This is a genomic window from Sporosarcina sp. AD_1, assembly GCF_057373025.1.
Window position 1 is genome coordinate 399,935 of sequence record NZ_JBPVIR010000003.1, and the last position, 57,671, is coordinate 457,605.

Here is a 57,671-nt window from a genome sequence, read left to right on the forward strand (position 1 = left end):
TTTTCCGTTTCGTGTTTCAGTTACCCACATGGATTTGGAATAAGTAAATGGCACTGTTCTACTAACAAAAATTTCATCTGCTGCTGGAGAAACTACTGGTTCAAGATTTTCAGCAGCTTGTACATTTGATCCCTGTGTCGAAAAACCAAATCCCAAAGCAAGTATTAGACTTAAACTAATCACTTTAAATTTCTTCATAAAGCTATTCCCTCCGTTTTATATGGTTTTTCAGCGAAAAAACGCGGAATATCGGCCGATAATTCCTACAATTCAATCATTCCATATAAAACCGCATAAATCTATATCTTTTTTTTGCACAAATATCTTGAAGAACTTCTGGTTTTAGTAATGAATTCTAGAGAAGATTGTACAAATATATGTTTACCTTCCTTCCCCGTTGCTACCTCCTAGTACTTCGGGCAATTCTTCCCTCTCACTACTCGCATTCAACTCAGTATTTCCACTAAAACAAAGCAAAACAATAAGCATTGCCCATAACCATTTTTTCATTTAATTCAACTCCCATCTAGAATTAATTCGTAATAGTAAACTGCTTTTTTATACTTCCCCTTACCAGCATAAAATTTTGCAAGTCGTTTCGCGTAATCTTTCCATTCAGCTTCATTACACCTTCTCATAAAGACATCAATAGCCGTCTTTAATGCATGTTCCAATGCCTGTACATCATTATTACATAAGGCATGAAAAACATTGAAATGTGTTTCATAGTACTCTCTCTTTTTCTTGCTTAATTTAGATAGTAGATGATAACCTTTGTTCAGCCAACGAGAGGTGTTCTCATACTCCTTTCTTCGCTCATATTCAATAATTAATGATAGGATACTATACATTAATTCAAGCGGCTTCTCCTTATAGTTGATGGCTTCTTTAAAATGATAAATAGCTCTCTCCGTCTCTCCAATTTCGGAAAAAACATCCCCTATGTTTTGGTGTACAATTCCTAAGAATGATCTCTGACCATTTTCTAGACAAATCTGTTCAGCGAGTTCGAACGTGTCAAGCGCTTTTAAAGGCTCTCCATTCTTTTTATGAGCAATGCCGCAAACAATATGGCATTCTACAACTCTCCTTATCGCCATGATTGATTGAAAATAATGTAGAGCTACCCTTGCCTGTTCTAATGCATTATATTGATCCCCGTTCGCAATAAATGCCACTGATTGGGCATAAGCAAAATCCGCACGTTCATACGATGATAATTGCAATCTCTCCATTCTTAACGTTGCTTCCGCATATACTTCTAAACATTCTTGAAATTGACCACTCGTATACAATGCCATTCCCCGCATTTGATAAATACGGAACATTTGAACAGGAGTCAATTCAGGTTGCAAATTAAAATAAGCAGATAGACTATGCAAAATGTCATTGCCGTTTCTTACAACAAATTGCATTCGTAAAATCAATAATTCCACGTCTATGCGTGTATGAAAATCAAATTGACCGTTCCTCAGCACCTCAGACATCTCACAAATTAATATAGAAGCACTCTCACCATCTCGAAAATTCACTGCTCGCGCACAACGATTCTCAAAATCTGTCATACCCCTAATTTCATGTTTTTCCTCTGTTAGTACTAACCCTAACCGAGCCTCCAAGAGAGATTTAATATCATCACTTACTTGTACTTTTCCATTCTCTATTCTGCTTAAATGGGATGTCGAGCAAATCCCTTTCGCCAACACCTCAAGCTTCAAATTTTGTTTCAGACGTTCAAGTTTAATTAATGCTCCTACCGTCATAATAATCACCTTTGGTTATAATTAACAATAGGTTACCATGTAAATGGAAGGAAGTGAAGGGAAATCACAGTATTTTTCTCGCTAGTTTAAATAGGTTGATTAATTTTATTAGTATTACTGGACTATATTCCAATTAAATGAAATAATCTAGCTAACTGTAAATTAATTAGAAAAGAAGGGCCGCTATGAGAAAATATAAAAAGTTGGGCATTGCTCTCGTCCTCTTGTGCAGTTCGCTGGGTATCTATTATTTTTCCACTACCAATTCATGTATGCGGAATGCCCCCTATTACAATTCCTTTTTATTCGTCACTCAGCCGCTGCCCAATAGCAATTTTGAAGTGAGTCAAAATGTAAGTAATGAAGCGGTTGATAAAAGTGAATACAAGCGGTTTAAACAGACGGAAAAGGCGATGAAGGTGTTTGGAAAGTATGTGCCGCTGACAAAAGATGAGTCGTATCTTGTTCAGTGCACTTTTGGAGAAGTGACGTATTCGGATGGGGAGCCGGTGCAGTTTACGCATTATGTTGAGTATCGGGATGATATTAAAATGGATGTCCGTAAAGGGGCTAAATGGGAATATGACAAGGTGCTTATGTTCGGAACGTATTATTATCGTGTCAGTAAGGAACCTTTCGGCTATTCTTTGGCAGTCTCGGGACAAGAAGATGTTAGGACCATTCTTTTAGATGATGGAGTGGAAGCACTTGTTACTCGAAATCTAGTGGAATGGAAGGATGATCGGTTTTATTATCAACTCTTTATTAGAAACGGTTTTTATTCCGATACCGCGTTAGCTTTTTTGGTCAATTCCTCTAGAGCTAATATTAGTAACGTGCCTGAATGGGTGAATGAGATTAAATGAACTTGGTTCTAGAACAAGCCACAAATTCGTCCAGCTACATTTTGCGGCTTGTTCCTATCATTCAGCCTTCTGGCCAACCGCTCCAAATGTCTAGTTTATTGCCATCTAAATCGTATAAATAAAAGTTTGATCCGCATTCCTGCTGATCTTGAACCTCTGTAACGCTGACCCCGTTCTTCGATAATTGCTTGTGCAGCTCATGAAGTGACTTCACTTCCATAGTGAGGATGCATTGTTCCTGTCCCCCAATCTCTGTGAAGTTAGCATGAATTGGTTCTTTGGCCTTTATTAGAAATAGGGATTGGCCAGATTCCAGCGAAAGTTGGGCTTGTACGGCATCCGGTGCTATTGGTGCTGAAATAGTTAGGTTCAAGTTGGTTTGATACCATTCCACTGATGCAGCAGGGTTTTGGACAGGCAAGTAGACCGTTTCAATTCTTTTTACGACTGTTTTCATGACAGCCACCTCCCTTTTCATTTTTAAGCAGGATAAACAGATCGATCTCAATTCCACTCCTGTTAGTATTCATCCCAATACTCAGTACCCGTCTCCCTTTGCAGGCAGTAGATGTTTCATAGCTTTTTCATAATAGCTTTATTGCCTTACAAATAGGAACACACCCACCTCCTCCTGGCATTCACACTTCAGAAAGTTGACTGTAAATTATTGATTCCCCCCCCTTTCTACTGCCTCTTATTTCTCTATTCAAACAGGAAACCCTTCTTTGAAAAAAAGCAGCCTCCCCATGTAAAAGGAAAGCTGCTTCTCTCTTTATCCGATATGATAGCTCTATTTCACATCTACCATCTCTAAAAACTGCCGTGTCCGTTCATTCGATGAGTGATTAAAGAACGTTTCTGGATCTGCATCTTCGATGATACACCCTTTGTCGAGCATGATGACGCGGCTGGCGACTTCTCGGGCGAATTTCATTTCATGTGTCACGACGACCATTGTCATGCCTTCATTTGCAAGGTCCTGCATGACTTGTAAAACTTCCCCGACGAGTTCAGGGTCGAGTGCCGATGTCGGTTCGTCGAACAAGAGCGCTTTCGGTTCCATTGCCAGAGCTCTGGCAATCGCAACCCGTTGTTTTTGACCGCCTGACAGCTTGTTCGGGTAGACATCGGCCTTGTCAGACAAGCCTACTTTTTCAAGCAGTTCGCGCGCAAGCTGTTCTGCTTTGGACTTGTCCATCTTTTTGACGATCATCGGCGCTTCTATAATATTTTCGAGTACGGTTTTATGCGGAAACAGGTTGAAATGTTGAAAAACCATTCCGACTTCCTCGCGTACCTTTGGCAAGTTATCCTTCTTCCGGTCGATTTTCCGGCCATCAATGAAGATATTGCCCTCTTGCGCCTTTTCCAGGAAGTTCAGGCAGCGGAGCAACGTACTTTTCCCCGAGCCGCTGACGCCGACCAGTACGACCACTTCGCCTGGGTGTATCGTCAAATCAATTCCTTTCAGCACTTCCAGTTTGCCGAATCTTTTATGGAGATTCTCTGTCTTAATCATGTTGTTCCCTCCCTCACGATTTCTCGACATTCAATTTGTTCTCGTACAGTCGGAGCAATCCGGTAAAGATGAGAACGAGGACGAGATAGTAGAGTCCGACAACCATGAATGTCTCAAATGGCATGAAGGATGATGCCGCTTCGCGGTTCGCCAATCCGAACAGCTCCGTGACACCAATGACATAGACGAGGGATGAATCCTTCAGCGTAATAATGAATTGATTGCCAAGTGGCGGAATGGCACGGCGCAATGCTTGCGGGAAAATGATCCGCTGCATCGCTTGGCTCCGATTCATTCCAAGTGCCAAACTTGCTTCCCTCTGCCCCCGGTCAATTCCTTGGATGGCTCCCCTGAAAATTTCAGCGATGTAAGCCCCGTTATGGACGCCAAGCGCTATGGCCCCCGCCCAAAAATTAGATAGGACGATGATCGATGTGATCCCATAGTATAAAAACATGATCTGAACGATCAGCGGGGTTCCCCGAATGACCGAAATATAGATATTGGCAATTGCCTGCAAAATTTTCGATCTTGATATTTTCATTAATGCGAATAAAATCCCTAAAACAGTTCCCAATACTAATGCAACAGCTGTTATTTTTAACGTGACGAGTGCCGCTTTCAAGAAGCCTTCGTACGTCCGCATGAATACTTCATATATAGTTACTAATGTTTCTGGCACGGGTCACACCCTCTTTCCATTCACAAGTCTTTTGTTATTCAAGTAGTTCCGCATCCTGCAAGTCAAGTTCCAACAGATTTCGCTTGAACCATTTTTGGGAAATCTCTTCGTACGTACCATCATCGATGATTTCCTTCAATGCTTTATCAATTTCATCACGTAATTTATCATTATCTTTGCGAACGGCAATGGATGGCTGTTCGACCCAAAGCGGATTGCCGACTTCTTTAATAGCAAACCCGTTATCCTTCGCTTCAAATCCGACGATGTCAGAGGTAATGACGGCATCCAGGCGGTCTTTTACCGTTAAGTCTTTCAATGCGACAACATCACTGCTGTAATATTGAATATCATCGGAAAGAGTTTTAGCCGGTTCTTCATAAGTCGATTGCGCGACGACGCCAATCTTCTTACCTTTCAAGTCTTCCGGAGACGTGATGTCATTGTTGTCTGCAGATACCCAGATCATGCCTCCCGAATAATAGTAAGGCTCTGTAAATGCGGCTTGTTCCGCCCGCTTTTTGGTGTAGGCCATCGACCCGATGATGGCATCATATTTTTTAGCGACCAATCCTTGCAGAATCGTTTCAAATGGATTTGTTACCGGATTCGGCTCCAATCCCATTTTTTCGGCGATCGCTTTACCAATCTCCACGTCAAAGCCCGTCAGTTCCCCATTCTCTTCAAAGTTAAAAGGTTTATAAAGTCCACTTGCGGCATATGTCAACTTCCCTTTATGTACGAGCTCATAGCCTTCTTCTGTCGTAGTTGCGCTCCCCTTATCCTCTTTTTTCGTTCCGCACGCTGTCAGCACCAGCATGACCGCGGCTAAGATAACTACCCAATTCTTCATTTTACTCATGATGAGTCTCCCCTTTTGTTCCGGCATTTCACCGTTTTTTAGGTCACTAACTCACTTTCCCTATTGTTCTCTGACTAAACATATAATTTTTGAGATTGTTTTCTTCGCAGATATTTAGGGAAGAAGGGCTTGTAAGAGTTTCATTGAGTGAATAGTAAAAGTGAGGTGGAGCAAATGCCAGTGAATGGGAACCGGGATGAAATCTCACGAGCGCTCATTCAGCTGCTGAGAGAAGGAAACAAAGACAAATTCAAAAAAGCAATTGAAGAGCTGCCTCCGTTTGAGGTTGCGGCCCAATACCGCTGTCTCCCGAAAAAGCGGCGTCCGCTATTTCTTGAAATCATTAGTACAGAAAATGTGGTTACGCTGCTTCGGTATTTAACAAAGAATGAGCAACTGGATGTGCTGAAAATAATTGGCCCGAAACGTTCGTACGATTTGCTCGATTTGATGAAGAGCGAGGATTTGTCCTATCTGCTGTCTGACCTGCCCGATAAGGAAATCGAGCATCTGATTGCAGAATTGCGACAAGAGGAAAAACGAGATATACGGAAGATGATGAAGTATCCGAAACGTTCGGCCGGACGAATCATGACGAGCCGCTATGTTTGGGTGCATCAATCTTATTCCGTGGGAAAGACCATCGACAAACTAAAAAACTTCAAGGAGTTCGCCCACTATTTAAACTACGTCTATATTATTACTGACGATAAAAAACTGGCCGGCGTCTTATCCTACCGGGATTTATTGCTCGCCAAACCGGACGACTGCGTGAAGGACATCATGACATCAGATGTAATGAGTGTACACGAGACGACCCAGCAGCGGGATGTTGCAAAAATGATTGGGAGATATGATTTTGTTTCCCTTCCGGTAGTGAACGATCAAAACGTTCTCGTCGGCATTATTACAGCGGACGATGTACTTGATATTGTCGTTCGGGAAGCGAATGAAGACATCGAGATGCTGTTTGCCTCAGGTAAGTCAATCGATTTTAACACACCTCCATTCATCGCTGCGTATCGCCGCTTGCCTTGGCTCATACTTCTATTGTTCATTGGCCTCGTCTCTGGAAGTATCATTTCTAAATTTGAAGATACATTAGAAGCAGTCGTCGCATTGGCCTTTTTCATGCCCATGATTGCAGGAATGACCGGGAATACAGGAACCCAGTCGCTCGCTGTCGTGGTACGGGGACTCGCCTCTGATGACATGGATTTGAAGAGGGGATTGAAACTGGTCTTCCGAGAACTGATTGTCGGCGTTCTTCTCGGGGGCGTCTGCGGTGCCGTCATTTCTGTCATCGCTTATATTTGGCAAGGTAGCTTCACTCTCGGCCTCGTCGTCGGTTCTTCCCTCGTCGCCACACTGATCATTGGTACACTCGCTGGAACCGTCATTCCACTTATTTTAAATAAATTCAAAGTGGACCCCGCAGTGGCATCCGGACCGTTGATCACAACCATTAACGATATCCTGTCATTGCTCATTTATTTTGGCATCGCTACGATGTTTATTTCAAAACTGATGTGAGATCGTGAATGCACATGCAAAAAGGAGTCCCGCGAACGGGACTCCTTTTCATCTACAGGTAGGTAATATGTCAACAGGCTTTCACCTGAAGGCACTCATTGTGCTGTTTCTTCCACTTTCGGACGCATCGTGCCATGTTCCATAAGATTCAAATGCCAGGAGAACGCCTTTTCAAGGACATGCGGCGTATGCCCGCCACGCCCGAGCGCTTCCTCGTAATATGCCCAAAGGGGTTCACGATAGTCGGGATGCGCACAGTTCTCGATGATCAACCCGACCCGCTCCCGCGGGGCAAGCCCACGTAAATCAGCATAGCCGTGTTCTGTTACGATGACATCAACATCATGCTCCGTATGGTCGACATGTGAAACGAACGGCACGATACTCGAGATATCGCCGCCTTTAGCGACTGACTTCGTCACAAAGATTGCAAGTCTGGCATTTCGTGCAAAGTCGCCGGAGCCGCCGATGCCATTCATCATTTTCGTTCCTGTCACATGCGTTGAATTGACATTCCCATAAATATCAAGTTCAAGCGCTGTATTAATCGAGATCAAGCCGAGGCGGCGAATGATTTCCGGATGATTGGAAATTTCCTGTGGCCGCATAACAAGTTTGTCCCGATATTTTTCAAAATTAGAGAAGACCTGTTCCATCTTCTCTTGTGACAATGTAATGGAAGCGCATGACGCAAAACGGACTTTTCCGGCGTCTATCAAGTCAAATACAGCATCCTGCAACACTTCGGAGTAGACTTCCAGCTCCTCGAATTCAGAGTGCAGCATCCCATGAAGTACCGCATTCGCCTGTGACCCAATGCCGGATTGCAAAGGTGCCAGCTTATTCGTCAATCGTCCCGCCTTTATTTCTGAACGGAGGAATTCGAGAAGATGTCCCGCCATCATTTGCGTCTCTTCGTCAGGCTGCGTGATCAGCGAAGGGGAATCTTGCTGGTTCGTAAAGACGATGCCTTTGATTTTTTCCAACGCTACAGGAATCCCGATCGAACCGATCCGGTCATCTGTCTTAGCCAGCGGAATCGGCTGACGTTCGCCTTGCTTGCCTGGATCATACAGATCATGGACGCCTTCTAATTCCGCAGCATGCGCTAAATTGATTTCAATGATAACTGACTTTGCATGCTGGGCGAACGAATAAGAATTGCCGACGGACGTTGATGGAATCACCATTCCGTCCTCCGTAATTGCAACCGCTTCCAATATCGCGAAGTCAATCGAGTCAATAACATTGGAACGAATCCATTCAGCCGTATGCGATAAATGATGATCGCAGAATAGTACGTCCCCTTCGTTAATGCTCCTGCGCATTGCTGGCTCCGCTTGGAAAGGCAACCGCTTATGTACAATTCCCGCTTCGGCAAAAAGCTTATCAATATCCGAACCAAGGGAAGCTCCTGTGTAGACATTTACTTTAAATGTTTCCGTTTCCGCCCGTTTTACTAATGCCATCGGAACTGCTTTGGCGTCACCCGCCCGAGTAAACCCGCTAAGTCCAAGCGTCATCCCGTCCGAAATCCATGATGCTGCCTCTTCGGGGGACACGACCAAGTTTTTCAATTCATCGATTCGAATCCGATCCATTTGCTGCCCCATACCGCCTTGCCCCTTTTCGTAACTTTTAGATAATCGTAAATCTATCGTACCGCAACCGCTTTCACGATAGGGGAATGGGGCGCATTTAAGGAAATATGAAGACGAATCGGGACAATTTCGGGGTTAAGCAGAAGATTTTTGTTTTTATGCCCTGCAGGCGGATTGAGGAAGTGTTCGTAACAAACCGCCGCAGGAAGAGATTATTAGAACCCGAGCATTTTTCGGAAGTAGCTGGAATAGGATTGACTGACCGGAATCTTTGCCCCGTTCGCCATTCCAAGCACAAATGTCGAATGGGTATCGGGATAGATCTCCTTTATGTGATGGACATTCACAATGAAGGAACGGTGGCAGCGGACAAACAAATCACGCGGCAAACTGAACTCGAAGTTTTGAAGTGAATTCTTATGCGTGCCTGTCAGCTGATCGGCAATGACGTATGTTTTTCGGTCCTTTACTTCAATATAATGCACATCACCGAACGGAACAGGGACCCAGCCATCTTGCGTCCGGATTGTAACGACGGACTTCCCCTCCGTAAACGCCGGATAAATCGCAACAACGCACCCCGCAAGCTCACCTTCTTGATGGAACGGCACCGCCATCCCTTGGTAAGGCACCCCGAAGACATCCCGCTGGATAAACTCGGACACCCGCTGATCCTCGTGGAGCGCCTTGTACGCAATCGTTCCTTCTTTTACGGGATCGCCCGGTTTTATTTTTAAATCGACTCGCTTACTCGGCCGATAATAGACATATTCCTTCGTATTCGCCACGACGATGGAAATCTCGTCTGCGAACAAATCCCCCATGACATCTAGGAGGGCCGCATGATGCAATGTTTCCATTTGGATAACTCCTTTTCCTCTGAACCTATACAAATAGTATAAATTCACTTGTCAAAGAATCAAGCTCTCACTTATAATAAATTTTAATCAATATTTTGATTTAACTGAAATGACTGTAGATAAGGGGGAATGACGATGCATATTCGAGACTTGACGCTGGAACGTTTAGCAGTGGCAACGGTTTCTATTGAAGAGACTGTAAAAGATGCATTGAAAAAAATTAATGAAACGGGGTACCGTTGCATACCAGTTGTAGACCGGCAGGATGCCTACAAAGGAATGCTATACAAAGTGGACTTGATCGAATACCTCTACGAAGAGAAGGGGGATGAGCAATCATCAATCGATTCTCTCGTCAAGCATGCGGATATCTTTATTACAGAAGACGAGTCCTTCTTAAATGCACTTTTGCAAATTAAGGCATTGCCATTTATCAGCGTCGTAAAAGACGGGAAGCTATTTGGCATTTTAACACACAATAAAGTCGAAAGCGTACTGGAAGATGCGTTTGGATTAAAAACAGGCGGCATTAACATCACCCTCGCTTCAACAGAGGCAAAAGGAATGATCAACCGTCTGACGAAAACCCTGCGTGACGACAATATCGAAGGCTTGCTAACACTCGATAACGGTTCCGCCCTCGCACGCCGTGTCGTCATTACTCTCGAAGATACACGAAGCGATGAGGAAGTCGCCAAACTTCGTGAAAAGCTGGAGAAGAACGGTTTCCGCATTCTGCAGGTTTCCAGATTGAATAAAAAATGAGCATAGAAAAGCGCCATCCATTTATTTGGATGGCGCTTCTTATTATTATCGCGCGGCAAGCTCTGATTCAGGTTTGGGGACGAGATAAAGAATCGTTCCACCTATGATAAACAAGATGACCAAACTGAAAACACCATATGCGGAACTGCCTGTTAGCTGGGCCGTGACACCGAGCAACAAAGGACCCATTACAGACGCAAATTTACCAAAAATATTATAGAATCCGAAAAACTCGTTCGCTTTTTCCTTCGGCACGAGCTGCGCATAATAAGAACGGCTCAATGCCTGAATGCCGCCCTGCGACGAAGCGACTAACATAGCCAATATCCAGAAGTCGAGCGTCGTTTCTAGGAAAAAGGCGTACACACACACTGCGATATAAACAAAGATGCCGACATAGAGCATTCGCTTCACAGAAAACTTCTGAGCCAGCCGGCCATATAAAATAGCAAACGGCGCAGCAACAACCTGTGTAACAAACAAGATGATTAGAAGACTTGTTGCGTCAATGCCCAAGTCCGTCCCATACGCGGTCGACATGGAAATGATGGTGCCTACCCCATCGATATAGAAAAAGTACGCAAGCAGAAACAGGAAAACCGTCCGATACTTGCGGATTTCTTTAAATGTCGCTCCTAAGCGGCGAAAACTCCCCGCCAACAGTCGGGGCTCCCGTGCAATCCCGTACTGTTGCACAACATTTTTAAGCATTGGAATCGTAAAGCTGAACCACCAGATACCTGTGATGACAAAGGCAATCCGGCTCGCCGTGGACGTTCCGATCGGCAGCACACCCTTCTGCGCCAGCAGAATAACTGCGATGCTTATAATAAACGGAATGGTACTCCCGATATACCCTAGCCCAAAGCCCCTAGCTGACACATCATCCATTTTATCTTCCGATGTTACATCCACAAGAAAGGCGTCGTAGAATATATTCGCCCCATGAAAGCCTACCGCCGTGATTGTATATAAAACAAGTAACATGAACCAATTGTCTCCGGGCACGAACGCTAATGAAACGGTCGATAGCGAACCCAATAAGAAAAAGGCGAAGAAAAACTTCTTTTTTAATCCTTGGTAATCTGCAATTGTGCCAAGAATCGGGCCGATCATCGCCAGGATGAACGTTGCAATGGCCACCGTGTAGCCCAAATAAGCCGTCGAATGGGCCAGGCTCACTCCCGCATCAGTCGCCACTGCTTTGTAGTACAGCGGAAAAACTGCTGTCGTGATGATAATGGAATAAGCTGAGTTGGCCCAATCATAGTACATCCAACTCTTCTCCGTTTTCGTATATTTCTTTTTCAAAATGCTCCCCCTTCCCTCTTACTCTCAGTTTACAATCAAAACGACCAGAACAGTAGAGAAAACTTGTTTTTATTTGTAAAAATTCCGTCAATCTTCTTCCAGACTGCAAGTAGATAACGAGATAGTAAGATGGTATAATCGGATAAACTACAAATAAGAAAAAGGTCATTATGATTTCATAAAAATTATATATGAATTATCATTCATAGTGCCAACGGATCACTTGCATTGCCACCCTTCTAGTGGAAAGGAATAGAAGCTATGATTATAGAGGAATTAAAAAAGCATCCATCTATTTATCTGCTCGTCAATCAAAAATTTTGCATATCCACGGCAGACCGGGACGGGATTCTTCTTCATGTAAACGAAAACTTTTGTACTCTTTCGCAGTATGATGCATCTGAATTGATTGGAAAAGATTTTGGTTTATTAAACCCCGACTATGATAAAGACATATTCTTTGCCGAGATGAACGAGGCTTTTCTGAACAATCGCTACTGGCATCGCAAAATTAAAAGTGTGGCAAAAGACGGTTCCCCCTACTGGGTGGAGGCGATCATTTCCCCCATCTTTAATGAGCAAGGTGAATTTGATGGGTTTATTTCCGTAGATACCGACGTGACGGCATCGGAACTCACAAGCGAGCAATATATCGAGACTGTCGAGAATCTACGGAATATCGAAAATGCACTCGATCACTCTTCAGTCGTGGTCATTACCGATCCAAAAGGTGTCATCACGTATGTGAACGAAAAGTTTTGCATGCTATCGCAATACTCAGAAGCGGAATTGATCGGCAAAACACACCGCGTCGTCAACTCGGGCTTTCATCCAAAAAGCTTTTTCCAAGACATGTGGGAAACGATTGGAAGCGGACGAGTCTGGCAAGGAGATATCCAAAATCGGGCGAAAGACGGGTCGCTCTATTGGGTGGCGACCACTATCGTCCCCTTCTTGGATAAAGAAGGGATGCCAGTTCAATATATTTCAATCCGCCACGACATCACTGCACGGAAGCATGCTGAGCAATCACTTGAAATTGCACTGCTCAATGACTTTAGGCAAACTGTTAAAAATCTGCAAAATGCGATCTTCAAATATAAGCAGGATGAAAGCGGATCCATCATGTTTACGTTAATGGAAGGAAAAACTGCTGAGAAATTAGGGGTTACAGCTGATTCGATAAATAACGGAAAACTTAACGGGGAGTACGGCGAAGAAGAACTATCACGGCTCTCTCAAATGTTTCATCAAGCACTGGCTGGCGAAACCGTTCAATTCGAGCTTCCCTTTTCATCTATGACATTTCTTGTTTACCTCTCCCCTATTTTTAGAGAGGGACAAGTGGAGGTAGTGGTCGGCACGGCGATCGACATTACCGAACGCATGGAAGCGGAACGGGTCATTGAACATATGGCCTATTACGATTACCTGACCGGATTGCCAAACCGGCGGATGCTCCAGGAACAGGTGGCAGATTGGATCCAATATGCACAAGAGTGCAACTCAGAATTTGCCTTGCTCTTCATGGACTTGGATCGATTTAAAATGATCAACGATACGCTAGGGCACCATGTCGGGGACGAATTGTTACAAGCCGTCGGCGAGAGATTATCTCTCTCTGTGGGGGAAAAGGATTTTGTTGCACGGCTAAGCGGTGATGAATTTGTCGTCCTCGTTCGTTCAGGCGATCGCCCTGCAGTGCAAGCCATTGCTGAACGAATCGTGGAGGATCTGTCTTATCCGTACCTGCTGGGGCAGCACGAAGTCTTCGTGGCGCCAAGTATTGGCATCAACTTCTACCCGGCAGATGCCACGGATTACAATACCCTGATGAGAAATGCTGATTCCGCGATGTATCTGGCAAAGGAATCCGGTCGAGGCACCTATCAATTTTTCACAAAACAACTGCACGACGAATTAGTAGAGCAAACCATGGTAGAAATGGAATTGCGGCAAGCCTTGCAGCGCAATCAATTATCTCTTGCCTACCAGCCCCAATTTGATTTGAAAACGGGCCATATGAAAGGAATGGAAGCCTTGCTCCGCTGGCATCATCCAATACGCGGCTTTATTTCACCCGCCTATTTCATACCGATTGCAGAGGATAACGGATTCATCCTGCCAATCGGCGAGTGGGTGCTGAAAACCGCCTGCCGCGACGCAAAAGAATGGCAGCAGCAAGGCTTGCCACCTATGCGGGTCAGCGTCAACGTTTCCATCCGGCAATTCAGGCAGCCTTCTTTCGTATCCGACGTCAAAGCAATTCTGGACGAAACAGGACTCGAACCGCGATACCTCAACTTAGAAATCACCGAAACCATCATGTCCGATGTCCACCATGGCAAACTAATTTTGCAAGAACTGCGCAATCTGGGCGTCAACGCTAGCATCGACGACTTCGGAACAGGCTACTCCTCCTTGATCTATTTAAGTAAATTTCCACTCACTCACTTAAAAATCGATCAAGCATTTATTCGCGAGCTGGACGAAAACAACACAATGATCGTCAAAGCCATTATCGACCTTGCCAAAAATCTGAATCTGCAAGTCGTCGCAGAAGGCGTCGAAACCGAAGACCAAGCCCGCTTCCTCAACAAGCTGCACTGTGACGAAGTCCAAGGCTACCTGTACGCCAAACCCCTCTCCAAAGCAGACTTTACCCGCTTGCTGGAGGAACAAAAATATTAAAATTGAGCCGCGCCCTCTATTGCAGGGGCGGCTTTTTTGATGGAGCAACCGGGTTGGCAGAATTATCGGATGCGGAGCCTTGTAATGAACGGCAGCTCCACGATTGATTGGTTGGGAGATACGAGGGGTTCGCGGCATTATTCGAGTCGTCACGGGATTATACGAGCGGTTGGCAACAGGATACGAGAGGTTACTGGCATTATTCGAGCGGTCACAAGATTATACGAGCGGTTGGCAACTGGATACGAGAGGTTACTGGCATTATTCGAGCGGTCACGGGATTATACGAGCGGTTGGCAGCAGGATACGAGAGGTTGTGGGCATTATACGAGCGGTTACGGGATTATACGAGAGGTTGGCAACAGGATACGAGAGGTTACTGGCATTATTCGAGCGGTCACGGGATTATACGAGCGGTTGGCAACTGGATACGAGAGGTTACTGGCATTATTCGAGCGGTCACGGGATTATACGAGCGGTTCGCAGCATTATACGAGAGGTTACTGGCATTATACGAGCGGTCCCCAGAGTATACGAGAGAATTGTAGAAGATACGAGCGGTCACGGGATTATACGAGCGGTTGGCAGCAAGATACGAGAGGTTGCTTGAATTATACGAGCGGTCCAGCGAAAGGCACGGGACTAGAACTTTATATGCGGCAGGACTTGAATCGAAGAAGATCAATCCGCGGCAAACCGCCATGTACCGGAACACTCCATTCCGCGCTGAATGCTTTTGACCATTTAGGCTTTGTTCCATAGATACTGCAGACGGGCTTATGCGCCATCTTGGTATGCTGAAGATGTGATGCGAGCACGCATGCACCACTGACCCAACGTTAAAACACCTGTCCTCGTTTTCACTGAACCTTCTAATTTATCTATCATTATATAGTCAGGCGGAATACTTTTATGGTATAGTAGCACCTAATTAATTGTTTCGTAACCTAGAGTAAGTGCTTGGGGAGGTTGGTGTTATGCATGAAGGCTAGTCAATCCGTTACACTGCTGGCGGGCTTTCAATGGTTGTTTTTCATGTTTGCGAATACGGTGGTCATTCCGATATCGATAGGCAGTGCATTTGATTTGGAGCAGGTGGAAATTGTGTCAGCGATTCAGCGATCATTCATCCTTACGGGGTTCGCTTGTGTGCTACAAGGTTGGATCGGCCACAAGCTTCCATTGATGGAAGGACAGTCAGGGCTGTGGTGGGGTGTAATTTTGAGTTTGGCGGGAACCGCAGATGCGCTCGGAATGGAATTGACAACGGTCGGCGGCAGCATTGCGGTGGGCGCCATGATTTCGGGAGCACTTGTAGCAGTTTTCGGGCTGCTCGGCATTGGAGAGTTGTTGAAGAAGTGGTTCACACCAGCCGTCATGTTCGTGTTTCTTTTATTGCTAGCCAATCAATTGATTTCTATCTTCCTGAAAGGGATGGTCGGTTTGAATGAAGGGTCTGTCATTGATATGAAAATGGCCGGCTTTTCCTTTCTGCTCGCTACCTTCACGATCCTCATCCATGTAAAGGGCAAAGGTATAATCAGCCGGTTGAATCTTTTGATCGGCATGGTGGCGGGCTGGGTGGCGTCTTCTTTCTTTTTCCCGTCAGAAGCGGAGGAAGCGATACATACGACGCCATTCCTTCAGTGGTTTCCCTGGGGCGAACCGGCATTAGAGTGGGGCATTGTCCTGACTGTCATTATGGCGGGGTTGTTGAATACGACGAATACGGTCGCTACCTTAAAGGAATCCGAGGATCTATTCGGCAAAGTGACAACCCGTTTTCAATATAAGTCTTCTTTCTTTTTTACAGGAATCCTGACAACCTTATCCGGAATGCTTGGTCTTGTCCCCTTTGCGCCGTACGCCTCTTCTCTTGGCTTCCTCCAGTCGACCGGCATTCGTGAACGCACTCCTTTTTTTCTTGGGGCCGCCTTATTCATTATTCTAGGTCTCTCCCCTTCCCTGACAGCTTTCTTTTCCACCATCCCGCACAGTGTGGGCAACACTGTCCTGTTCGTCGCTTATTTGCAATTGTTCCGTTCATCGCTGCGCAATATCGAAGGGTTATCATTTGATCCAAAAACGGTGTATCGAGTCGCTTTGCCGGCACTCGTCGGCCTTGCCGTCATGACCTTCCCAGTATCGGTATTTTCCCCCTTGCCGGAACTCATCCAGCCTTTACTCTCGAACGGGCTGCTAATGGGCATTCTATCTGCACTCATATTAGAACTCTTCTACTGGTTCGGACCACGGATCAAGCGCTTGCCACTCCATAAATGAGTTATAATGGAGGGAAGCTGAAACGACGAGGTGTACACGATGTTTAAAACGATAGGAATTCTTGCGCATGTCGATGCGGGCAAGACAACATTTTCCGAGCAGTTGCTCTTTCACACGAACAGCATCCGGACGCGAGGACGGGTCGATCATCAGGATACTTTCCTCGATAACCATGAAATCGAACGGAATCGCGGCATCACCATCTTTGCGGAGCAAGGAAATTTCACATACAACGATTCCATTTATACAATTATTGACACTCCAGGCCACGTCGATTTTTCATCGGAAATGGAACGGGCCATTCAAGTAATGGATTTTGCCATCGTTTTGATCAGCGCAGCCGATGGCGTGGAAGGACATACCGAAACGGTTTGGCAACTCCTGCAGAAACATCGGATTCCGACCTTCTTTTTTCTCAATAAAATCGATCGGGAAGGCACCGATATTCCTGGCATCTTAAATGAAATGAGCATGTCCTTTACAACCGAACTTCTGGATTTATCCCAATTAAAAGACGGGGCCTTAACTAACGAACTCATCGAGTTTATTGCAGAAAGAGACGAAGAGCTTTTGGAGCGTTATATGGATGGGGAGTATGATGAGGCTGCATGGATGAATGCACTGAAGCGCACGGTTCGGGAGCTTCAAGTTTTCCCGTATGGCTGCGGCTCCGCATTAAAAGATATTGGCATCCAGGAATTTTTGGACGCTTTCGACCGCCTGACGGAGACGAATTATTCCACGGAAGGCGAACTGGCAGCCCGAGTCTATAAAATACGACATGACGAAAACGGCAGTCGGGTAACGTTTTTAAAACTGATGCGCGGTACGCTCCGTGTGCGTGATGAAATTACTACCGCTACAGCGGTTGAAAAAGTGACCCAATTGAGACGCTATAACGGGAAGAAATTTACGAATGATGATCATGCAATTGCCGGTGAATTGATTGCCGTGACAGGGCTGGCGGAACCCGCCATCGGGGATGGAATTGGTGCATTGCAGGACTCCGCTTCCTATGATTTGATTCCTACATTGCGATCCAGCGTCCGTTTTGATTCATCTATTCCACTGAAGGATATGCTGCACGCCTTTCGCACACTCGATGCGGAGGATCCATCCTTGCAAGTCGTATGGAATGAACATGTCCAGGAATTGCATGTCCATGTGATGGGCGTCATTCAGCTTGAAGTGCTGAAGCAAGTTGTTCGTGACCGGTTCGGCTACGACATTGATTTCGGCCAGCCGACTATTCTTTATAATGAAACAATCTCAGCACCTGTGAACGGCTACGGGCATTTTGAGCCGCTCAAACATTATGCGGAAGTACATCTTAGAATCGAACCAGCAGAACGGGGTGCAGGCATTTCCTTTGCGAATGAATGCCACGCAAACGACTTGTCCGTGGGCAATCAAAACCTGATCAAGCATCATATCTTTGAACAGGATCATCATGGCTTATTGACAGGTTCGGCACTTACTGACGTGAAAATCACATTGCTGACCGGAAGAGGCCATAATGAGCATACATCCGGGGGCGATTTCCGGGAAGCCACATTCCGGGCTTTGCGACAAGGGCTTGAGAAAGCGGACAATATCTTGCTTGAACCGTATTATGATGTGAAAATCAAAATAGACATGGATCACATCGGACGCGTCCTTTCGGATATCCAACAGGCGCACGGCACGTTCGATCCTCCTGAAACACTCGGGGATAAAACCATCATCACGGCCCGGGTCCCCGTCGCCACCTTCATGGATTACAGCACGGTATTCGCTTCGTTCACGAATGGCAAAGGCGCGATGACACTAAGGTTCAGCGGCTACGATGCCTGTCATAATCCAGAAGAGGTCATTGAGCGGATTGGCTACAATAAAGATGCCGATCCAGAGTACACGTCGTCCTCCATTTTTTGCGCCAAAGGGAAAGGCTACGCCGTTCCATGGGAGGAAGCAGAGGACGCGATGCATTTATTATGAGATCAGGCCACCTTTCCGCGAGGTGGCCTTTTCTGTATTGAATAAAACGAACTTGTGTTCTATTATATGAAGAGGAGGTGAGATTATGAGACCCATCTTACATACAGATCTTTCAGTGGAAGAGTTTTTGAATTATTACTGGCTAAAAGCAGAGCTTCAGGAGTTTTGCAGAGGAAACGGACTGAGCGCGGCAGGATCAAAAGGAGAAATTACTGACCGTATCAGTACATTCCTGCGAACCGGTGAAATTATGAAACCGATGCGACAGGCAACTGCTCGGCCAAAACAGAAAGAGCAAAAAGAATTGAACCTCGAAACGGTCATTACAGAAGACCACAGATGCAGCCAAAAGGTACGGGCCTTTTTCAAAACGGTCATCCCGGCGTTTCATTTTTCGACGTTCATTCAAAATTACTTCAAGCAAAACATCGGCAAAACGTATCGTGATGCAGTGACCGCTTGGCACGAGGAGGAGGATCGAAAAAAAGATCCTTCCTACAAAAAGGAGATCGCTCCCCAGTTTGAATACAATCGATTTATACGAGATTACTTCGCCGATCCGAATAATAAGGGCAAAAGTCGGGCAGAGGCCATTGCAGCCTGGGACAACTGCAAACGCTTGCCGGGAACCCGTACATACCGGCCAGCCTCTTTACACGTTACGCCTGAAGCCGATAAATGAGGAAGCGCTCGTCCTCATCATTTTCATAAATACCACCTAGTTTGATTTCTTTGAGCAAATCAAAGGCCGTTTTGGTTTCAAGGTATTGCACGTAATCCATCGATGGATAATACAAAATGAGATCGACCGGCCGCCCGTGCTCCCCAACCGATTCCAATATGCGGCCGACGACCTTAGTGAAAACTTGCACGGAAAACGGATTGAAGAAATAGAAACGATTATCGGTCAGTTCCACTTCAAATGTCTCCGCGTAGCAGCGCTCAAAATGGAGCTGCCCATCCTTTTTCTTTTGTGACTTGCCGCGATAATGAGATAAATTCGTCAAGGCATCCTCGTACAGTCGGCCATTCATCTCAATCCCGGTCACTTTACAGTGGAACCGATGGTGCACGTAAAAGGAGACCCGTCCCTTGCCACATCCGTAATCGACGAATCCATCTGATTTTTGAAACTCATATTCGCGGAACAATTCCTCTAACGCATCATACGGAGTGGCTTCATACCGGTTATAGTGCGGCGACTGACTTAGCAATTCAAGCGTTCCCTCTGTTTTGATACGGAGTTGATTGTCCATTTCCTTGGCATTCATGACAGGCGCCCCCTTTCTCCTTCTCATTGTACAGATGAAACCGTCTGCCGGTCGAGCCTCGGGCAATAAAAAAAGCGCTTGGAATTTTTCATTCCAAACACTTCTGTAAATCATAGGACTTCTTCTAGAAAATCTAGGAAGTCTTGGCGGTTTAAATAGCCAATATACGTTTTGACGACTTCACCATTTTTGAAAAGATACAACGACGGGAAAGCGACGATGTCGTATTTTACTTGTACCGGGTTTGATTTCGCTTCAAAGTCTTCATATGTGACCCAGTGTTTAACGAACTTGACTTTATCGGATAAATCTTCTGCCACATCTTCTAAAACCGGTTCGAATGCTTGGCATGGACCGCATTCATCTGTAAAGAAATCAACAAATACCGGTAATTCACTTTCCAATACTTCTTTTTGAAAATCCTCTGCTTTAACTGTTAATACGTGAGACATTATATTTCCCCCTATTCCAAAATCACTTTGAGTGTTTCCTTGAATCCGGATTTCTCAATACTTGTACTCTAACGGGAATTGAAACGGACTACAATAGAGTGCGTTAAAGTCATCCTTTTTTAGGTTAATTCGGTCAGGTGGCACAGCTTTCCTGGCATTTGCCGTTCATATGGCTTCTGTAGCTATTATTTTGTGAGGGCTTAAACGTAATGATTTGGCTCCCGTAGCTTTTATTTGGCGCGGGTCAAAGGTTTATCTGGAATTAAACCGGGTTCTGGCGTTCAAACCGTTTATCTGGCGTTCGTCCCGATTTTCTGGCGTTCAGACCGTTTATCTGGCGTTCGTCCTGATTTTCTGGCGTTCAAACCGGTTTTCTGGCGTTCGCCCTGATATTCTGGCGTTCAGACCGGCTTTCTGGCGTTCGTCCTGATTTTCTGGCGTTCAGACTGGCTTTCTGGCGTTCGTCCCGATTTTCTGGCGTTCAGACCGGCTTTCTGGCGTTCGCCCCGATTTTCTGGCGTTCAGACCGTTTATCTGGCGTTCGGCCTGATATTCTGGCGTTCAGACCGGTTTTCTGGCGTTCGGCTTGATATTCTGGCGTTCAACTCTGCTTTCTGGCGTTCGGCCTGATATTCTGGCGTTCAGCCCGGTTTTCTGGCGTTCGGCTTGATATTCTGGCGTTCAACTCTGCTTTCTGGCGTTCGGCCCGATATTCTGGCGTTCAGACCGGTTTTCTGGCGTTCGTCCTGATATTCTGGCGTTCAACTCTGCTTTCTGGCGTTCGGCCCGATATTCTGGCGTTCAACTCTGCTTTCTGGCGTTCGGCCCGATATTCTGGCGTTCAACTATTATTAGGCACCCCCTGACGTAACTCACTCAAGTGAACAAGAACCAAACAAACCCCTGCCTGCACAAAATGGCAGGCAGGGGCTAGAAGATGTAGTTATTTTACAAATTCCGGCACGCTTTTCGTTAGCGCTTTGTCTGTCACCTTCTCCGTTTCTTTCACGGCGGCCACTCGTCTAGTGACAAGACGGTACACTGCAGGAATTAACAGCAAGGTGATGATGGTCGCGAACAGCAATCCCGAGATAAGTACCGTCGCGAGCGGTGCCTGGTAATTGCCGGATGCACCGGATGCCAGAGCGAGCGGGAGCATGCCGCCTACTGTTGTCAGTGTTGTCATGAAGATGGGACGGATCCGCTGCTTCCCTGCTGCGACAAGCGCTTCCTCCACTTGCATGCCTTCTCTTCGTAATTGATTCGTCCGGTCTATGAGCAGGATGGCATTGTTCAGGACGATGCCGATGAGCATAATGACGCCCATTCCGGATAATAAATTGAGTTCTCGCTGCGTCAGGAAGAGGCCAATGATGACTCCGATAATGGCCATTGGAATGACGGACATGACAATCAGCGGATGACCGAGATGATTGAATTGGACTGCCATGACGAAGTAGACAAGGAACATAGCGATGCCAAGCACGATTGCCATTTCCATCATCAGCTCCTGTTGTTGCTCGATATCACCGCCTGCGTCGATTGCATAGCCAGCTGGCAGATCGAACGCATTAATTACCTTTTGGACGTCCCGATTAATCGTTCCTAAGTCTTTGCCTTCGATATCGGCGCCAATTGCGATAAAACGCTCTCCATCCAAATGTGTGATTTCTTTTGGTGTCTTAACCGATTTGAATTCAATTAATGAGGAGAGCTTCATATCTCCCGCCACTGTCGGAATCTCCATGTTCAAGACATCATTTGTGGAGTTTGTTTTGGTTGCCCATCTGACCATCAGAGGGATTTGTTCCTCGTTATAGGCCATTTCACCGACAGGCATGTCAATGAACGCTTGCTGTAGAAATTGTTTCACCTGCATCCTAGTTAATCCCGCTTCTTCAATTGCGGAATCCTTTAAAACGACCTGTTGCTGCGTCTGGCTGTTTTCCATGGAATCCGTGATGCCGACAAGCCCATCGATAGCTGAGAGTTTTTTCGTAAAATCCTTCCCGATTGATTGCAGCTTCGAGTAGTCTTCCCCTTTGATCATCACTTGGACAGGTGCCCCGCCTGGACCATCCATTGCACTTTGGACATTCTTGATTGGCGTTTGCTCCGTTAATGAACGTAATGATTTTAGAATCTCTTCATTCACTTCTTTTTGTTCTGTCTTGATCGCATCGCCTTTTGTCATATTAATTATTCCGATGAGCAGATTCCCATTGTCTATAATGAACGTAGAGTCTACATCGTCAATTGAGCCTAACTGCTGTGACACTTTTTGCACGACTTGCTCTTTGTCATTGCCTTCCACGCCAGGTTCCAATTCGATGAGAATTTCCGAATATCGATTGAAGATATCCGGCATGACGGTCATCGGGATTTTATTCACTAGCGTTAGCGAACCTCCAAACAAGAGTAGGAATAGGAAAATGACAAGACCGCTTCTCCACTTCTTACCGACAATCCAGGAAATCGAGGCGCCGTACTGCCTCAGGACCTTGCCCTCCGCCTTTCCTTTCGTCGATTTTCGGTAGCGCAAAAACCGTTCCGACAGTGTAGGAATGATTGTGAAAGCGACAAGGACGGAGCTAATCAATGTCACCGCCACGACGATGGACAAAATAATCATAAACTGCCCCATATCTCCTCCGATAAAACCAATCGGCAGGAACACGACAATCGTTGTCAGCATGGAGGAAATGACAGCGCCCGCGACCTCTTTCGTTCCAACCAGCACTGCATCGAGTTTGCCTAAACCGATTTCCTTTTGCCGATAAATGGACTCCAAAATGACAATCGAGGAGTCGACCATCATGCCGATGCCAAGCCCGAGACCGATGAGTGTCAGCATATTCAAGCTATAGCCCAGCAGGTAGACCGTCAAAAATGTCAGCAAAACAGACGTCGGGATGGAGATGCCGATAATAAGCGTCGCGCGGACGTTTCGCAGAAATAGCAATAAGATGGCTACCGCTACAATACTTCCGATCAAAATATTATCTGCCACGCCATCAATTGATTCCTGGACGAAATCGGCTTGCGCCACCATTTCATTCAACTCAAAGTCTTTGACCAGCCCTTCCTCCTGAATTTTATCCACTTCCGCCCGGACAGCCTTTGCCATATCGAGCTGAGTCGCACCATTCGCCCTGCCAATCTGAATGAAAATCAAATCTTTAGAGCCGTTCTTCCATACATACGATGCATTTTCAAGCGGCTCAATGGAGATCGAAGCGATATCGCCAAGAGGGATGTTCCCTGTAGCGGTCGGTATCTCCACTTTACGCAAGTCCTCTACATCCTCCACTTTTGTTTGCCAGCGAAGCAAGGAGCCATTCCCATCCTCAGCCTTCAGCTCACCAAGCGTCATTTCCGAATTGCCTTCCGAGATGCTTCCGATTACATAAGAGGCATCTATACCGAGCTCCGCCATCTTTTTACGATCCAATTGGATAGACACTTCCCGCTCCACCGTGCCTGATACATTGACTTCCTGTACTTCTTTCAAGCTTTCCAATCTAGGTTTTAACACTTGCCGTGCGAAAGAGGACATTTCCTCCATATCACCGCCGGAAGCTTCCATGAAGAACTCATACCCTTGACGCACCCCATATTGGCCCGTGTATGCTTCTTTGATTTCCGGATGCTCCGCCCGGAGGCTGCTCACAACCCGCTCCACTTCCTGTATGGCTTCCGCTCCTTTTCCTCTGGCGAAAACCATATCCAACTGCGTGCCACCAAGCTTTGTTGAGGACTGGACCTTCTCCACATCCCCGAGCGCCAGCAATTTCTGTTCCAACGTGTTAGTAATTCGCTCTTCCACGTCGATCGCCGCCATATCCCCCGCCTCGATGACGATATATCCACCATCCGTTCCGACAGATGGCATGATTTCCTTATCGAGCCGGAAAACAGCCAAGACCCCTAACAAAATAATCATGGCGGATAATAAACCGACCAACACCTTTTTCTGTACGATGCTTTCTAAAATTTTCACAAGTAAACCCCTTCCATTCATAATCAACTGACTGAGATAACCGTACCACCTGCGGCCACCGCTCTATAACGAGCCCCCGTCCGATTTCTCATTCAGCCTTAGGTCGTAGATTCAGATAAGTAACACTTTCTCGTATAATGGGTCTACTCAGAAAGGTGCTTTCCAGTTAAGATTAGGGAAAGGAGGGGTTCGATATGGAAGTGGATTTTGGTAAGGTGGCGAAAAGTTACGCGCAATCTAGAAATGACCTGCCGGCTGAACTGGTATCCAGCTTGCACACAAGAGGCGTGGATTTTTCCAAGAAACGAATTGTAGATTTAGGTTCAGGAACAGGCGTACTTACACGTCTCTTGCACGACCAAGGAGCCTATGTCACTGGTATTGAACCGTCTAGCGAATTGATCGCAGAAGCCCAGCGGATCGATGCAGAGAAGGGACAAGAAATTGAGTATGATAATCGATTTTCCGAAGCCACGGGGCTGCCGGATTCTTCCTACGATATGGCTGTTGCGTTGCGCGCCTGGCATTGGTTCGACCGGGAGGCCTCCCTGCGGGAAATCAAACGAATCCTGAAACCGCATGGACAGCTAATTGTCATGGACTCGGGATTCATGACCATCGATCCAATTGTTGCGGAATCCATGGGGATTTTGAAAGACCATGTGACCCCGGGTCTCATCAAACCGGCCGGCTCAAAAGCACAAGCGACCCAGTTCATCAACAGCTTCCCTGTTGAGTGGTTTGAAGAATGGAAGCAGCACGGTTTTGATTTATTGGACACATACAATTTTGAGTACACCGTTTCCTTCACAGCGGCTGAATGGGGGGAAAGGCTTCGTTCCCTTTCCTGGTTTGTAAATCTGAAAGAAGAAGAACGGTTGTCCCTTACTGAAAAAGTCAGCTCAGCCCTTTCCACTGTTCACGGCACTCAGCCTTTCACTATTCGACATCGTTTTTATATCGCCATACTCAGGAATTTATGATAATTAGGTTGGTGCTCGAAACATGAAAAAAGACGAATCGGCCAATTTCATACTTCATGCCAAAAGCGATGAATTCTACTGGGAAGGTGGTGGGCAGCTCTCCATCAAAACCTTTTCTGGAGGACGAGCGCTATACAAGACGGATAAAGGATTTTTCGCCGTCGAGGAGAATCGGTATTTATTGCTGAATGAAGGGGACTATACAATCGCCATTGATGAGGTGCAAGAGGTAGAATCGTTCTGTCTCTTCTTCCGGCATGGTTTTGCCGAGGAAGTTAGCCGGACGCTCACTGACACTCCAGATCAGCTATTGTCCGATCCGTTTCGAGACAAGGAAACGGTTGGATTTTTCGAGAAAACATATGAAATGAATGCAAGCCTCTTCCGCCAACTTCAGGTAATGAAACAGCACTATCCAGATAAGAAACACGACCCGCTTTGGCTGGAGGAGCAGTTTCATCGGACTATGCTTCACCTTGTATCGGCCCACCAGTTTGCGGGGAAAGAGATGCAATCGCTACAAATGCAGCGAACCTCCACGAAAGAGGAATTGTACAGACGGATTGCGATCGCCGATGATTTCATCCGTGCATTTTACAAGGAGCCGATTCAATTACAGGATGTCGCCCAGGCGGCATGCATGTCGACGAACCATCTGTTGCGGTCCTACAAGCAGGTTTATGGCAGAACACCTTACCAGCAACTGGCCGAGCTGCGCATAACAGAGGCGAAGAAACGATTGGTTGCTAATGAATGGACGGTCACCGCCATCGCACACGAACTCGGTTTTCAATCTTCCGCTTCCTTCAGCAAAGCATTTAAACTAGCTACTGGCCACTCACCTCTCGACTATCGAAAAAAGGTGATTTTGGACAAGTAGGCTTCAAAATACTTCTGTAAGATGAACGTAAGAAGGAAAGGAGTGATGAGGATGAATCAAACAATTACTAAAATCGGGCAGATCGCTGTTCCCGTAAAGAACTTTGAAAGAGCGGTTTCCTTTTACGAAAACGTACTCGGCGTGCCTAAGCTGTTCGAGGCAGGCCAATTGGCGTTTTTTGATTGCGGTGGCGTTCGTTTGCTGCTGAGCCCGCCAGAAAAAGAGGAATTTGCGAATGCCAGCTCCGTTATTTATTTTCACGTGGAACATATTGACGAAGCGTATGCTGATTTCAAGGAAAAAGGCGTTCATTTCACAGATGAACCGCACTTAATCGCCAAAATGGGTCAAACCGAAACATGGATGGTTTTCTTTACGGATACAGAAGATAACACACTTGCCTTGATGAGTGAAAAGGTTGTAGCTGAATAATGAAAAGGTGCCCGATCGATGGAGGGGCTCCTTTTGTTTATGCTTCTTCCGCAGTCTCGAAGTATGTCTTCTGCTTTTGCCTTTTCGCTGGGGTGGCCGCACATGGTTTCTCATGTTGTTCACCTGTCCATCTTTAACTTATTGCTTTGCTTCCATCGTACCTTTTCCACGTTTCCCGAACAACAAAACAAAGACGAACAAGGAAAGAAGCACAACGGCAGTTAACGTCAAATACATACCGCTATAGCCTGTGTGTGGGATGACCTGGCCTAAGAAATAGGGACCAAAACCGAAGCCGCAATCCAAAAAGATATAGAACGTGGAAGTGGCGACGCCGATTCGATCCATTTCAATCCCTTTCAGGGCGATGGCTTGGGCACATGATTGGAAGTTCCCAAAGCCCAGCCCGATAATCGCACCTGCGGCGAGCAGCATAAAACCATTATGCGCTTGGCTCAGCAGCAATAGGCCTCCAGCAAACAAGAGCAATGCCGGATAGACGATAAACTTTGCGCCCTTCTCATCTAATAGCTTGCCTGAAAAAGGGCGTGACAGCAAGACAACAAATGCATACACGAGGAAGAAGAAACTTGCCGCTTTTACGACATCAATTTCCTTCGCATAGAACGAAAGGAACGAAAGAACACCTGAATAGGATAGTCCGACGAATAAAGTGATGACGGAAATAGGCAATGCTCTTTTTTCGATAAACTGGGAATGGCTTTTTTCCTTCACACGAACAGCAGCCGGTGCAGTTTCTTCTTCTCTGACGAAGAAAAACATGAGCATATTAATAATACTCAGCACGAGGCAAAGCCAAAAAATAACTTGGAACGGATAATGCTGGCTCATGAAAATTCCGAGGAATGGTCCGATAGCTGTAGAAAGAACGGTACTCATACTAAAATAACCGATTCCCTCCCCGCGGCGGGTCGGCGGAATAATTTTCGCCACCATCGTACCGGTCGCAGTTGAGGCAAAGCCAAGCCCAACGCCATGAATTAAACGGGTTGCAAGAAGAAGAGGCAATGTTGCAGCGCCAAAATAAAGACCTGTACCAATTAAAAAAACTACTAATCCGATGAATAGCAGTTTCTTGCTGCCGATTTTGGCAATTAAATTACCTGATCCGATCCTTGCGATCAATGTTCCGATAATAAAAATTCCCGACACGAGACCCGCTGTACTCGTTGAAGCACCGAACTCCTCTACAGCGTAAGGCGCTATGGTCACCATGAGTAAATACATGACAAGCATAATAAAGAAATTGATGATCGAAATAATAATAAAATCCTTTGTCCATAAACTTTGTTTTTCCATCGACTCACTCTTTCGTTAGTTTAGATTTTCTTGGATGTTTTTCAAGACGGCCGTGGCGATTTCAATGTTTTCTGCAGGAACGCCCTTCAAAAAACCTTTATATAACGTATCCAGTTTCCCCATGATCTCATGGCATGCGGAGCTGCCGAATTCCGTCAATCGGATCCATTTTTCGCGCTTGTCCTGCCCCGGACGCACTTCGATATACGTCAGCTCCTCCAGACGCTGCAGAATTTTGGTGACACTCGGTTTTTCCACCTGCTGCTTCGTTGCAATTTCTGCCGGCGTCATGTCGCCCTCTTGCAAAAGTAATTTTAGGATGGTCCACTGTGAATTAAATAATCTGTATTCCGCAAGGACGGCATTTATTTCATTTAGCATCGGTCGATGCACTTTGGCGTATTGCCCGAAAAATTGCAATTCCCTTGTTGTAATGTTCAACGCCTCCTCATAAATAAATTCATTAGTTAGCCTAATTAACTATACTAGTTAATCATAATTCAGCTTTATTGTCCAGTATTAAATATTTCCTGCATCAATCGTAAGTAAAGCAATCCCTTGACGATGAATCCATATCTATTTCTATTCTTACCTGTTGACAAACTTTATTTATCGTATTATTTTTAACTTACTAACAGTTTCCTCAAGGAAACTTATTACATTGCCTGAAGGAGTGATTATCTTCTAACGTTTACGAAATTACGATATTGCACCCAGAGAAAAGCTTACTACTCTCAATTCAGCTTCTCACAAGTCTCCATAATCCGACATATAGTAAAGACAGTCATTACAAATGTGGAGGTCTTAGGTTTTCAACTCAAAAACAGCTAGGCAGTAACACTGGCTGACTGCCCCGTTTACTCATTCAGCCTTTCAATTCTTTGCCTGTAAGCGGCTATATTACAGTTTATCGCCCATGGCTTTATGCTCGGAGTAAATAGCTTTCGTCCTTGTCCTGTAGATGGGACCGGCCTCTCAGTAAGAATCAAATGTTAATGACCAAACGTCCAGTGTCTTTGATTTTTGGAAATTGACACTTAGCGGTATAAATTTTTTTATTATATTTGTTGCACAAGGGAAACACTATCAACATTGATTTAGGGGGAAAGGAAATGAAGAAAAAGTACGGCGTATTATTAATTGCCCTATTCTCAGCGCTGCTTATGTTAGGGGCTTGTACAGAGAAAAAAGCGAATGAAGTGGACACGGAGGGTAAAATCCACATTGTGACGACGATCGCGCAAATCGCAGAGCCGCTTTCCATTATCGGAGGCGAGCATGTCGCGATAGAAAGCTTGATGGGACCCGGCGTCGATCCTCACTTGTATAAAGCGACGCAAGGAGACATAAAAAAGTTGGAAGGCAGCGACATCGTTCTATACAGCGGTTTGAACCTGGAAGGAAATATGACAGAAGCATTCGATAAAATCAGCAGTAAAAAACCGGTTCTTGGTATTTCTGAAGCCATTCCGAAAGATAAGTTATTGCACGACGAAAATGGAGCGATCGATCCGCATGTGTGGTTCGATATTGATCTTTGGAAGATGTCACTGGAATCTGCCACAGAAGAACTAAAAAAATATGATCCAGACCATGCGGAAGATTTTGATGCCAATAAAGAAAAATATTTTAAAGAATTGGATGATCTGATCGCAGAATCTAAAGAAAAGCTTGCAGAAATCCCAAAAGAGAAGCGCGTTCTCGTAACAGCCCATGATGCATTCGGTTATTTCGGCAGAGCGTATGACATTGATGTAGTCGGCTTGCAAGGGTTAAGCACTGAAGATGAAATCGGCATTTCCGACATTGATGACACAATCTCTATCTTGCTGGATTATAAGATTCCTGCAGTATTCGTGGAAAGCAGCATTAACCAAAATTCCATAAAAGCAGTTATAGAAGGGGCAAGTAAAAAAGGTTTGGACGTCAAATTAGGCGGAGAGCTGTTTTCCGACGCTATGGGTGATGCAGGGACGGAGGAAGGTACGTATATCGGAATGTATAAACATAACGTTGACACCATTCATAAGGCACTCTTAGGGGAGGGAAATTGATGTCAGTCTTAAAAGTGGAAGATTTATCTGCTTCCTACCGAAAAAACAAAGTGTTATCTGATGTGAATTTTAATGTGAAGCCCGGATCCCTGACCGGTATCGTCGGTCCGAACGGTGCTGGGAAATCAACCTTGCTGAAAGTGATGCTGGAATTGCATCCTTCGCTTTCTGGCAAAGTTTCGTTTTTTGATTCAACATTGGCAAAGACCAAAACGCGCGTCGGTTATGTCCCGCAACGAGGTTCCGTCGACTGGGATTTCCCGACGAATGCTCTTGATGTTGTGTTAATGGGACTGTATGGGAAAATCGGATGGTTCAAGTGGCCGTCCAAAAAGGATAAGGAATTGGCATTGGAATCACTGGCCCAGATGGGTATGGCCGACTATGCCGATCGCCAGATCAGCCAATTGTCAGGCGGCCAGCAACAGCGCGTCTTTCTAGCACGGGCACTCGTCCAGGACGCCGACCTCTATTTCATGGATGAACCGCTGGTTGGTGTCGATGCGGCGACAGAAACGGCCATTATGACGACGTTGAAACGCTTGAAATCTGCAGGCAAAACCGTCATGGTCGTCCATCATGATTTATTGACGGTGGAGGATTATTTCGATCATGTCATGCTGCTGAATCGGACGATCGTGGAATACGGGAAAACCGAAGAAGTCTTCACGAAAGATAATGTCCAAAAGACATACGGTGGCTCCCTGCGCTGGATGAAGGAGGCGTAATAATGCTGGACGTATTTTTATCTCCTAACGCCCAATGGGTTCTTTTCAGCACATTGATTCTCGGAACGGCCGCCGGCATGGTCGGATGCCTGTCGTATTGGAAAAGGCAGAGCCTCATGAGCGACGCCTTATCCCACGCGGCGCTCCCTGGTGTGGTTATCGCCTTTTCGATACTCGGCTACAAAAATCTGCCCTTCATGATTTTCGGCGCCGCTGTCAGTGCATTTATCGGTGCCTGGCTTATCCAGTTAATCCGCTCCTCCAGCCGGGTGAAGGAAGATGCCGCTATGGGGCTTATCCTATCCGTCTTTTTCGGACTCGGTATCATGCTGCTGACAGTTGTCAGCCGAAAAGGCGGCGGGAATCAAGCGGGGCTGGATAGCTTCATCTTCGGCCAAGCGGCTTCGATGGTACGGACGGATGTTTATACAATGATGGCGGTCGCCATTGTAATCATTGCTGTTGTCGTTATCTGGTTCAAGGAATGGAAATTGTTTCTGTTTGATCCGGATTTTGCGAAAGGACTGGGCTTGTCAAACCGACTCATGGATGGCCTTTATTTAGCGATGCTTGTGCTCGTGATCGTCATCGGCATCCAGGCAGTCGGCGTAATCTTAATGGCTGCCTTGCTCATTATTCCACCGGTCAGTGCCCATTATTGGACGATATCCTTCAAACGGATGCTGGTGCTTTCCGCAATTTTCGGCGGCGGCTCGGGCTTGCTCGGCACATTGATCAGCACAATGGGGAAAGGATGGCCGACCGGTCCTTTTATCGTCATTGCCTCCGCTTCCATCTTCCTCATATCGGTAATAGCCGGCACGCAGCGCGGTCTATTGGTCCGGGCTCTTCAATTACAGCTGCAACGGAAGCAACACAGGTTGGAAAGCCGGCCCATCCCTCGCCAGCCCGTCAAGGAGGGTAAATAACCATGAGCTATGAAGGATGGATTTTACTTACCGCATCCTTAGTCGGCATTTCGTGCGGCATTATGGGGGCCTTTCTCATCTTGCGCCGGATGGCCATGATGGCGGATGCTATTAGCCATACTGTCCTGCTTGGCATTGTCACCGCCTATTTGATCACCCGCGAGCTGAGTGGATGGCATATGCTTGTCGGGGCTATCATTGCAGGGCTGCTGACTGCCGTATTAGTGCAGTGGCTCCACTCGCTCGGCGTGCAACAAGATGCCTCAATCGGCGTTGTCTTTACGACTTTGTTCGCTATCGGAGTCATCCTGATCGCAACGAAAACAGGAAACGTTCACTTGGATGTGCAACATGCCTTGATGGGAGAAATCACGTTTGTCCCTTGGCAGACGATGGCGGTCCCGCTGCTTGGCGATGTGCCGCAAGCCACTTTCATCTTATGCATTGTCCTTGCGATTGTACTGGTGATGATTCTGGCATTTTATAAGGAATGGAAGATTACGACATTCGATGCGGCGCTTGCGGCTAGTCTCGGTATTCCGGTCATGCTTATGCATTACGTCTTCATGACCCTTGTCTCGATTACGACTGTCGCATCCTTCGATGCAGTCGGTGCCATCATGGTCGTTGCCATGCTGATCACGCCAGCAGCAGCCGCTTACCTCTGGACCGATAAACTGTCGATCATGCTCGTACTCAGCGCACTATTCGGCGTCCTTTCCGCAATCGGCGGATACTATATTGCCTCTTGGATCGACACATCTATTTCTGGATCCATGGCATTTGCGACCGGCATTCTATTCCTTATCAGCTTTATCGGATCGCCGCGTCATGGATTCATCTCCCGCTATATCCGTCCTGCCACACTGGCGAAGGAATAAAAAAGATGAAGGGGATTTGTTCAAATCCCTTTCATCTTTTTGTTTAACGCTCATTGACAAGCCGAGCCATCTGATGCGCATAGTTCCTTATATGCGATCGCTTTCAGGGCAAGCAGCTCCTCTTCGGACAAGCGGCTTTGCAGCCTGTTCATTAACTGCTGCTGTTCTACAGCTGTCATCCCGTTTCTTGCTTGGCTCTGCAGTTCATTGAGCTCGGACATATTGAATTTCTTTAGGAGAGCCCTTGTCGCCTCCTCCTTCGTTTGGAAAGGCAACTTGGACGGATCCGCATTCTTTCCTTCTTCAATGAACGCCCGCAACTCCGGATCATTCTTCACTTCCTGCCTGATGGCATCCATCTGGCCGCTTGACTCCAGTTCCGTTGTCACCTTGTCCATCACCTGATCAGCGATGAGGTTGGTTCCAATAAAATACACACCAACGGCGAGAATTCCCAATACGATGACAGTGGCAATGAAAGCTTTTAGAAATCTCATATCCGTTCTCCTTTACTGCTTCATTCATGTTAACAATTCCACAATATCTTCCTCGGTTAAGGACATTACTGAATTTCCTTGCGAATCAATGATTTCTTCAATTAGGTTCCTTTTTTTCTCCTGCAGTTCATTCATCTTGTCCTCAATCGTGCCGCGTGCAACGAGTTTAATCACTTGAACCACTTGCTCCTGGCCAATCCGGTGGGCACGGTCTGCCGCTTGTTCTTCCACCGCCGGATTCCACCATAAATCATACAAAATGACCGTATCAGCCCCGGTCAGATTAAGGCCTGTTCCGCCTGCTTTCAATGAAATCAAAAACAGGTCACGCTCTCCAGCATTGAATCGCTGGCATAGCTCCAGCCGTTCTTCAGCAGGCGTCTGGCCATCGAGGTAGAAAAAGGGCACCCCTTGGAAAGCCAAATCCCTGCCGATCAAATCCAGCATTTTGGTGAACTGTGAGAAAATCAAAACACGACGTCCTGCCAGTTGGGATTCCTGGATGATCCGCTTTAGCTGTTCGAATTTTGCCGAGCTCCCTTTATAGCCATCGACAAATAAAGCAGGATGGCAGCAAATTTGCCGCAGTCTCGTCAAGCCGGCGAGAATCCTAATTTTATTCTTCCGGAGTGTGTCCTTATCCAAATGCTTTAACGTATCATGCCGCAATTTTGCCAAGTAGGCCGCGTACAACTTCTTCTGCTCTGGCAGCAGTTCAGCAGAATCAATCGTTTCTATTTTCTCCGGCAGCTCTTGCACAACATCGCGTTTCATCCGGCGAAGAAGGAACGGACGAATCCGACGGGCCACTTCTTTTCGCTGCAGCTCACTGAACTCCCGCAATCCCCCGAATAATTCGGGCAGGATCACATGGAAAATGGACCACAGTTCCTCCAGTGCATTTTCCACTGGCGTGCCAGTCAACGCAAAACGATGGGTTGCCCGAATTCGTTTCACTGACCTCGCCGTCATCGTAATCGGATTTTTGATTGCCTGCGCTTCATCCAGAAACATCGCATGGAACGTCAACTTTTCAATCCACTGGATATCCCTTCGCACAAGGGGATACGAGGTGATGATGACATCTGCCTCTTCCTCCAGCTGCCATAACTTCATTCTCTTTTTACGGTCGCCGTCCACGATGACGGCTTTCAAGGCAGGTGCGAACTTCTCCACTTCTTGCTTCCAATTATATGTAAGAGAAGAAGGGCAGACAATGAGGACAGGCTGTTTCCCGCGGCGGATGGCAGCTAGCTCAGACAGGATGAAAGCAATGCTCTGCACTGTTTTACCAAGCCCCATATCATCGGCCAAAATGCCGCCTGCTCCAAACGCGGCCAATGTTTTCATCCAGCGATAGCCTTGCTTTTGGTACGGCCTCAAAACGGAATCCAACACTTCAGGAACCACGATGCTTTCTTCCGGATTTTTCAGCTTGTCGAGGAACGCCCTCGCGGAATCCTCAACTGAAAATGCCTCCGCCTCTTCTCCGGAATGCAGCAACCGGATGCCTCTTACAAAAGGAACCGTCAGCCCTTTCTCCAAGTCTTCCAGGCTTTCCGGAAGTTCATTCATCATCTGCTGCAACCGCTCAAATTCCTTTGTTTCCAATGAAAGAAGCGTACCATCCCGCAACCGGTAGTATTTCCGCTTTTCTTCAAGAGCCACCAGCAAAGAACGGATATCCCGGTCTGCAATACCATCCATCTCGAATTTGAATTCCAGCCAATTGGTCCGATCCTCAAAGGCTTTCACACGGATCCGCGGCTGCGGGTGTCCCTTGAAGATCCGGTTTCGGATAGCTGTTGTTGCATAGACGCGAACATACTGCTGAAGCTTTGGCAGGATATGATAAAGAAAGGCATACTCCAATTCTTCATTATGCAAAAAATAGCCTTCGTCTGTTTCAGCAAACTGGCTTTCTTTCATGAGCCTTAAAATAGCCTCTTCCTTTTCGATGTCCCGCAAGACTGTCGCCTTTTTCGGCAGCTCCCGATCTGCTACAGGATTGATGACGATATGACCGTACTGAAATTCCAATCCGGCCAATAGGCGGTTATTCAAACGATCAATATAGAGCTTCGCCACTAAGGGGGATTGCACCAAACGACTCGTAACGGATGGATCAATTTCCATCTGGCCGATGCTTCGAAGACCCGGAACGACCTTTTCCAGGAAGAACCCGACTTGTTCACCCGGAATGGCAATATGCCTCGCTTGCGCGGTCTTCAGCATCCGTTCCAAATCCGCCAGTCGTTTGCAATCTTCGGGTGCGAGCCGAAAGCTATCCCCTCTCTGCACGACAGTCCGGTATGCTTCCAAAATGACCACTTCATCCATACCGTCTATTTTCAGCAAATGGTCCGCAGTTTTGGATTGAACAAAATGAAAGCGAATCGGCAACGTGCCTTCTTTGCGCTGAAATAGATATCTGGCTCCCGCCGTCTCCAAGTGAACCTCGGTTGCATCCAGCAGCGGTAGCACTGCTTCCCATGCATAAGGAGGAATAACCAGCATGGAATCAGGGATTGTGATGTCCTCATGTTGATCTGTTTGAATCGCAATAAGCTGCTGCAATACGGCATCCGTTTCTGCCAGGAAGCAGTGGATATGCGGGTCGTACAACTCATTTGGCAGGCCTCTGTCCAGTTGACGGAGAAAACGCCCAATAGGTTCCACCTTATGATTACCAAACCAGATTTCAACACCGAGAAGCGGCCCCTGGCTTGTCACGATCGGTTTGAGGATAAATTGCAATGATTTCACCTGGCGTCTTTCAAAATGCCGCTGATGTTTACTAGGTGGGGCGGCGGGTTCTTTAAAAAGAGTGAGCAATTCATCTGCCAGTTTTGCGCCATTCCCTTCCTGTTGCGCGATGGCAAGCAGGACGGCGGCGACATGCTGGCATTCGTATTTGTAGGAAGTACCAAGCGAAGGACAGCTGCATGACGTTTTCATTTCATTACCAGCAGTGAATTCAATCTTCACTTGGAACGGCTCATTGCCGTGTACAATTGCTTCACAGCGACTGGAATCTAGAATGGCAATGGAGACTTTGCCTGCTTGAACATACGACTTCCCTCGCCGATATGACACAGTACCACACAAATCCGTCACCTTTTTATCTGTAATGACTGGAATCATTCTTCTCGCCCCCCTGCTCCGTCCTAATTCGGTATCCTTCATTATACGCGAACAAAGGCTCCCTTTACAGTCCGGAGAATGAGGCAGACGCTCTACTGAATAACTGTCCTTTTACGAAATGCAACATGCCATGTAATGGCTGCAGAAACAAGCAGCAGAGCAATATAGACATAGATCCCAAAGGAAAAACGGTTGGCAAACGAATGCGCAGCAACAAATAACAACGTAAGCAATCCAATCAAAAACATCTTAAATGAACCGCCATCCTGTGCAAATTGGAAGGACAACGAGAAAGGAAGGGAATCCCGATCCATCATCAGATAAACAATCGCTGTAAACAGCACGCCTCCCAGTGCCACCGCAATGAGATCCGGAACGACAGAAACAGAGAAAATGCCGACGAAAATTATTGATAGAAAGAGGAAAACTGGCGCATACATAGTTGTCAAAAACGCCTTCAATGTCCCGCTGAATACGATTTGGGGCTTTTCAATCGGTGCCGCTTTAAAAATCCAGCCCCCTTTATAGCTTCCTGAATATTGAAGCATATGGACGACGGTCGGGATAATGAAATTGAGGAAATAGATGAATAGGAACATGCTTCCTGTGCCGATCTCTGCCAGAGACCGCGCCCTGAGCTCCATGATGATAAAAATGAAAGGAAACACAATTCCCATCGCCAGTACAGGATAGACTTTCAGTTTAAATTCCCTCTCCTGTCGCATCATTAATGTTGCAAACCGGAAAAAGACCCTCTCCTCTTTGGAGCGGCACGTCATCTTGGCCAGCATTTCAATGATCCGATGGGGTTTCCTCTTCCGTTCCTTCGCCACGCCCATCAATTTATCAAGACTCCGCTCAAAAGCAGGCATTAAACGGATATACAACAGGACAGCGAGGATCGGTACAAGCACCCCGAGAATGGAACCGAGGACAATGCCAGCGGAGTAATTTCCATTAAGAAGCATTTCAAATGTGGAACCATACCATAATGGCGGCAGCAATAGATGCCACCAGCTGAACGTATAAGAGATATCAAAATTTACAATATCAAAGGATCGGGCTACGACTTGATAGCCAATAATTGTTCCGACAGATAGAAGGATCTGCACATAATTAATAATATCCTTCAGCTTTTCTCCATCGAAAAATCGCAGCACGGCCAAGTAAAGCAAGGAAGTGATGACAATGACAAGCGCGATGGTCAACCCGATATCCACGAGAAACAGCAAGGTAAATAGAATACCTTTTGTAAAGAGACTGACCAATATCGGCAATAGCAGAAGCGAGCCGCTGACAAAAAACATGTAAATGAGAATATGCAGTATTTTAGCTGCATTGATTGTCTTGCTGTCGACCGGTTTCGTATGCAATATGTTTTTATCCCGGATATCCAGCAAGACGGAAGAGAAATCCGCGATCATCGTCGTGGATAATATGAAAACGATAATGCCGAAGCTGATGCCCATTTGAAAGACTAATTGATTCCCGAAAAATAAAAAAGGAGTGATCAACAGGCCATATAGTGCGTAAATCCACAGTGATTTCAGGAACTGGTTGCCTTCCTTTTTCCCCCGCGTATCATTAAAAATCGTCGGCACTCTTCTGCCATCTATCGTCAATTTCATTCGCAGGATAATCAAAAGAGCATTATAATCGATTCCGAGTTTTAGTAACAAAGGCTTGAACAGCGAAATGACTTGAAGGGATCGGTACTCACGCATCGGCATCCCCATCCTGCATAATGGAAATGAAACGGGACGCCCGTTCCCCATGATCTGTGAAGCCCGTCAATTGATTGAAAATACCGGACAAGGTGCCTTCCTGGCTTAAATCTTGCAGCTCCTCAAATGTCCCGTCTGCGATTACCTCTCCCTTAACGAGAAGGACAATCCGGTTGCTGATCTTTTCAACGACATCCATAATATGCGATGAATAGAAAATCGTCTTTCCTTGTTCCGCGAGCTGCGCCAGCATTTCCCGGATGATCATCATACTGTTGGCATCCAAGCCGCTCAGCGGTTCATCAAGAAATAACAAATCAGGATTATGCAGCAAACTAGATGTGATGAGCACCTTCTGCCTCATTCCTTTTGAAAAAGAAGAAAGTCTGGTATCCATTACACTAGTGAGATCGAATTCCTTCAACAGTTTTTCGGCCTTCTGCTCTGCGTAGTGGCGTTCCATCCCATAGAGCTCCCCCGTAAACACTAAAAACTCCATCGCCGTCAAATTATCGTAAAGCTCCGCCTGTTCCGGTACATATCCGATTCTTCTCTTATATGAAATATCCCCTTGGGCAATATCCTGGCCGAACAGTTCAACCGTCCCTTGATAGTTTTGAATCAAACCGAGCATTATCTTTACCGTCGTACTCTTCCCCGCTCCATTCGGTCCAATATATCCTATGATCTGGCCGCGCTTCACTTCCAAATTAACTCGGTTCAGCACCAGCTTTTCGCCATAATCCATCGTCAAATCTCGCAAGACTAATATGTTTTCGGTTGTTTCCATACACACACCCCGTTCCTAAAGATTCTTTCTTGTTAGTTTATACGAACGAAATTGGAAATGGTTCCCTGAGGAAACGATGAGAAACTTCTTATGAAACTCTCATTTTCCTCACAGAGTCCTCTCAAAATGCGGCGGTATGATAAGGACATACCAAAACAAAGGAGACGATGAACATGAACAAATTACTAGCAACTACACTAAGCGCAGCACTTTTATCAGCAGGAGGATTCAGCGCAGCCAACGTACTACATACGGACAAAGTGGAAGCGGCCCAAACGCAGCAAGTAACTGGCTCATCCCAATACGGCTCCAACTATCAACTACAAATCGCAGCCGATACGCTAGCACAACTTCCTGAATACGCAACAGTGGCAAGCAAAGTCGATGTTTCCGGCCTCCAAGCGAAAATTACAGAGGACTCCAACTACAAGCGTGTCATTCTCTTCAAAGAAGCGAACGGACAAGGCAAATACAAATCCATCTTCGTGAAAAGCACAAACTCGCTAGAAGTGATCGACTTGAAAGCAGGACAAGTATTCTACGGTACTATCACAACTGACGACACAGCACCGGCACCCGAAGCAAAACCGGAACAACCGGTTCAAAGCGACATCAGCTCATTATCGGAATACGCAACGCTCGCTTCTAAAGTCGACGTCGCCAGCTACATAGCAACAGTTGTCGAAGACAACTTCAACAAACGAGTAATTGTTTTGAAAGACGACAATGGCCGTGAGCAGTTCAAGTCCATCTTTGTGAAAGAAACAAACACCTTGAAAATCATCGACACAAAAGGCGGCCAGATCTTCTATGGCGTTATCACTTCAGCATCAACACCAAGCGCGGCTCAACCAGTGGAACAACAGGCAGCTCCTGCAGTCGCTGCGCCACAAGTGAAACAACAAGCAGCTCCTACAGCAAGCGGCATCAGCGCGCTGCCTGAATACAACAAGCTCGCTTCCGTCGTAGATGTTGCAAGCTACACGGCGCAAATCGCAGAAGACAACTACAGCACACGCACCATCTTATTAAAGGATGCGAACGGCAGCGTTCAATACAAATCCATTTTTGTGAAACGGACTAACATGCTCAAAGTCATCAATACACGCGGCGGCATGGTATTCTACGGATCTCTATAAGAGAATATGATAAGGAAGGAAGCAGGCGCTCTTATGCGTCTGCTTTTTTAGGGTGTGTGGATCGGATTAGTTGGGGTTATCGGTCGCTTTTCTGAAGTTATCATTAATTCCGGTTTTACCATACAGCCCGCGACGTTTCCAGCAGTCTGTCTTTCTGCCATTCTCCAAACAGCACAATCCTTCCAGTTTTGATTTCCATCAGGCGGGTAATGAATGATTACATAATTGATTGTCTCTGTAGCATTACCAGTTTAGCAGGAAGGAGGTCGTTGTATGGCTGATCACCAAAAGCGTGACCAAGAAGAATATTTCGAGGATCGGGCTGGTACAGACGATGCTCGGTACCATGTTGTTCCGCATGATGAGGACGGCTGGGCTGTGAAGAAAGAAGGCAACGAAGACCCGGCTTACACGTCGGGATCGCGCGATGAAGCAGTCGAGGAAGCGAAGCGGATGGCGCAAGAAGCCGGCACAATGGTCTATCTTCACGGTGAGGATGGCAAGATTGAGAAACAGCTGGAATATGGTGATTGATTGAAAAAATGCCCAGGGTGCACTCCCTGGGCATTTCTTATTGTAGTTCCTGATAGTCCTTCATAAAACGACCGCCGTCTTTGACGTCAGAATGATATAACGCTTTTAACGCAAAGCTCTTTTCGAGTTCATGTTCCTTCATAATTTGCTGCAGTCGCTTGGACAGCTCCGCATTGTTTTTTACGAGACGCTCCATTTTCGGTTTGGAGTATTGCATTCGGCATCCCTCCTACTTCTTACCTTACCATGAATCCCTATTTATAAACGATCATGACGTAAATATTTTCGTAAGGTTAGACATCTAAAGCACTTCATACTACAATTGAAAATGATTATCAATATCATTGAATGCAGGGGGAATGCTTCATGTTTTATCAAATTAAGAAAATGATTGTTAAGGAAGGGACATCTTCCATTGTCATTGACCGCTTCAGTGGTGAAGGATTGATTGAAAAGCAACCCGGTTTCGTCGGTTTAGAGGTCCTTCTGAAAGAAGTGCGCCGCGGCGATGAGGAAGTTCTTATTGTCGTCCGTTGGCAATCAAAAGAGGATTGGAAAAATTGGGAGAAGAGTCCCGAGCATATCGCGGGCCACAAAGCGAATGCCGGCAAGCCGAAGCCTGATCACATTATCGAAGCGCAGCAGTCTACTTATGAAACAAAGTTATCCAAGTAACTAGCTCTGCTCTTTTGAAAAAAAAACAGCCGGCCCTTGCAAATGGACCGGCTGGTTTCATTATTTCAAATATCTTCTCGCACCTGCGTAATTGGTTTTGTAAATCCCTGCGTTAATCGAGATGATTTCAATCTTCCTTGAGGAATTCGGTGCATGAATCATTTTCCCATCTCCAACGTACATGGAAACATGATACACTTTCCCTGTCCCGCCATTATAACCAAAGAACATGAGGTCCCCTGGCTGCAAATCGCTTCGTTTCACGGCCGTCCCATGTGTCGCTTGGACAAACGAATCTCGGGGAATTAAAATTCCATGGTTCCGGTACACGGCATACATTAACCCGGAGCAATCATACCCGTACGCCGATGCACCAGCCCAAACATATGGCAGTCCAAGATACCGCTTGGCACTGTCGACGATGTCTTTTTGAGTTGGTTTCGGTATAGATGCGTAGGAATCGTGCACTTTCACGTCCGCTTTACGAATATATTTGATTCCATCCGTGTTCGTGTTCACTTTCAGCCAATCGCCTTCCTCACTTAGGACCGTTAGGATTGTCGAATAGCTGATGTCCATGAATTTGTATTTGTTGTGGAGTTTTGGCTCCTTGTACAATGTCGCGATTTTTGCTTCCACGATGGCAATCGGGCAACCTTCATAGTTAGAATAATATTCTTTCACATGTGATTTCGGCACCCATCCTTGATAGCCGTTTTTGTGTCCGGTCTTTACTTGGCTCTTCACTGCAATGTACAGCCAATCCCCCTGCGACTTGATAACTTCTACTTCATCACCATACAACGCCTGGGTGTCCGTCCGTCCGACAAGCCACAATTTTTGCACGACGTTCATACTCTTTGACCACTTTGCCATATCCGGCATCGGAGCGATGGAAATATGGTCCATTGAACGGGTCTGATTCGGTTTATGCCACACATTGGTCACCGGAACACGTATCGCATACTGCTTCTGGTTTGAAGGATGATAACATGCTTCGAACTTCGGCTTTAAATCAGGATTTAGAATACGCGCCAAAAATACAGCAAAATGCGATTTAGTTAAAAATCCCGTCGGCTTGTATGTATTATCCTCGTATCCCTTCGTCACGCCGTTTGCAAACAGGGTCTGAATGGATGGCGCTGCCCAATAGGTCGGGTTTACGTCTCTGAAAAGATAGTCGCTCGTTCCTTTCAAATCAAATGCGTTCACTAAAATGGAAGCCATCTGTCCTCTTGTCAAATTGTCTTGCGGTTTAAATTCGCCCTGTTCGTTTCCACCCATGATTCCGGCTGCCACTATAGCTTGAACAGTTGCATACCCTTCATCCCCGGGGCTCACGTCGGGAAACGAGACATCCGGCAAGTCCTCAACCGGCAGCTGCAACGCTTTCACGATCATTTCAGAAGCTTCCAGTCTTGTAATCAACTTTCCTGCTCCAAACGTTCCGTCCGGCATGGCTGTAACGATCCCTTGACTCGCTAGATATTCAATTTCCGCCTTGGATGAGTGAGTTTCACCGACGTCTGGAAATAGTGGAGCGGCTAATGCTTGAATAGAGTGAGCCAACGTACACAACACAACAACGAGCGACAGTAACAATTTTTTCAGCTGGATCGCCTCCCTAAGATGATGTTCATTTCCATAATTATACGGTACATCATGAAAGGTAGATAGCTATTTTCATAAAGTTATTTAAATTTGCAAGACGTTGAAACCGTATGACAGGAATCGAACGAAATATACCCTTGATTGCGCGGGCTTTGTAAGTGTCCGCAATCAAGGGTACAGAGAGACAGTTTCTTCTTAATCAATAAATATCGTTTTCAACGCAGCATCCCAGCGTACGGTTCCATTATAGGATTCCTCCACTAGTTGAAGCGGAATCATGGCATTCCCTTTGATCATTTTCGGCGCTGCCGGAAGCGTTATGGACTTTCCTCCGACAGTAGCGGCTTTCGAGTTAATCGTCATTTTGACGGCTGGATTCGAGATTGTAATGACATCTCCTTTTTTCGTCAGCTTCATTTCCGGGTTAACGTTCTCAAATACAGCTCTTACCGGGACGTACACGACATTGTTTTGAATGACCGGCTGATGCGGTAAAGCGATCCATTTCCCTTTCATCATAATTTGCGGTTCTCCGAGATCCGGAATGAGATCACTGAATGTGATGCCTTCGCCAAAGTAGTTTTTGCGTGCATCCGATATTTCCTGCAAAGTCTTTTGGCGCTGTTCTAAAATGCCGTTGATCGTTTTTGATTTTTGGCTCAAGATATCATTCGATGTTGTTGTACTAATTGTCGTAATGTCTTTTTTCGTCTTTTCGCCAATCGTTTGAATTGCTTTCGTCTCTCTTTTCAGAATGGAATTCCACTCGGCAAGGGCCTGCTTTTGTGTTAATTTACCCTGCCTATACTTTTGCATGACGCTTGCCAATGAAGTCGGGCTGCTTTGGTGTCGCAGTTCAGACATAGGGCTGGCCAGGCTGTTCGCGCTGACCGCTTGGCGATAAAAGCTCATCGGGCTGGCGAGCGAATGTTCATTCACAGCGTTTCTGTATTTCATCATAGGACTCGCCAATGAATCTTCATTGATTGCGCTTTTATAATGCGACATCAGCCTTCCTAAGGAATTCGGGTTGATACTTTGCGCATAGTTTTGCATGGGGCTGCCCAATGATTTGGCATTAATCTGACTCTTGTAGGTCCGAAGTTTGGATGAATATTCTTTATTGGCGCCAAACTGGGCTTCCAGCTTCACCACATCCGCTTCGAGAAGCTGGCTTAACTGTGCCAAATCATCACTGGTCTGCTTCGCAAATGTGTCAAAAGAGGCTTGCTCCTTGTCCCGATATGCCCGATATTCTTTATTCGTTTCATCCCGGTACTTCTCATACGCTTTCACTGCCTTCTTTTCATAGGAGGTATATTCATTTCGGACCTGATTCATCACCTTATTACTCGCTGCAGCAGATGCATTGGCAGTCAGCCCAAGAAATAAAGTGCATGCCAAAACAAGGCTGGCCGCCTTACGAATGCCTTTCATCTCACCATCTCCTTACCAATGATTTACTATTAAGAATAAAGGAACGCTTCCTTGTTTGGAATATGTAGGAAGCCCCATTACACTTCCTATGTTTTTCGTCTCATAAAACGAAACATGCCCGCCTTCTCATCAGGCGAGCATGTTTGTTATCGTGTATTCCATTCAGTTTGCAGTAATGCATACATAAAGACATCATCGAACTTGTCCCCGGTCCGCTCGTAGTTGCGCAGCAGACCTTCCCGAAGAAAACCGAATTTCTCCACAAGCTTCTGGGAAGCCACATTGGCCGGATCAATCAACCCTTGAATGCGCATCAGGTTCATCTCCGTGAAGCCATATTCTAAGACGGCCCCAAAAGCTTCTGTCATGATCCCGCTACGCCAATGTTCCTTTGCAAGTTCTGCCCCGACCTCGGTACGTGCGTGTCGCTGGGCATAGGCCAAGAAACCACAACTGCCTATCACTTGCTCCGGCTCGCTCTTTAACGTGATCCCCCAGCGAATGCCGGTGCCATTTTCAAAGATGGAGCGATACCATTCAATCTCCTCTTCCGCCTCACTGACGTGCGTGAATGGCAGCAATCCGTAATACTGCATTACTTCCCCATCCGATAGATAACGAAAAATTGCCGGAGCGTCCTCTTTTGTCACTTCCCGTAATAAAAGCCGTTCCGTCTCTAGAACTGGAAACTGTTTACCGTTCATCATTTCCCCACTCCGAACTTAGATCTTTTTCACAAATTCCGTCTTTAATTGCATCGGGCCAAAGCCGTCAATTTTGCAGTCAATATCATGATCTCCTTCGACGAGACGGATGTTTTTCACTTTTGTCCCCATTTTCACTACGGAAGAACTGCCTTTTACTTTCAAGTCTTTGATGACCGTAACGGTATCTCCGTCTTGCAAGAGATTCCCGTTTGCATCTTTAAACACTTTCGCTTCTTCCTGCTCCGCTCCTTCAGCACCAGGCATCCATTCATAGGCACATTCCGGGCACACGAGCTGATTTCCGTCTTCATATGTATATTCTGAGTTGCATTTTGGACAGTTTGGCAAAGTAGTCATGCCATATTCCCCCTCACCTGTATAGATGGTCCCATCGTACCATGTTCCTTTCACATGGTCTACATCACTACAGTGAGAACCACTTCTGTATAAAATGGGAAACCACTTGCTGCAAGCCTGGTGCCTGATGATGCATCTTCAAGGCAAAATAGAATGTCTTCATGAAGTGGAGGGTGTTTGTTCTCGCTTGGAAGAATTGGCGGCTGTAACCACTTCTAGACTTTTCAACTCCCAGCCGGTCAAACACTTGCTCCACCCACTCCACGAGGACCTCTTCAGGATATTCCTTTTTCACCAACGCCATGACGACATCTACAAGACGCTTGTCTTCATCGTCCGTATAGACCGTTCCTTTCCAAAAGCTGTCGCTCACCCCTTGCAACAGGACAGGCATAAGCCGTTTTTCGGTAAGCGGATGCCCTGCCATCACTGCAGCGAGGTCTGCTCCATGTGCGATACTGTGCGCCCAGCCTTTTCCTTCTACAAATCCACGAACATCGTTCTCCTGTTGCAAATACGTTGAACACCGTTCCATAACCAAACGTCTCACGGCTTCCTCCAAATAAGGAGTCTCTTGATCAATCGTTAGCAATCCGGCTAACCAAAGGGAGGCGAAAGAGCGTGTAAAGACGCTGTCTGTATTCATTTCACCTATGGCATAAAACAATCGCCTATCACTGATCAGCTCTACAGCCAAGTTCTCCATAACTTCATTTTCTATCAGCTGCTCCGTAAGCATGATAATAAACAGCCTATAAATCTGCTCATCTCGCAAAACGGGGTCAATTGAACCGATTTCTTCCAGCATTTGATCCAATAATTGCCCGCCACTTTCCTTCATATAGTCCATTCGCTCTTCCGGACTCATAGCAATCACTTCTTGCAAAGTTGTCTTTAACATCTCTCCAGCCCCTTTATCGTGTTCCTCCTATTATAGACTTTGCCCATAAACAGGTGTAGGAATTTTCAACAAATGTTTCATCCGTAAAACGGTTGACTTCAGTTACAAAATGATGTAAATTACAAAAGTACGAACGTTAACAATTAAATTTAAAATAATATTCGCCTTTAGGAGTGTTATATATGGATGCAGTATTCGATTATGAAGATATTCAATTGATTCCCGCAAAATGTATTGTCAACAGCCGCTCGGAATGTGATACATCGGTCAAGCTAGGAAAACATACTTTCGTGTTGCCAGTCGTTCCTGCCAATATGCAGACGATCATTGATGAGAAGATTGCATTGCAGCTGGCTGAAAACGGTTACTTCTATATTATGCATCGCTTTAACCCAGAGACGCGCACTGCCTTTGTAAAAGATATGCATAGCAAAGGATTGATCGCTTCCATCAGCGTCGGAGTAAAAGAAGAAGAATACGGATTTGTGGAGCAGCTTGCAGCGGATGGTTTGGTTCCTGATTACATTACGATTGATATTGCCCACGGCCATTCCAATGCGGTCATCCAGATGATTCAGCACATAAAAAAACATCTTCCTGAAACATTCGTTATCGCAGGAAATGTCGGTACGCCGGAAGCGGTACGTGAATTGGAGAACGCGGGAGCGGACGCAACAAAAGTCGGTATTGGTCCCGGAAAAGTATGCATCACGAAAATCAAAACAGGTTTCGGTACTGGCGGCTGGCAGTTGGCTGCATTGCGCTGGTGTGCAAAAGCCGCTTCCAAACCGGTCATCGCGGACGGCGGAATCCGGACGCACGGAGATATCGCCAAGTCTGTCCGATTCGGTGCATCAATGGTCATGATCGGTTCCCTTTTTGCAGGTCATGAAGAGTCCCCTGGCCAGACGGTCGAGAAGGACGGGAAGCTGTACAAGGAATACTTCGGTTCTGCTTCTGAATTCCAAAAGGGTGAGAAGAAGAATGTGGAAGGCAAAAAAATGTACGTTGAGCACAAAGGTAAACTGCAAGATACGCTGACTGAAATGCAGCAGGATCTACAGTCGTCCATCTCTTATGCCGGTGGCACGAAACTTGATGCTATCCGCACTGTAGATTATGTGATCGTGAAAAACTCCATTTTCAACGGAGATAAAGTCTATTAATAGGAAGAGCTGCCTTTTGCCGGGCAGCTCTCTTTTTAGTTGGAACAAAAAAAGGCAGAGGGGAATCCCCTCCACCTGCTCCTTATTCGCTTTGCTTCGCTTGGACAATCGTCCGATTCCGCCCGGACTCTTTCGCTTCGTAAAGCGATTGATCGGCGAGTTCCAGCAACTCGGCGGGATGCAATGCATGATCTGGAAAAGCGGCTACACCTGCAGATATGGTGACAATTTCACCACAAGGACTGACAGTGGACTCCATTTTTTTACGAAGCCGCTCTGCTATTTCATATGCGCCGGCAGCGTCTGTTTCAGGCAGGAGAATAACGAATTCCTCTCCGCCAAACCGGCAGCAGCGATCTTGCTCACGGGAGACAGCTTTCATTTCGGAAGCCAGGAACTTCAGTACTTCGTCGCCTGTTGAGTGGCCATACGTATCGTTGACCCGCTTGAATTTATCCATATCCAAAATGATCATAGCATAGGGTCTTCCCTGTTCCGTCCATTTTTTCATGTATTCGTCCATCGATCTCCGGTTCCACACCTTCGTCAGCGGATCCGTCGTGGACTGATGGATGAATAAGTTCACACGATCTTGGAAGAAATTCAAACTGTAATTCAATGCTTTCTTCAGCTGATTGGCCTCATAATACCATGTTTGCACCTTGTTGATTTTCTCTTCCTGGCTGTTCTCTGTACTCGTTTCCGTATAGTACGCAAGTTTCTGAAGCGGAAGAGCAATCTGTTTGGAGATTATGAATAACAGGATGAGGACCACCAGAACGAAGGGCAGCGACTTTCCAATCATTTCATTCGTCATGGACACAGATGGCGCAATGGCAGACGTTTTCTCTTTCTGGGACACGACACCCCATTTGGCCAGCGGAATGGTCGCGTATCCCGCCAACATCACTTTGTTCTGGGAGTTCGTCACTTCCATCGCTCCATCATGCCCGGACATCAATTCTTTTATTACTTTGTTGTCATCTATGACCTCGTTGACTCTCTCCGGATCCGGGTGATAAATGATCCGCCCCGACTGATCGACAACATAGACGTAAGAACCGTCTTTGTAAAAATGCTCTCCCAGTACCGTCTGCAAGATGTTTTCTTCTTTTAAATAGATGGTTCCCCCGACTAACCCGAGATACTGTCCATCCGTATCAAAAATCGGCTGAGAAATGAATATGACCAGCCGGCCGGTCAATGCGGTATACGGCTGCGAGATAAACGCTTCCCTCTTTTGCAGTGCCTCTTTTCCGCCGACCGATACAAGCTTCTCCCCTTTGAGCCCCAGCGTCTGAGGGGAGGTCGCCAATATTTCGGCCTCTTTATTGACAATTAACACAGAGTTAAATGTATCCGTTTGTTTCTTTAATCGCTCCGCTTCATGCAGGAGCGCTTCTTCGTCTCTATTTTCAATTAAAGAAGCTAAATTTTCCGAACTCATGTCCAAAATTTGCAACGTCATCGTTAAGTATGTTTCCGTCGAATTGGCCAGTTTATCCGCGTACGCTTGGTTCGTTGCCAGTGTACTATTGATGAGCGTCTGTTTACTCACCCGATACCCTGAATAGATACTACTCACCAATGTAAGAATCACAGACATCAACGCAACCAAAGATATTAAATATTTCAAGGACAGCCTCATGGCCAGTTACAATCTCCTTCTATTTCAAAAATCGCATAATGAATCTACTATACCATTTCTCTTCCTATATAACAGTACTTTTTTGCCAGAATAGAAGAGTCCTCTTCCGATTATTTTCAGAAGAGGACTCTTTTTTATGCCACTTGCACTTCCACTTTCATGTCTAACTCGCACATTTTAAAGTAGTTGGCAAACCTTCTCGTCAGGGCGCTTTCTAATTCCTCACCGGTTTCATCCGAAAAGGCCTCTTGCGTAAACGCCTGAACGCCGCAGAAACAATCTTCCACCGGATTCAGCGCAGTTCCTTCTCCGCCTTCCCCTTTGCTCACAACAATAAGCGATATAGTCATCGCCGTCAAATGGACGACGGTCACATCCAAAATCTTTTGTGTCTGTTCATCCAATCCCATTTGGTCGTACACTTTTACCGTAACACTTTGCTTCATTCATTCTACCCCTTTTATTTGAAATCACTTCCAATTATTACGTAAATCAACAGGTAAAGCAATGGATTTCTGTATTTTCTTTCATTCCACTAAAACGAGTTTAGGAGTCAGCAACCTGCTGTAGGGGTATATACAACCAACTGAGATAAGTTGGAGGGATAGTGGATGTTCAAAAATAAACTAAGACATTCAAAGCGGATGCAGGAGATCATCAATGCTTTTGTAAAAAATGGCCTTCGCCATTTTCTTTTCAGGCTCGGATTAACCAAGCAAGATTCAGCGGACACAGATCCAATCGATCAGGTAAACCTCCATGATATCGGAGTCAAATTAAGGCAGGCTCTGCAGGAGCTTGGCCCCACTTTCATTAAACTCGGCCAGATTGCGAGTACCCGGCGTGATCTCGTGCCACTCGAAATTTCAATTGAACTGGCAAAACTGCAGGACCATGTTGCCCCCTTCCCTTTTGAACAAGTGAAGGAAATCATTGAATACGAACTAGACGCACCAATCGAGGAATTGTTTTCAACTTTCGATCCAGAGCCATTGGCCACTGCTTCCATCGGCCAAGTGCATGCTGCGCGCCTGCCAAGCGGCGAACAGGTCGCTGTTAAAGTGCAGCGACCTAATATCCGGCCTGTCGTTGACACGGATCTTTCCATCTTGGCGGATTTCGCACGCTTTCTGGAAGCCAATACGGATTGGGCAGAAACGTATCATCTTCGTGATATGATCGATGAATTCTCCTCGTCCCTGACCGACGAACTGGATTACCGGATTGAAGGACGCAACGGGGAACGAATCGCCAAACAGTTTGCGGAACAGCCTGACATCCGCATACCCGCTGTCTTTTGGGATTACTCGACTGATAAAGTGCTGACTGCCGAAATGCTGCATGGCATTAAAGCCAATGACGTACAGCAGCTCGATGCAGAAGGGTATGACCGCGGATTGATCGCCCAGCGGATTGTCGATTCGATGTTCTATCAAGTGCTAGAGATGGGTTTTTTCCATGGCGATCCTCATCCCGGCAATATTTTTATCCGTCCGGGAAATATTATTGCTTACATGGATTTCGGCATGGTCGGACGCCTGACCGACGAGCTGAAATTCCATTTCGCCTCTCTCATCGTCAATATGCGAAACGGCGATTCGGATGGGATGATCGAAACGTTTGAAGAGATGGGCATCTTGCCGGATGATCTTGACTTGCGCTTGTTTAAACGGGACTTGGATACGTTACAGACGAAGTACTATGATGTGTCCTTAAATGAAATTCACTTAGGCGCCATTTTTATGGAGCTTTTTCAGGTCGCCTATCATCATCACATTCAAATCCCATCCGAAATTTCAATATTGGGGAAGGCTATCTTAACATTGGAAGGGCTCATCTCGGAACTCGATCCTGATTTCAGCATTATGAAAGCCGTCGAACCGTATGGGGAGAAGCTCATGAAAGAACGATACAATCCACTGAATTTTGCACAGGATTCGATCAAACAATGGATGGAAAACTATCAAATCCTCACTCATTTACCTAAGGATATTAAAGACATCACACGAACGATAAAAAAAGGCAAAATGCAGCTAGATATTAATCTAAAACAAACCCACACATTTTTAAACCGGCTCGATCAGATTAGCAATCGCCTATCCTTCAGCATTATCCTGCTGTCATTCAGCATTCTCATGGTCGGTGTCATTATCGGTTCTTCGATTGCGGGACAACGGAATCTATTATGGGATCTGCCCGTCATTGAGATCGGTTCAATAATCGCGGGGCTCATGTTTGTATTCTTGCTGTACCGTATTTTCCGTTCAGGCAAAATGTGATGTCGATGCCATTTTGGTAGGTTAATAGGTTTCATTATGTTGATATAGGGAATGAAAGACCTATCTAACTATCTAGGGGGAACAACCAATGGAGACTACTGAACCACCACGAAGGAAAAAGCTGCAGAAGACACTTAAACCGTCATGGGTATTCGCGATTGCACTCGGCTCGTCAGTTGGCTGGGGGGCCTTTATTCTGCCAGGGGATTGGATCAAGGAATCCGGACCGCTCGGGGCAATTCTCGGGCTGCTAATCGGTGCAGTGATCATGATGGTCATCGCGTCCAGTTATGGCGTAATGATAAAAAAATTCCCTGTTTCAGGGGGAGGCTTCACGTATGCCTTCATCGCCGCTGGGAAAGTGTGGGCCTTTATTTGCGGTTGGTTTTTGTCGCTCGGTTATATGTCCATTGTCGCGTTAAATGCATCCGCTTTCACACTGCTATTAAAATTTTTGGCACCTGGATTCATGAAACAGGGCTATCTTTATTCAATTGCAGGATGGGATGTCTATTTGCCGGAAGTTCTAATCGCTTCCTTGCTCATCCTCCTGTTTGCCTTTATTAACTCAACAGGAACGAGCGTCTCAGGAAGGATTCAGTTCTACTTCAGCGTCCTGCTCATCGGAGGTGTCGTCCTGCTAGGAATGTTCACCTATGGATTTGCAGAACAGCCGCTTGAAAATATGAAACCGCTGTTTAGCGGGAAACAGTCGATTTTGACATCCATTCTTGTCATTGTAGCGATTGCGCCATGGGCATATGTCGGATTTGATAATGTCCCGCAAGCAGCTGAAGAATTTAAATTCTCACCGCGCAAGGCAACAATTTTGATTGTCGCTTCGCTGTTTACCTCCTTTCTCATCTATGCCGTCATGATCGGTTTGACCGCATGGTCGTTCCCAAGCTCGGCTGGCATCGGGGAAAGCAATTTATGGCTCACAGGCGATGTTATTAATTCCTCACTCGGCATGGCAGGCCTCGTCATTATGGCGATCGCCATCATGATGGGAATCTTTACAGGACTGAACGGGTTTTTCATGTCCTCGAGCCGCCTGTTGTTTTCCATGGCACGAGCACGGGCTTTACCAAACGGATTCCGATCGATGTCTAAAAAGCACCAGACACCGGTTTGGGGCATTTGGTTCGTTGCTTTGGTCACGCTTCCGATGCCATGGTTTGGCAGACAGGCATTGACGTGGATCGTCGATATGTCCTCGACCGGCGTTTCGGTCGCCTATCTATTTACATGTATCGCCGCCTATCGGGTGCTGGCATGGAAATCAGAACAAGCCGGCCGTGAGATTGCTCCCGTGAAGAAGGCATTGGCACTGGTTGGTATCGTCGCGAGCGCTTCGTTCCTCGCGCTATTGCTCATTCCAAATTCACCGGCCGCTTTATCAACGCCTTCCTATTTATTATTGCTGGCTTGGGCCGTTACAGGATCCGTCTTTTATCTGGCCATGCGGAAGAAATATAATAGCTTATCACAAGAGGAAACCGAATATTACTTGCTTGGCAAGTCCATCGAATCGGAGGTTCAAAATGGAGGACATGAAGATCCGATGGCGGTCGATTCTTTATCCATGAATAAAAGCTGATCACCCGTCATTTTTAACGTATAGATTTACGAATTTCGTCCACGATAGTAGGGGAACGTTGAAGTTCATTTGTCTCATTGGCCCTTTTTCAAAATGAATGTATAGTTCTTGAAAAACAGGCCACGATAAGAGTACAACTTTCCGGAATAGCTCAGCGGTAGAGCAATCGGCTGTTAACCGATAGGTCGTAGGTTCGAATCCTACTTTCGGAGTTCCCCCGGCCTCTCCTTTCGAGTGAGGCACATCAGGCTGTCCCGGTTGCAAACGCAACTTGCGGGACAGCCTTTTCTAGTACAACTACAGTGGAGGGTTTAATGTGGAGACAACTGAAAAAATGATATCCGTATTTGCGCTGGGCGGCGTGAATGAAATTGGGAAGAATATGTATGTCATTCAATATGGAGATGACATGATTGTTGTGGATTGCGGATCTAAATTCCCCGATGAAACACTATTAGGTGTTGATTTGATAATCCAGGACATCTCTTATTTGCTGGCGAATCGCGACAAAGTACGCGGTCTGATCGTCACCCACGGTCACGAGGATCATATCGGGGGCATCCCTTACTTTCTAAAGCAGCTGAATGTCCCTGTTTATGCTTCCCGATTGACGCTCGGGTTAATTGAATTACGACTGAAAGAACACGGGCTTCTCCGGGATACCGAGCGAGTGATGATTGACACGGAAACGACGCTTCGTCTTGGAGAGATTGATCTCTCCTTCTTCCGTATCAACCATAGTATTCCCGATTGCGTTGGCGTCGCCTTCGAGACACCGGCAGGCATCATTGTGCATACGGGGGATTTCAAGTTTGATTTGACGCCGATCCATGAAGAGTATGCGGACTTCCATAAGATTACGGATATTGGGAAGAAAGGCGTCCTGCTTTTATTATCCGAAAGCACTAATGCCGAGCGTCCGGGCTTCACCCAATCAGAGCGGATTGTGGGTGAACGGATTCTGGAGGAATTCAGGAAGGCGGAGCAAAAGGTTTTCATCTCGACGTTCGCTTCTAATGTCCATCGTGTTCAGCAAATCATTGATGCGGCGAGGATGACAAACCGGAAAATTGCGTTGGTCGGCCGGAGTATGGTAAATGTCGTGGGAGTAGCCGAGGAACTTGGCTATTTGAAAATCCCTGAAGATTTATTGATTGATGTGAAAGAGATTGACCGTCTGCCTTCAGAGAATGTAGCGATTATTTGCACCGGGAGCCAAGGCGAACCGATGGCAGCCCTTTCCCGATTGTCCAGCTCCTCGTATCGTGACGTAGCGGTTCATCCTGGAGATACCATCATCTTTTCCTCAAGCCCCATCCCAGGAAATGAAAAAAGCGTCTCCCGGATTGTTGACAATTTCTATCGGTTAGGAGCCCGTGTCGTTTATGGTTCAGGAGGAACTACGGGTCTTCATGTGTCCGGTCACGCCTTTCAGGAAGAGCTGAAACTGATGCTCACTTTATTGAAACCTACCTACTTCATTCCGATACACGGAGAATACCGAATGCTCGTCAAGCATAAAGAACTGGCGGAATCGGTAGGAGTGAATGGAGAAAATATCTTTATTATCTCAAACGGGGATATCGTGGATATTAAAAATGGTGTTGCCAGACAGACGAGACAAGTCGATGCAGGCAATGTGTTCGTCGACGGCCTCGGCATCGGGGATGTCGGAAAAGTCGTCTTGCGCGACCGCAAAGTGCTATCCGAAGAAGGCATGCTTGTCATCGTCGTATCAATCAATAAAACGGACGGCCAGTTGATAACCGAACCGGCCACCCTGTCCCGCGGTTTCGTATTCGAGCGCGATGCGGAAGCCTTATATGACGAAGTCAACCGGCTCGTGAAAGAAACTGTCCAAGCAGCACAGCCTTCCAGCCGGCGTCAGCGCAACGACGTCAAGCACGACATTCGCAAGTCTGTAGAAAAATTGCTGTATGCCCGGACAAAGCGTAGGCCGATGATTTTGCCGTTCTTGATTGAAATTTGAGACCTTAAAGGCAGGCTGGAGAAACAACCTCTCCAGCCTGCTCGTTTTTCAAAAAAATTATCATCCCTCATTTTCTCTCAATCAACTCCACAAACTTCGTCGATGCGGGAGAAAGAGGGACGCTTTTCAAGGAACAGACACCGATGCTACGCGGAGGGATCTGCTCGGTAAACTGAACTTCGCGAAGAATTCCTCGCTCTAAATAATCCTCCGTAAATTCCTTCGTCACACAAGCAATTCCCATATTGATCCGCGCAAATTCCACCACGAGATCATGGGAACCGAGTTCGAATTCTGGTGAGATTTTCACCCCTTTGGCGAGTAAAAATTCCTCGACATACTTCCGTGAATTTGAATTGGGCTCCAAGAAAATCAATGGCAGCTTCGCAAGCTCCTGAAAATTGATCGGTCTTGCAAGCAGTTTCTGGTACTTCTCTCCGTAAACAAATGTGTCATGGATATCAAGACATGGCGTGACATGCAGCGATGCGTCGTGAATCGGCAAATTGCAGATGCCAATGTCCACCTCTCCAGACTTTAAATACGCAATCAGTTCATCTGTCGTGCCATTGACAATCTTTAATTTAAGGCTCGGATATCGATTTCGGAAGGCTTCCAGCTTGGGAAGTAAAAAATATTTAGATATCGTATCACCAACCCCGACCCGGAGTTCACCAGTCGTAAGATTTTTAAATTCCGCCATCTTTTCTTCACCGATTTCGATTAAATTGATGGCAGAGTTAACATACTCCAAAAGAAGGGTTCCTTCCGTCGTCGGCGTGACTCCTTTTGGCGTCCGGTTGAACAGCCTCGTACCGAGTTCATTTTCGAGCTGCATGATCGCCTGACTCACAGCCGGTTGTGTCATATAAAGGACTCGTGCGGCCTTGGAAAAGCTTTGATTCTTGCCGACGATACTAAAAATACGATACAAATCTAATTTACTAACCATATAACCCCTCCTTATACCCATTATTACATATATTAATTTTACTTATATCAGTTGCCGTTGTATAGTACAAGTAGATCGATAATCAAAAAAGCGTTAGGAGCGATTTAAGTGGAACGAGTAGTCGGAACCGTTGTAAGAGGTCTTCGTAGCCCTATTATTAATCAAGGGGATCAGATAGAAGAAATCGTAGTGGATACTGTATTAACAGCCGCAGAAGTCGAAGGAATCACAATTCAGGATCGAGACATCGTCACGGTGACTGAATCGATCGTTGCCCGGGCTCAAGGAAACTACGCGACCATCGATCATATTGCAAAAGACGTTCAATCAAAATTTGGCGATGAGACCATCGGCGTTATTTTCCCGATCCTCAGCCGGAACCGGTTTGCCATCTGCTTGCGCGGTATTGCAAAAGGGGCAGCTAAAAAAATTGTCTTGATGCTCAGCTATCCATCAGATGAAGTCGGCAATCATTTAGTCGATATCGATATCCTTGATGAAAAAGGCATCAACCCTTGGACTGACGTGTTGACAGAAGCTCAATTCCGTGAGCATTTTGGTTATAACAAACATACATTCACCGGGGTAGATTACATCGAATATTATAAATCCATTGTGGAAGAGTATGGCGTGGAGTGTGAAGTTATTTTCTCCAACCATGCAAAAACAATCTTAGACTATACAAAAAATGTACTGACATGTGATATTCATTCCCGTTTCCGTACAAAGCGGATTTTGAAAGCGAATGGCGGAGAAAAGATTTACAGCTTGGATAACATCCTATCCGAATCCATTGACGGAAGCGGCTATAATGAAGCGTACGGATTGCTCGGCTCCAACAAATCGACGGAAGACAGCGTCAAGCTCTTCCCGCGTAACTGCCAGCCTGTCGTCGATACCATCCAATCGATGTTGAAAGAGAAAACAGGCAAAACAGTGGAAGTAATGATTTACGGAGACGGCGCATTCAAAGACCCAGTCGGCAAGATCTGGGAGCTCGCGGACCCTGTCGTTTCTCCCGCTTACACAGCAGGACTCGACGGAACGCCAAACGAAATCAAACTTAAATACTTGGCAGATAACGAATTCGCCAACCTTCGCGGAGAAGAAGCGAAAAAAGCGATCGCCGAATACATCCAAAACAAAGAATCCGACCTCGTCGGCTCCATGGCAGCTCAAGGCACAACGCCACGGAAATTGACGGACTTGATCGGTTCCCTCTCGGATTTAACGTCCGGCAGTGGAGACAAAGGAACGCCTATCGTCTTCATTCAAGGGTATTTTGACAACTATACAAAATAAGAAATGGCCTGCAGCCGAGAAGATCGGTTGCAGGCTTTTTTGATTCAAAAAAATATTTGTAGTACCCCCCTACATGTCCCCCTCATTCAACAGCCGTCTTCTTAAAAATCAAAAAATTAATCACAAGGATAACGATAAGAATGATCCCTGTTGAAAGACCAATCGGCAAGGCCATCCAGAGCAAGCTGAAATGTAACCCGGCTACGACCAGCAATAAAGGCAGGCCATATAAAAGACTAATGATTACATTCGGATTGGATTTAACTGCTTCCGAAGGGTTTTTCCATTCCGTCAATGGATGCTTGCGATCATATAACGGCGCCAGTAAATTATAACTGACCATCAACAAAAGAACGACAGCCAACAGCAGGAGCGAGTGCATTGTAGCGTAACCAGTCAAAAGAAAAACTGCATAGCTGATAAGGATCGATATGGCTCCCATCATGGACGAAACCAAAACTTTTGAAAGGTATATTTTCCTCTGCTCGAATGGCAAGCCTTGCAATAAATAATAATACTTCCCCTCTCGGGAATAGGGCGTGCCGCTCGTATTATTCATGCAGCTCATGAATAGA

Annotated in this window: 53 protein-coding genes and 1 tRNA gene (2 of these 54 running past the window's edge); 25 read left to right on the forward strand and 29 right to left on the reverse strand. The window is 46.1% G+C overall.

Translation table 11 applies throughout. The annotated features are described in order from the left end of the window. From ACSW3C_RS08230 to ACSW3C_RS08240, 3 genes are all read right to left on the reverse strand, one after another. A protein-coding gene (locus ACSW3C_RS08230; protein ID WP_238080072.1) for a hypothetical protein crosses the window boundary here: on the reverse strand, positions 1-198 show its 5' portion. The gene continues 120 nt to the left of window position 1, outside the view; the window shows 198 of its 318 coding nt (coding positions 1-198); its start codon is at positions 196-198; the stop codon falls past the left edge of the window. 183 nt (positions 199-381) lie between these two features. Next, positions 382-510, reverse strand: coding sequence for a hypothetical protein (locus ACSW3C_RS08235; protein ID WP_269135887.1), 129 nt, complete (start codon positions 508-510; stop codon positions 382-384). A 5-nt stretch (positions 511-515) separates the two neighbouring features. Further along, on the reverse strand, positions 516-1,763 hold the full coding sequence (locus tag ACSW3C_RS08240; RefSeq protein ID WP_486561992.1) for a helix-turn-helix domain-containing protein: 1,248 nt from the start codon (positions 1,761-1,763) through the stop codon (positions 516-518). Between the two features lie 185 nt (positions 1,764-1,948). Here ACSW3C_RS08240 and ACSW3C_RS08245 point away from each other — a divergent pair, with 185 nt between their 5' ends. Further along, positions 1,949-2,629, forward strand: coding sequence for a hypothetical protein (locus ACSW3C_RS08245; RefSeq protein WP_486561993.1), 681 nt, complete (start codon positions 1,949-1,951; stop codon positions 2,627-2,629). Between the two features lie 61 nt (positions 2,630-2,690). Here ACSW3C_RS08245 and ACSW3C_RS08250 read toward each other — a convergent pair whose 3' ends face one another. The 4 genes from ACSW3C_RS08250 to ACSW3C_RS08265 all read right to left on the reverse strand — a co-directional run bounded on the left by ACSW3C_RS08250 (position 2,691) and on the right by ACSW3C_RS08265 (position 5,692). Continuing rightward, positions 2,691-3,086: a VOC family protein gene (locus tag ACSW3C_RS08250; protein WP_486561995.1), complete on the reverse strand. Its 396-nt coding sequence runs from the start codon at positions 3,084-3,086 to the stop codon at positions 2,691-2,693. Positions 3,087-3,419: 333 nt separating this feature from the next. Next, positions 3,420-4,148, reverse strand: a complete 729-nt coding sequence (locus ACSW3C_RS08255; protein ID WP_238080068.1) for an amino acid ABC transporter ATP-binding protein — start codon at positions 4,146-4,148, stop codon at positions 3,420-3,422. Positions 4,149-4,161: 13 nt separating this feature from the next. Next, positions 4,162-4,794: an amino acid ABC transporter permease gene (locus tag ACSW3C_RS08260; RefSeq protein ID WP_486562117.1), complete on the reverse strand. Its 633-nt coding sequence runs from the start codon at positions 4,792-4,794 to the stop codon at positions 4,162-4,164. 70 nt (positions 4,795-4,864) lie between these two features. Further along, on the reverse strand, positions 4,865-5,692 hold the full coding sequence (locus ACSW3C_RS08265; RefSeq protein WP_486561996.1) for a transporter substrate-binding domain-containing protein: 828 nt from the start codon (positions 5,690-5,692) through the stop codon (positions 4,865-4,867). Between the two features lie 174 nt (positions 5,693-5,866). Here ACSW3C_RS08265 and mgtE point away from each other — a divergent pair, with 174 nt between their 5' ends. Further along, the gene (gene mgtE, locus ACSW3C_RS08270; RefSeq protein WP_486562119.1) at positions 5,867-7,225 is read left to right on the forward strand and encodes a magnesium transporter; all 1,359 of its coding nucleotides are present in this window, start codon (positions 5,867-5,869) and stop codon (positions 7,223-7,225) included. Positions 7,226-7,320: 95 nt separating this feature from the next. On the opposite strand, the gene scpC is transcribed toward mgtE, so the two are convergent. Together scpC and ACSW3C_RS08280 are read right to left on the reverse strand one after the other, a co-directional pair. Further along, entirely contained in the window at positions 7,321-8,838 is a 1,518-nt protein-coding gene (gene scpC, locus ACSW3C_RS08275) for a succinyl-CoA:acetate CoA-transferase ScpC (RefSeq protein WP_486561997.1), read from the reverse strand. A 203-nt stretch (positions 8,839-9,041) separates the two neighbouring features. Further along, entirely contained in the window at positions 9,042-9,686 is a 645-nt protein-coding gene (locus ACSW3C_RS08280; RefSeq protein WP_486561998.1) for a LytTR family DNA-binding domain-containing protein, read from the reverse strand. 135 nt (positions 9,687-9,821) lie between these two features. Between ACSW3C_RS08280 and ACSW3C_RS08285 the strand changes: the two genes are divergently transcribed. Beyond that, the gene (locus ACSW3C_RS08285; protein WP_238080064.1) at positions 9,822-10,451 is read left to right on the forward strand and encodes a CBS domain-containing protein; all 630 of its coding nucleotides are present in this window, start codon (positions 9,822-9,824) and stop codon (positions 10,449-10,451) included. Between the two features lie 45 nt (positions 10,452-10,496). Here the strand turns inward: ACSW3C_RS08285 and ACSW3C_RS08290 are convergent, their stop codons facing one another. Continuing rightward, a complete protein-coding gene (locus tag ACSW3C_RS08290) occupies positions 10,497-11,726 on the reverse strand; it encodes an MFS transporter (protein ID WP_486562120.1) in 1,230 nt (409 codons plus the stop codon). A 297-nt stretch (positions 11,727-12,023) separates the two neighbouring features. On the opposite strand from ACSW3C_RS08290, the gene ACSW3C_RS08295 reads away from it, so the two are divergent. From ACSW3C_RS08295 to ACSW3C_RS08315, 5 genes are all read left to right on the forward strand, one after another. Continuing rightward, positions 12,024-14,453 (forward strand): EAL domain-containing protein, encoded by a 2,430-nt coding sequence (locus ACSW3C_RS08295; RefSeq protein ID WP_486562000.1) that lies wholly within the window; start codon positions 12,024-12,026, stop codon positions 14,451-14,453. Between the two features lie 36 nt (positions 14,454-14,489). Next, positions 14,490-15,215 carry a hypothetical protein gene (locus tag ACSW3C_RS08300; RefSeq protein WP_486562001.1) on the forward strand — a complete coding sequence of 242 codons (726 nt, stop codon included), beginning with the start codon at positions 14,490-14,492 and terminating at the stop codon, positions 15,213-15,215. A 219-nt stretch (positions 15,216-15,434) separates the two neighbouring features. Next, positions 15,435-16,736 carry a uracil/xanthine transporter gene (locus ACSW3C_RS08305; RefSeq protein WP_486562003.1) on the forward strand — a complete coding sequence of 434 codons (1,302 nt, stop codon included), beginning with the start codon at positions 15,435-15,437 and terminating at the stop codon, positions 16,734-16,736. Between the two features lie 39 nt (positions 16,737-16,775). Further along, positions 16,776-18,713, forward strand: a complete 1,938-nt coding sequence (locus ACSW3C_RS08310; protein WP_486562004.1) for a GTP-binding protein — start codon at positions 16,776-16,778, stop codon at positions 18,711-18,713. 85 nt (positions 18,714-18,798) lie between these two features. Further along, positions 18,799-19,395: a DUF6434 domain-containing protein gene (locus ACSW3C_RS08315; protein WP_486562006.1), complete on the forward strand. Its 597-nt coding sequence runs from the start codon at positions 18,799-18,801 to the stop codon at positions 19,393-19,395. On the opposite strand, the gene ACSW3C_RS08320 is transcribed toward ACSW3C_RS08315, so the two are convergent. After that, positions 19,373-19,984 (reverse strand): SAM-dependent methyltransferase, encoded by a 612-nt coding sequence (locus ACSW3C_RS08320; protein WP_486562007.1) that lies wholly within the window; start codon positions 19,982-19,984, stop codon positions 19,373-19,375. The genes ACSW3C_RS08315 and ACSW3C_RS08320 overlap by 23 nt on opposite strands. Before the next feature lie 110 nt (positions 19,985-20,094). After that, on the reverse strand, positions 20,095-20,436 hold the full coding sequence (locus tag ACSW3C_RS08325) for a thioredoxin family protein (protein ID WP_486562008.1): 342 nt from the start codon (positions 20,434-20,436) through the stop codon (positions 20,095-20,097). Between the two features lie 234 nt (positions 20,437-20,670). Here ACSW3C_RS08325 and ACSW3C_RS08330 point away from each other — a divergent pair, with 234 nt between their 5' ends. Further along, positions 20,671-20,826, forward strand: coding sequence for a hypothetical protein (locus ACSW3C_RS08330; protein ID WP_486562009.1), 156 nt, complete (start codon positions 20,671-20,673; stop codon positions 20,824-20,826). A gap of 553 nt (positions 20,827-21,379) precedes the next feature. On the opposite strand, the gene ACSW3C_RS08335 is transcribed toward ACSW3C_RS08330, so the two are convergent. Continuing rightward, a complete protein-coding gene (locus tag ACSW3C_RS08335) occupies positions 21,380-24,436 on the reverse strand; it encodes an efflux RND transporter permease subunit (RefSeq protein WP_486562011.1) in 3,057 nt (1,018 codons plus the stop codon). A gap of 194 nt (positions 24,437-24,630) precedes the next feature. Here ACSW3C_RS08335 and ACSW3C_RS08340 point away from each other — a divergent pair, with 194 nt between their 5' ends. The 3 genes from ACSW3C_RS08340 to ACSW3C_RS08350 are packed head-to-tail and all read left to right on the forward strand — an operon-like array spanning position 24,631 to position 26,731. Then, positions 24,631-25,419, forward strand: coding sequence for a class I SAM-dependent methyltransferase (locus ACSW3C_RS08340; RefSeq protein ID WP_486562013.1), 789 nt, complete (start codon positions 24,631-24,633; stop codon positions 25,417-25,419). Positions 25,420-25,441: 22 nt separating this feature from the next. Further along, positions 25,442-26,299, forward strand: coding sequence for a helix-turn-helix domain-containing protein (locus ACSW3C_RS08345; RefSeq protein ID WP_486562014.1), 858 nt, complete (start codon positions 25,442-25,444; stop codon positions 26,297-26,299). A 51-nt stretch (positions 26,300-26,350) separates the two neighbouring features. Next, positions 26,351-26,731: a VOC family protein gene (locus ACSW3C_RS08350; RefSeq protein WP_486562016.1), complete on the forward strand. Its 381-nt coding sequence runs from the start codon at positions 26,351-26,353 to the stop codon at positions 26,729-26,731. A gap of 138 nt (positions 26,732-26,869) precedes the next feature. Here the strand turns inward: ACSW3C_RS08350 and ACSW3C_RS08355 are convergent, their stop codons facing one another. Then, positions 26,870-28,051: an MFS transporter gene (locus ACSW3C_RS08355; RefSeq protein ID WP_486562018.1), complete on the reverse strand. Its 1,182-nt coding sequence runs from the start codon at positions 28,049-28,051 to the stop codon at positions 26,870-26,872. Between the two features lie 15 nt (positions 28,052-28,066). Beyond that, positions 28,067-28,492 (reverse strand): MarR family winged helix-turn-helix transcriptional regulator, encoded by a 426-nt coding sequence (locus tag ACSW3C_RS08360; RefSeq protein WP_486562019.1) that lies wholly within the window; start codon positions 28,490-28,492, stop codon positions 28,067-28,069. 671 nt (positions 28,493-29,163) lie between these two features. Between ACSW3C_RS08360 and ACSW3C_RS08365 the strand changes: the two genes are divergently transcribed. From ACSW3C_RS08365 to ACSW3C_RS08380, 4 genes are read left to right on the forward strand one after another with little or no spacing between them, the layout of a single operon-like run. Further along, positions 29,164-30,105, forward strand: coding sequence for a metal ABC transporter solute-binding protein, Zn/Mn family (locus tag ACSW3C_RS08365; RefSeq protein ID WP_486562021.1), 942 nt, complete (start codon positions 29,164-29,166; stop codon positions 30,103-30,105). Then, entirely contained in the window at positions 30,105-30,833 is a 729-nt protein-coding gene (locus tag ACSW3C_RS08370; protein ID WP_486562022.1) for a metal ABC transporter ATP-binding protein, read from the forward strand. Before ACSW3C_RS08365 ends, ACSW3C_RS08370 begins: the two co-directional genes overlap by 1 nt. Before the next feature lie 2 nt (positions 30,834-30,835). Then, positions 30,836-31,762 carry a metal ABC transporter permease gene (locus ACSW3C_RS08375; RefSeq protein ID WP_486562023.1) on the forward strand — a complete coding sequence of 309 codons (927 nt, stop codon included), beginning with the start codon at positions 30,836-30,838 and terminating at the stop codon, positions 31,760-31,762. A 2-nt stretch (positions 31,763-31,764) separates the two neighbouring features. Further along, entirely contained in the window at positions 31,765-32,643 is an 879-nt protein-coding gene (locus ACSW3C_RS08380) for a metal ABC transporter permease (RefSeq protein ID WP_486562024.1), read from the forward strand. 50 nt (positions 32,644-32,693) lie between these two features. On the opposite strand, the gene ACSW3C_RS08385 is transcribed toward ACSW3C_RS08380, so the two are convergent. From ACSW3C_RS08385 to ACSW3C_RS08400, 4 genes are all read right to left on the reverse strand, one after another. Continuing rightward, positions 32,694-33,140 carry a hypothetical protein gene (locus tag ACSW3C_RS08385; protein WP_486562026.1) on the reverse strand — a complete coding sequence of 149 codons (447 nt, stop codon included), beginning with the start codon at positions 33,138-33,140 and terminating at the stop codon, positions 32,694-32,696. 24 nt (positions 33,141-33,164) lie between these two features. Further along, on the reverse strand, positions 33,165-36,284 hold the full coding sequence (locus tag ACSW3C_RS08390; protein WP_486562027.1) for a DEAD/DEAH box helicase: 3,120 nt from the start codon (positions 36,282-36,284) through the stop codon (positions 33,165-33,167). Positions 36,285-36,376: 92 nt separating this feature from the next. Next, entirely contained in the window at positions 36,377-38,008 is a 1,632-nt protein-coding gene (locus ACSW3C_RS08395) for a hypothetical protein (protein ID WP_486562029.1), read from the reverse strand. After that, positions 38,001-38,798, reverse strand: coding sequence for an ABC transporter ATP-binding protein (locus ACSW3C_RS08400; protein ID WP_486562031.1), 798 nt, complete (start codon positions 38,796-38,798; stop codon positions 38,001-38,003). The genes ACSW3C_RS08395 and ACSW3C_RS08400 overlap by 8 nt, the downstream gene beginning before the upstream one ends. A 173-nt stretch (positions 38,799-38,971) precedes the next feature. On the opposite strand from ACSW3C_RS08400, the gene ACSW3C_RS08405 reads away from it, so the two are divergent. After that, positions 38,972-39,937, forward strand: coding sequence for a hypothetical protein (locus tag ACSW3C_RS08405; protein ID WP_486562032.1), 966 nt, complete (start codon positions 38,972-38,974; stop codon positions 39,935-39,937). A gap of 273 nt (positions 39,938-40,210) precedes the next feature. Continuing rightward, complete coding sequence (locus tag ACSW3C_RS08410) at positions 40,211-40,471, forward strand: DUF2188 domain-containing protein (protein WP_486562034.1); 261 nt, start codon at positions 40,211-40,213, stop codon at positions 40,469-40,471. Between the two features lie 37 nt (positions 40,472-40,508). Here the strand turns inward: ACSW3C_RS08410 and ACSW3C_RS08415 are convergent, their stop codons facing one another. Further along, positions 40,509-40,688, reverse strand: coding sequence for a hypothetical protein (locus tag ACSW3C_RS08415; RefSeq protein WP_248510733.1), 180 nt, complete (start codon positions 40,686-40,688; stop codon positions 40,509-40,511). Between the two features lie 149 nt (positions 40,689-40,837). Between ACSW3C_RS08415 and ACSW3C_RS08420 the strand changes: the two genes are divergently transcribed. Then, the gene (locus ACSW3C_RS08420) at positions 40,838-41,146 is read left to right on the forward strand and encodes an antibiotic biosynthesis monooxygenase (RefSeq protein WP_486562036.1); all 309 of its coding nucleotides are present in this window, start codon (positions 40,838-40,840) and stop codon (positions 41,144-41,146) included. 60 nt (positions 41,147-41,206) lie between these two features. On the opposite strand, the gene ACSW3C_RS08425 is transcribed toward ACSW3C_RS08420, so the two are convergent. The 5 genes from ACSW3C_RS08425 to ACSW3C_RS08445 form a co-directional block, all read right to left on the reverse strand. Continuing rightward, the gene (locus tag ACSW3C_RS08425; protein ID WP_486562037.1) at positions 41,207-42,715 is read right to left on the reverse strand and encodes an S-layer homology domain-containing protein; all 1,509 of its coding nucleotides are present in this window, start codon (positions 42,713-42,715) and stop codon (positions 41,207-41,209) included. A 237-nt stretch (positions 42,716-42,952) separates the two neighbouring features. Continuing rightward, positions 42,953-44,194 (reverse strand): copper amine oxidase N-terminal domain-containing protein, encoded by a 1,242-nt coding sequence (locus ACSW3C_RS08430; RefSeq protein WP_486562039.1) that lies wholly within the window; start codon positions 44,192-44,194, stop codon positions 42,953-42,955. Between the two features lie 146 nt (positions 44,195-44,340). Then, the gene (locus ACSW3C_RS08435; protein ID WP_486562041.1) at positions 44,341-44,901 is read right to left on the reverse strand and encodes a GNAT family N-acetyltransferase; all 561 of its coding nucleotides are present in this window, start codon (positions 44,899-44,901) and stop codon (positions 44,341-44,343) included. Between the two features lie 15 nt (positions 44,902-44,916). Further along, positions 44,917-45,258, reverse strand: coding sequence for a zinc ribbon domain-containing protein YjdM (locus ACSW3C_RS08440; RefSeq protein ID WP_486562042.1), 342 nt, complete (start codon positions 45,256-45,258; stop codon positions 44,917-44,919). A gap of 67 nt (positions 45,259-45,325) precedes the next feature. Then, positions 45,326-46,159: a DUF2785 domain-containing protein gene (locus ACSW3C_RS08445; RefSeq protein ID WP_486562043.1), complete on the reverse strand. Its 834-nt coding sequence runs from the start codon at positions 46,157-46,159 to the stop codon at positions 45,326-45,328. Between the two features lie 182 nt (positions 46,160-46,341). Here ACSW3C_RS08445 and guaC point away from each other — a divergent pair, with 182 nt between their 5' ends. Continuing rightward, positions 46,342-47,325 carry a GMP reductase gene (gene guaC / locus ACSW3C_RS08450; RefSeq protein WP_486562044.1) on the forward strand — a complete coding sequence of 328 codons (984 nt, stop codon included), beginning with the start codon at positions 46,342-46,344 and terminating at the stop codon, positions 47,323-47,325. Positions 47,326-47,407: 82 nt separating this feature from the next. Here the strand turns inward: guaC and ACSW3C_RS08455 are convergent, their stop codons facing one another. Together ACSW3C_RS08455 and ACSW3C_RS08460 are read right to left on the reverse strand one after the other, a co-directional pair. Beyond that, positions 47,408-48,961: a sensor domain-containing diguanylate cyclase gene (locus ACSW3C_RS08455; RefSeq protein ID WP_486562046.1), complete on the reverse strand. Its 1,554-nt coding sequence runs from the start codon at positions 48,959-48,961 to the stop codon at positions 47,408-47,410. A gap of 146 nt (positions 48,962-49,107) precedes the next feature. Next, entirely contained in the window at positions 49,108-49,419 is a 312-nt protein-coding gene (locus tag ACSW3C_RS08460; protein ID WP_486562048.1) for a hypothetical protein, read from the reverse strand. A gap of 165 nt (positions 49,420-49,584) precedes the next feature. On the opposite strand from ACSW3C_RS08460, the gene ACSW3C_RS08465 reads away from it, so the two are divergent. The 4 genes from ACSW3C_RS08465 to ACSW3C_RS08480 all read left to right on the forward strand — a co-directional run bounded on the left by ACSW3C_RS08465 (position 49,585) and on the right by ACSW3C_RS08480 (position 54,842). Then, entirely contained in the window at positions 49,585-51,252 is a 1,668-nt protein-coding gene (locus ACSW3C_RS08465; protein WP_486562050.1) for an ABC1 kinase family protein, read from the forward strand. An 88-nt stretch (positions 51,253-51,340) separates the two neighbouring features. Next, on the forward strand, positions 51,341-52,852 hold the full coding sequence (locus tag ACSW3C_RS08470) for an APC family permease (RefSeq protein WP_486562051.1): 1,512 nt from the start codon (positions 51,341-51,343) through the stop codon (positions 52,850-52,852). A gap of 140 nt (positions 52,853-52,992) precedes the next feature. Beyond that, positions 52,993-53,064, forward strand: a tRNA-Asn gene (locus ACSW3C_RS08475). A 104-nt stretch (positions 53,065-53,168) separates the two neighbouring features. Next, the gene (locus ACSW3C_RS08480; RefSeq protein ID WP_486562052.1) at positions 53,169-54,842 is read left to right on the forward strand and encodes a ribonuclease J; all 1,674 of its coding nucleotides are present in this window, start codon (positions 53,169-53,171) and stop codon (positions 54,840-54,842) included. A 67-nt stretch (positions 54,843-54,909) separates the two neighbouring features. On the opposite strand, the gene ACSW3C_RS08485 is transcribed toward ACSW3C_RS08480, so the two are convergent. After that, positions 54,910-55,794, reverse strand: a complete 885-nt coding sequence (locus ACSW3C_RS08485; protein WP_486562054.1) for a LysR family transcriptional regulator — start codon at positions 55,792-55,794, stop codon at positions 54,910-54,912. A gap of 108 nt (positions 55,795-55,902) precedes the next feature. Here ACSW3C_RS08485 and ACSW3C_RS08490 point away from each other — a divergent pair, with 108 nt between their 5' ends. Then, positions 55,903-57,096: a coenzyme F420-0:L-glutamate ligase gene (locus ACSW3C_RS08490; RefSeq protein WP_238079721.1), complete on the forward strand. Its 1,194-nt coding sequence runs from the start codon at positions 55,903-55,905 to the stop codon at positions 57,094-57,096. 82 nt (positions 57,097-57,178) lie between these two features. Here ACSW3C_RS08490 and ACSW3C_RS08495 read toward each other — a convergent pair whose 3' ends face one another. Then, positions 57,179-57,671 carry the 3' end of a hypothetical protein gene (locus tag ACSW3C_RS08495; protein ID WP_486562055.1) on the reverse strand. The gene runs 1,088 nt beyond the window's last position, so the window shows 493 of its 1,581 coding nt (coding positions 1,089-1,581); its start codon lies off the right edge, out of view — the gene reads right to left on this strand; the stop codon is at positions 57,179-57,181.

Bases quoted from the DNA above. Each gene is read 5' to 3' on its own strand.
- ACSW3C_RS08235 (WP_269135887.1), bottom strand. From the start codon at position 510: ATGAAAAAATGGTTATGGGCAATGCTTATTGTTTTGCTTTGTTTTAGT.
- ACSW3C_RS08240 (WP_486561992.1), bottom strand. From the start codon at position 1,763: ATGACGGTAGGAGCATTAATTAAACTTGAACGTCTGAAACAAAATTTG.
- ACSW3C_RS08245 (WP_486561993.1), top strand. From the start codon at position 1,949: ATGAGAAAATATAAAAAGTTGGGCATTGCTCTCGTCCTCTTGTGCAGT.
- ACSW3C_RS08250 (WP_486561995.1), bottom strand. From the start codon at position 3,086: ATGAAAACAGTCGTAAAAAGAATTGAAACGGTCTACTTGCCTGTCCAA.
- ACSW3C_RS08255 (WP_238080068.1), bottom strand. From the start codon at position 4,148: ATGATTAAGACAGAGAATCTCCATAAAAGATTCGGCAAACTGGAAGTG.
- ACSW3C_RS08260 (WP_486562117.1), bottom strand. From the start codon at position 4,794: ATGCGGACGTACGAAGGCTTCTTGAAAGCGGCACTCGTCACGTTAAAA.
- ACSW3C_RS08265 (WP_486561996.1), bottom strand. From the start codon at position 5,692: ATGAGTAAAATGAAGAATTGGGTAGTTATCTTAGCCGCGGTCATGCTG.
- mgtE (WP_486562119.1), top strand. From the start codon at position 5,867: ATGCCAGTGAATGGGAACCGGGATGAAATCTCACGAGCGCTCATTCAG.
- scpC (WP_486561997.1), bottom strand. From the start codon at position 8,838: ATGGGGCAGCAAATGGATCGGATTCGAATCGATGAATTGAAAAACTTG.
- ACSW3C_RS08280 (WP_486561998.1), bottom strand. From the start codon at position 9,686: ATGGAAACATTGCATCATGCGGCCCTCCTAGATGTCATGGGGGATTTG.
- ACSW3C_RS08285 (WP_238080064.1), top strand. From the start codon at position 9,822: ATGCATATTCGAGACTTGACGCTGGAACGTTTAGCAGTGGCAACGGTT.
- ACSW3C_RS08290 (WP_486562120.1), bottom strand. From the start codon at position 11,726: ATGTACTATGATTGGGCCAACTCAGCTTATTCCATTATCATCACGACA.
- ACSW3C_RS08295 (WP_486562000.1), top strand. From the start codon at position 12,024: ATGATTATAGAGGAATTAAAAAAGCATCCATCTATTTATCTGCTCGTC.
- ACSW3C_RS08305 (WP_486562003.1), top strand. From the start codon at position 15,435: ATGAAGGCTAGTCAATCCGTTACACTGCTGGCGGGCTTTCAATGGTTG.
- ACSW3C_RS08310 (WP_486562004.1), top strand. From the start codon at position 16,776: ATGTTTAAAACGATAGGAATTCTTGCGCATGTCGATGCGGGCAAGACA.
- ACSW3C_RS08315 (WP_486562006.1), top strand. From the start codon at position 18,799: ATGAGACCCATCTTACATACAGATCTTTCAGTGGAAGAGTTTTTGAAT.
- ACSW3C_RS08320 (WP_486562007.1), bottom strand. From the start codon at position 19,984: ATGAATGCCAAGGAAATGGACAATCAACTCCGTATCAAAACAGAGGGA.
- ACSW3C_RS08325 (WP_486562008.1), bottom strand. From the start codon at position 20,436: ATGTCTCACGTATTAACAGTTAAAGCAGAGGATTTTCAAAAAGAAGTA.
- ACSW3C_RS08340 (WP_486562013.1), top strand. From the start codon at position 24,631: ATGGAAGTGGATTTTGGTAAGGTGGCGAAAAGTTACGCGCAATCTAGA.
- ACSW3C_RS08345 (WP_486562014.1), top strand. From the start codon at position 25,442: ATGAAAAAAGACGAATCGGCCAATTTCATACTTCATGCCAAAAGCGAT.
- ACSW3C_RS08350 (WP_486562016.1), top strand. From the start codon at position 26,351: ATGAATCAAACAATTACTAAAATCGGGCAGATCGCTGTTCCCGTAAAG.
- ACSW3C_RS08355 (WP_486562018.1), bottom strand. From the start codon at position 28,051: ATGGAAAAACAAAGTTTATGGACAAAGGATTTTATTATTATTTCGATC.
- ACSW3C_RS08365 (WP_486562021.1), top strand. From the start codon at position 29,164: ATGAAGAAAAAGTACGGCGTATTATTAATTGCCCTATTCTCAGCGCTG.
- ACSW3C_RS08370 (WP_486562022.1), top strand. From the start codon at position 30,105: ATGTCAGTCTTAAAAGTGGAAGATTTATCTGCTTCCTACCGAAAAAAC.
- ACSW3C_RS08375 (WP_486562023.1), top strand. From the start codon at position 30,836: ATGCTGGACGTATTTTTATCTCCTAACGCCCAATGGGTTCTTTTCAGC.
- ACSW3C_RS08380 (WP_486562024.1), top strand. From the start codon at position 31,765: ATGAGCTATGAAGGATGGATTTTACTTACCGCATCCTTAGTCGGCATT.
- ACSW3C_RS08385 (WP_486562026.1), bottom strand. From the start codon at position 33,140: ATGAGATTTCTAAAAGCTTTCATTGCCACTGTCATCGTATTGGGAATT.
- ACSW3C_RS08390 (WP_486562027.1), bottom strand. From the start codon at position 36,284: ATGATTCCAGTCATTACAGATAAAAAGGTGACGGATTTGTGTGGTACT.
- ACSW3C_RS08395 (WP_486562029.1), bottom strand. From the start codon at position 38,008: ATGCGTGAGTACCGATCCCTTCAAGTCATTTCGCTGTTCAAGCCTTTG.
- ACSW3C_RS08400 (WP_486562031.1), bottom strand. From the start codon at position 38,798: ATGGAAACAACCGAAAACATATTAGTCTTGCGAGATTTGACGATGGAT.
- ACSW3C_RS08405 (WP_486562032.1), top strand. From the start codon at position 38,972: ATGAACAAATTACTAGCAACTACACTAAGCGCAGCACTTTTATCAGCA.
- ACSW3C_RS08410 (WP_486562034.1), top strand. From the start codon at position 40,211: ATGGCTGATCACCAAAAGCGTGACCAAGAAGAATATTTCGAGGATCGG.
- ACSW3C_RS08415 (WP_248510733.1), bottom strand. From the start codon at position 40,688: ATGCAATACTCCAAACCGAAAATGGAGCGTCTCGTAAAAAACAATGCG.
- ACSW3C_RS08420 (WP_486562036.1), top strand. From the start codon at position 40,838: ATGTTTTATCAAATTAAGAAAATGATTGTTAAGGAAGGGACATCTTCC.
- ACSW3C_RS08430 (WP_486562039.1), bottom strand. From the start codon at position 44,194: ATGAAAGGCATTCGTAAGGCGGCCAGCCTTGTTTTGGCATGCACTTTA.
- ACSW3C_RS08435 (WP_486562041.1), bottom strand. From the start codon at position 44,901: ATGATGAACGGTAAACAGTTTCCAGTTCTAGAGACGGAACGGCTTTTA.
- ACSW3C_RS08440 (WP_486562042.1), bottom strand. From the start codon at position 45,258: ATGACTACTTTGCCAAACTGTCCAAAATGCAACTCAGAATATACATAT.
- ACSW3C_RS08445 (WP_486562043.1), bottom strand. From the start codon at position 46,159: ATGTTAAAGACAACTTTGCAAGAAGTGATTGCTATGAGTCCGGAAGAG.
- guaC (WP_486562044.1), top strand. From the start codon at position 46,342: ATGGATGCAGTATTCGATTATGAAGATATTCAATTGATTCCCGCAAAA.
- ACSW3C_RS08460 (WP_486562048.1), bottom strand. From the start codon at position 49,419: ATGAAGCAAAGTGTTACGGTAAAAGTGTACGACCAAATGGGATTGGAT.
- ACSW3C_RS08465 (WP_486562050.1), top strand. From the start codon at position 49,585: ATGTTCAAAAATAAACTAAGACATTCAAAGCGGATGCAGGAGATCATC.
- ACSW3C_RS08470 (WP_486562051.1), top strand. From the start codon at position 51,341: ATGGAGACTACTGAACCACCACGAAGGAAAAAGCTGCAGAAGACACTT.
- ACSW3C_RS08485 (WP_486562054.1), bottom strand. From the start codon at position 55,794: ATGGTTAGTAAATTAGATTTGTATCGTATTTTTAGTATCGTCGGCAAG.